The sequence below is a fragment of the Photobacterium iliopiscarium genome, assembly GCF_003026395.1.
Classification (GTDB): Bacteria; Pseudomonadota; Gammaproteobacteria; order Enterobacterales; family Vibrionaceae; genus Photobacterium; species Photobacterium iliopiscarium.
Map to the genome: position 1 here is coordinate 1 of NZ_PYOO01000020.1, position 51,882 is coordinate 51,882.

Genomic DNA, 51,882 nt, shown 5'->3' on the forward strand with positions numbered 1-51,882 from the left:
GCTGCGAGGCATTGAGCTAACTGATACTAATTGCCCGTGAGGCTTAACCATACAACACCCAAGGGGTTTTTCTTCTCTAAAGAGAAGAGACGGACTCTGCAAACGCTTGAATGCGTGTTGAGAACAATTAGTCAGATTTTTCCCAGATTGCTATTTATTGTCATAAGACAATAAATAAAACAGAATTTGCTTGGCGACCATAGCGTTATGGACCCACCTGATCCCATGTCGAACTCAGTAGTGAAACGTAATAGCGCCGATGGTAGTGTGGGGTCTCCCCATGTGAGAGTAGGACATCGCCAGGCTTTAATTTCGTTTTTATCTTTTTATAAAGGTAAAGACAACAAGTTGCATTTATGCTGAATAGACACTGCGGAGTGGTAGTTCAGTTGGTTAGAATACCGGCCTGTCACGCCGGGGGTCGCGGGTTCGAGTCCCGTCCACTCCGCCATTTATTTAAGACAGAGTTAAGTCTTTAAAACAACTACAGGGGTGTAGCTCCAACTGGCAGAGCAGCGGATTCCAAATCCGCGTGTTGGGAGTTCGAATCTCTCCACCCCTGCCATCTTAAAGAAGGCTCATATCGAAAGATATGAGCCTTTTTGCTATCTGTAATTTATGCTTGTAGCGTTAATTGGCAGAGTAGCGGATTCGCCATACCGAAAATCAGCGCGTGTTGGGCGTTAGAACCTCGTAACTCCTGCCATCTTCAAGAAAGCCTCGACAGTAATGTTGGGGCTTTTTTACGTTTGTATTATTATGATCGAGTGGGTGTAATGTTAACTGACAAAGCAGCGGATTCGCCATTCCGAAAATCAGCGCGTGTTGGGAGTTCGAGTATCGTAACTCCTGCCATCTTAAAGAAGGCTCATAGCGAAAGATATGAGCCTTTTTGCTATCTGTAATTTATGCTTGTAGCATTAATTGGCAGAGCAGTGGATTCGCTATTCCGAAAATCAGCGCGTGTTGGGCGTTCGAGTATCGTAACTTTCTGCCATATTCAAGAAAGCCTCGATAGTAATGTGAGGATTTTTTACGTCTGTATAATTTAAGTATTGCTTAAGCTGACAGAGCGGTAGGTATTAATATAAAGAGATTAAAATAATTGCAGTAACGCCTTTAATACACTTTCTTGATGGCGTGATTGTTTACAACATAGCCCTAAGCTTAATGGCGCAATAAACTCAGCGGGGAAGCGCTGCACTTTATCACTCATTGGGCTGTTATTAATCACAATATCTGGTGCAATTCCAATACCACAGCCTAATGCTACCATGCTCACAATGGCTTCATGGCCAGAAATCTGCGCGTAAATTGGTGGCGTGATCTTTTTGTCTTTGAACCAAGTATTCGCTCGTGATCTTGCAGGACCCGATTCTGCAACAATAAAAGGTAATGCTTGCCAGTTCGGACCATCATTTAATAATTGTTGAATCGCTGGAGGAGAAATAGCCGGCGAGATCACTGACATTGGGATATGATCTAATTCAATATAAGTCAGCTTATTTGAGAGATGTTCGGGCTTTGCTGTAATGGCAACATCAACTTCGCCATTAAGTACTTTATCAATAGCTAATGCGGAGTCCCCCGTTAATAACTGAATTTCTATTTGCGGATAACGATGTCGAAAAGCCGTTAGTATTGAGGGTAAATGACTATAACTAGCTGTTACAGAACAAAATATTTTCAGCTTCCCCTGTAATAATGAGCTATCACTGTTTAATTCTATTTTTAGTGAAAGCCAATTAGAAATGATAGTTGTGGCGACTGGGATCAATTTTTTTCCAGCTATCGTAAGTTCAACACTGCGATTATCTCGACGAAATAAACTTTGCCCTAATTCTTGCTCTAGCCGTTGAATAACGCGACTCAGCGCTGATGGACTAATATGCATTGCCTGTGCTGTTTGATGAAAACTCAGCGAATCACTTAAGTGAATAAAAAGTTGTAGGTTTTTAATGTTCATCGTCTTATGTTGCATAATTTGCAATTAATTGTTGTGAATATATCACTTTGAGCAACAACTTTCCTGATCTACTATCAATCTATTCGATAAATAAATATCGAACCAAGGATAAATATATTTCACGGAGTTTGTTGTTATGGCTAATTATTTCAATACCTTAAATTTGCGCCAGCAGTTGGATCAACTGGGTCGTTGTCGTTTTATGGATCGTGCAGAGTTTGCAACTGAAGCTGATTACCTCAAAGGTAAAAAGGTGGTTATTGTCGGATGTGGTGCGCAAGGCTTAAACCAAGGTCTTAACATGCGTGACTCTGGATTGGATGTGTCTTATGCCCTACGCCAAGCTGCGATTGATGAGCAACGTCCATCCTTTAAAAATGCACGTGATAATGGTTTTGACGTTGGTAGTTATGAACAACTGATTCCACATGCAGATTTAGTGGTAAACCTTACGCCTGATAAGCAACATACCAATGTGGTTGAAACGGTGATGCCACTGATGAAGCAAGGTGCTGCATTAGGTTATTCTCACGGTTTTAATATTGTTGAAGAAGGGATGCAAATCCGTAAAGACTTAACGGTGGTAATGGTAGCGCCTAAGTGTCCGGGTACGGAAGTGCGTGAAGAATATAAACGCGGTTTTGGTGTGCCAACCTTGATTGCTGTTCATCCTGAAAATGATCCTCATGCTGATGGTATTGAAATTGCTAAAGCATGGGCTGCGGCAACGGGAGGGCATCGCGCGGGTGTACTTGAGTCATCATTTGTGGCTGAAGTGAAGTCGGATTTGATGGGAGAGCAAACTATTCTTTGTGGCATGCTTCAAGCGGGTTCTATTGTTTGTTATGAGAAAATGCTGGCTGATGGTATTGCGCCAGAGTATGCCGGTAAGTTGTTACAATTTGGTTGGGAAACGATCACTGAAGCACTGAAGTTTGGTGGTGTGACACATATGATGGATCGCCTTTCAAATCCTGCTAAAGTCCAAGCATTTGATTTATCTGAGCAACTAAAAGCGTTGATGCGTCCGTTATATAACAAACATATGGATGATATTATTTCAGGTCATTTCTCAAATACCATGATGACTGACTGGGCTAACGATGACGCCGAATTATTAGGTTGGCGTGGTGAAACGGCTGAAACACAATTTGAAAACTATCCTGCATCAGATCTTCAAATTTCAGAACAAGAATATTTTGATAACGGTATTTTGATGGTCGCAATGGTGCGTGCAGGGGTTGAGCTAGCCTTTGAGGCGATGACGGCGTCAGGTATTATTGATGAGTCGGCTTATTATGAGTCATTGCATGAGTTACCGCTGATTGCCAATACGGTCGCGCGTAAACGTTTGTACGAGATGAATGTGGTTATTTCTGATACTGCGGAGTACGGTAACTATTTATTTGCTAATGTGGCAACACCGTTATTGCGTGATCATTTTATGGCCACGGTCACTACGGATGTGATTGGTAAAGGTTTGGCGACAACAACTAACTTTGTTGATAATCAAAAGTTGATTGAAGTAAATGAAGCATTGCGTAATCACCCAGTTGAAGTGATTGGTAAGCAACTACGTGGTTATATGAAAGACATGAAGCATATTGCTGTTGGTGGTTAATCTTTAGTTTCAATTATAATTAAAAATAAAGCCCAGTTTGATGAGAACTGGGCTTTTAAATGGGTGTTGTCATCATTGATTAAGCGTTAGTGCTGTTGTCTTCAGCATTTAATTTAGCTTCAAATGCTGCCATTTTTTGCTCAAGCTCGGTCAATTTTTGACGAGTGCGTAATAGCACTTGCGTTTGGACATCAAACTCTTCACGAGTGACAACATCAAGCTTGCCTAATTGTGACTGGATCACCTGACGTACTTTTTGCTCAACATCATTACCTAGATCTTTAACTGGTTTAGGCATTGCGTCTTGAATCTGTTTAGCTATTTGCTCAAGTTTTTTTGAATCGAACATGATCCGTTTACTCCGTTGCGAAAATCGTTATTAACTATTGTAATTGCCGTTGCGGTGAAAAGAAAAGGGCGCTGATGATTCAGCGCCCTTTTTTGTATTGATAAATTAGAAGTGGTTATCTAAACCATCATCATCTTCAACAAATACAGGTAGTGGTTTATGTTCACTTGCCAAGAACGTATAAATAACGGGTAATACGAACAAGGTAAATAATGTACCGATAGATAAACCGGCAACGATAACAACACCAATACTGAAACGTGATGCTGCGCCTGCACCTGATGCGTATAACAGTGGCACTAGACCTGCAATCATCGCACATGTTGTCATTAGGATTGGACGAAGACGGATTTTCGCGGCTTCCATCACAGCATCCATACGGTTTTTGCCGTGGTAGAGCTGTTCTTCTTTGGCAACTTCACAAATCAATATACCGTGTTTGGTTATCAAGCCTATGAGGGTTATCAAACCTATTTGCGAGTAGATGTTAAGTGTTGTTGCACCCCACGCGAGGGCAATCAGTGCACCACAGATAGCGAGTGGCACTGAAACAAGGATAACGAGTGGATCACGCAATGATTCAAATTGAATCGCAAGTACTAAGAAAATAATCGCTAGTGCTAGACCAAATGTAGCGTATAGCGCATTACCTTCAGTAACATACTGACGGCTTTCACCTAAGTAGTCATGACCGTAACCTTTCGGTAATACTTTAGCTGATTCAGTATTTAACCAACTTACAGCTTCACCAATTGAGGTGCCAGGGGCTAATACTGCACCGATGGTTGCCGCATTTTGTTGGTTAAAGCTTGGTAAGGTTGGTGGCGCTGGAGTTACTTTGATCGTTACTAAGCTACCTAATGGAATTAAATCACCACTACTTGTTTTAACGTAATAATTATTTAAATCTTTAGGATTAAAACGATCTTTACGCTCAACTTGTGGAATAACTTTATAAGAACGGCCTAAAATATCAACACGGTTAATATCGCCACCGGCTAACATTGTGCTTAAAGTATTACCAATAGCTTGCATGGTGACACCATAAGCACCGGCTTTATCTTTATCTATATCAATGTTCATGGTTGCAGAATCATACTTTAAGTCTAAATCTGAGTAGACGAACATTGGGTTATCTTTCACTTTAGTCAACATTTCAGCAGCCACTTGGAAGAGGCTCTTAAAGTTGTTCGGTGTAGTGATAACAAACTGCACAGGCAAACCAGAACCCGCACCTGGAAGGCTTGGCATTTGGAAGGCAGTAATCGCCATTTGGGGAATGTTTTTGATTTTTTCAGTTACGTCATTCGCGACTTCAGTTTGGCTTTGATCGCGTTGGCTCCATGGTTTTAATGTTGCTAGACCAAACGCTTGGTTAGCCGATGGAATACCTGAGAAGATCTGTGCATATTCAACACTTTTTTCAGAAGTTAATACTTTATTAACTTGATCCATGGTGTCTTGAATGAAATCAAGGTTGGCGTTTGCAGGCGCTGTACCCATAAATACCACTACACCATTATCTTCAGCGGGTGCTAATTCACTTGGAATAAACTTAAATAAGAACGGCAAACTTGCACAAGCACATAGCGCAAATACAATCACAACTGAACGCATATGCATGATGCCAGTAAGCATTTTCTCATAACGTAACGTTAATCGATCAAGAAACCCATGAACCATTAATTCAAATTTATTTGGCGCTTCATTTTCTTTGAGGAAGGTTGCACACATTACCGGTGATAATGTTAAGGCAATAATTCCTGAAATAAATACCGCACCTGCAAGGGTTAGCGCAAATTCTTTAAATAATGAACCTGTTAAACCACCCATTAATGCAATTGGCGCGTATACCGCACCTAAAGCAATAGTCATTGAAATCACGGGAATAGCGATTTCACGAGTACCAAGAATGGCGGCTCTAAATGGCGTTTGTCCGAGCTTGATGTGCCGTTCAACGTTTTCTAATACTACAATCGCATCATCAACTACCAAGCCGATTGCGAGTACCAGAGCTAGCAATGTCATTAGATTCCATGAGAAACCAAATAATTGCATTACCAAGGCCACACCGATCAGTGATAGTGGAATAGTGATAATTGGAATAATTACTGAACGTAGAGAACCGATAAACAATGCAATAACGACTAATACGATTAGTGCTGCTTCAAGGATGGTTTTAATCACTTCATGAATCGAGTCATTAATCGCAATCGTTGAGTCATACATGATTGTCATTTTGATGGTGCTTGGCATATTACGTTCAATGGTAGGTAACAGCTTGCGAACATCTTTGGCAATGTTGATTGGGTTGGCACTTGGTGCCGCTTCAATCGCACCGACGACGGCTTCTTGACCATTTGCCGTTGCACGGTAGCTATCACTGCTGCGTGATAATGTTACCTTTGCAATATCGCCTAAACGAATCACTTGACCGTTATTACTTGATACAACGAGTTTTTCTAGTGCTGCTGGGCTATTTGATTGAGTGTTAGCACTACCGTTGTATAACACAAAATCATTGTTAGCTTGACCAACAGCAGATTGGTAGTTGTTTGCTTGTAGTACGTGAGTTACATCGCTAGCAGATAAGTTAAATGCTGCCATTTTTTGTGGATCAAGCCATACACGTAATGCGAATGGTACACCACCATACATATCTACTTTTGCTACACCACCAACCGTAAATAATTGCGGTTTAACTACACGTTCAATGTAGTCAGTGATTTGGCTAGAGCTTAATGTTTTACTGGTGAAACCAAGATAAAGTACCCCTGTACCACCACCAGTAGAGAGTGAAATCGTTGGATCTTGTGTATCTTGTGGCAATTGAGCTCGCACCGAGTTTACTTTGGCGAGAATATCCGCCAAGGCTGCATTCGGGTTGGTGTTCAATTTCATTTGTACAGTAATGGTCGACATACCCATAATACTTTTAGCGGTGATGTAGTCGATATTATCTGCTTGAGCTATCGCTTGTTCCAATGGTTGAGTGATAAAACCTTGGATCAGGTCAGCACTGGCACCGTAGTAAGCTGTACTTATAGTTACTACAGTATTGGTCATGTCCGGATATTGCCGAACCTGCATTTTGAAAATTGCCTGTAGGCCAAGCAATGCGATCATTAAGCTGATCGAAATTGCTAATACCGGGCGTCTGATGAATATATCAGTGAAGCGCATTCTGAGCGTTCTCCAATTACAGCAATGGGGTTTTAGCAGGAGCTTTCAGTGCGTCATTTTTAACGACATGCACTAATGACTTGTTGCTAAGACGAATTTGACCGCTAGTTACGATCTGCTCTCCAGCTTTTAAACCTGAAAGAATGCGTACTTCATTACCTTTGTTTAAACCTGTTGTTACCACTGTTTGCATTGCACGTAATTTGCCATCAACAGTACGTAATACATACACGGTGTCGCCATAAAGGGTGTAAGTAATTGCTGTTTGAGGAACCACAATTTGATCGGTAATGGTTGGTTGAATCACACGCGCACGGGCAAACATACCACTACGTAACATGCCACCGCTGTTAGGAATGTCAGCTTGTACTTGAATCAAACCTGTTTGAGCATTAACTGCGGGTTCAATCGCTGTAATTTGGCCTTTAAAATCAGTATTTTTGTAAGCATCGATATTGATATCAACAGCTTGGCCTATTTTTATTTTAGAAATATCCGTTTGTGGCACAGTGAAGCGGAAACGCATTGTTGTTGTGTCTTCTAAACGAATAATCTTAGTGCCAGGTTGAATGTACTGACCTAAATACACATTACGTAAACCAATTTCACCAGCAAAAGGTGCACTGATATTACGGCGCTGAATTGATTCTTTTAATGATTTAATCTGAGCAACTAATGCAAGGTAGTTAGCTTTTGCTTCATCAAGACTAGATTTTGATACCGAGCCTTTACGATAAAGATCTTTATAGCGTTGGTACGATGCTTGTACCGCCGGTAGTTTTGCCTCAGTACTTTGTAAGCTAGATTGTTCAACGTTGGAATTAATAGAAACCAGTAGTTGACCTGCTTTTACGTGTTGTCCTGATTCGAAATTAATATCACTGATTACACCAGCAGCTTCTGATGTCAAGGTGACACCTTGCATTGGTTCAATAAAACCAATAGCTTGCAATGATGGGTACCAGTTTTCTGCTTTGGTCGTGGCAGCTGTTACGGGATAGTTGGCTTCTGGCATATTCGCCATATACTCAGCTATTTTGTGTTCTTTAAAAAGATTGAAACCAATTACGCTTCCAAATAACAGAAGGGCAAGAAGTAACATCACGATCCATTTTTTCATTGTGAGGAGTGCTCCGGAATTACAATATTAATGCTGAATAATGGCGTCCCAAGAGGCATTAATAGCAGCATCCAGCTCGCTATCAGTGATCTCTAATCCACCATTGATTTTTTGACGAGCCAAACAACAACTGGTCTCTAAGCTAAGTGTACTTAAAATTTCATTATTAAGTGGTTTAAACAACTGACAGGCTTTACCTTCGTCAAACATTTGATTGACGCAGCTAAATAGTTGTTTATTTAACGCTTTTCTCTCGTAAAAATTATGGCGAGGCAGATTTTGAAACTGCCCCTGATTAATTAATGGTGCTTCACCATTAACAGACATATGCCACAGATTTAGCCACATCGTACGGTAGCGCTGTTTGAGTGACATGCTATCGTTAATGTTATGACTAATTTTTTTCGCGATATAACCTAAAATATGATCATGGAGTTGATGCAGTAGGTCATCTTTATCGTTGAAATAACGATAAATAGTGCCTGTTGCAACTTGAGCTTCTTTCGCCACCATTTGCATGGACAGTCCATGAAAACCATGGGTGGCTAAAAGATTTTCAGTTGCGGTTAATATTCGCTCTTTTTTATCTGTCATTGATTTTTACATTTAATACAAGTTATATGAATGAATGTTCATTCAGCGCTATTGTAGGATTTGATTATTGATTCGCAAGCCTTATTTACGGTTTTATATTATTAATTTTAATGGCTAGGTATTTGAGGTGAGGTTTATTTGGTGGAGTATGATGAAGAGTAACAATGAAAAAACGAAAAAAAGCCCATATCAAAATAGACATGGGCTTTAATGTTAGTTGTTGCTTAGATTATTAGTGCTGCTTTGTCGGTGGCGTATCATCAGTGGTTGATTTGTCTTTGCCACGACTAAAGATACGTTCTACTACCACGAAGAAAATCGGAATAAAGAAAATACCTAAGAATGTCGAGCTTAACATACCACCAAGTACCGCGGTACCAATGGCATTCTTACCACCTGAACCTACACCAGTACTGATTGCTAGAGGTACAACACCAAGACCAAAGGCCAATGAGGTCATTATAATTGGACGTAGACGAACACGAACAGCGTGCAATGTTGCCTCTACTAATCCAGCCCCTTTTTCGTAGTATTCTTTGGCAAATTCCACGATCAGGATAGCGTTTTTCGTTGCTAGACCCACCGTTGTCAATAGTCCTACTTGGAAGAAGACATCGTTCGGCATGCCACGACCATTCATGGCAAGTAATGCACCGATAACACCAAGCGGTACCACTAAGACTACCGCAAAAGGTACTGACCAGCTTTCATACAGTGCGGCAAGTACTAAGAACACCACTAAGATAGATAACGTATACAGCATAGGTGCTTGGTTACCTGATAGACGTTCCTCATACGATAAACCATTCCACTCAACACCAAAGCCCGGTGGTAATTTTTTCACCATCGCTTCAATATCAAGCATTGCTTGACCAGTACTGTAACCTGTGACAACACTGCCTTGAATGTTGACTGCTGGGGTGGCATTAAAACGTTCTAGACGCGGTGATGCATATTGCCATTCACCCGTTGCAAAGGCTGAGAATAGTACCATTTCGCCTTTGTTGTTACGGACATACCAAGTATCAAGATCACCCGGTTTCATACGGAATTTTGCATCACCTTGAATGAAGACTTTTTTCACGCGTCCGCGGTCGATGAAGTCATTAACATACGAACTACCCCAAGCTGTACTCAATACTTGGTTTACTGATTGAATATCAATTCCTAAAGCACGGATTTTTGATTGGTCGATGTTGATTTGGTACATCGGTGCATCTTCTTGACCATTAGGACGAACGCCAACTAAATTAGGGTTTTCAGACGCTAATTTAAGTAATTGGTTTCGTGCTGCGATCAGTTTGTCATGTCCTTGGCCACTTCGATCTTGAAGGTAGAAATCAAAACCACTTGCGGTACCCAATTCGATAACGGCTGGCGGTGCAAACGAGAAGACCATCGCATTTTTAATTTTTTGGAAATAGCCCATGGATCGGTTAACGATTGAATTAACATCCATACCAGGCAGTTGACGATCGGACCAATCTTTCAAGCCCACAAACGCCATACCCATATTTTGACCACTACCTGCAAAGCTAAAGCCAGAGACACTAAATACGCTAGCGACGCTGTCAGCTTCTTGGGTTAAGTAGTAATCAGATACTTTATCCATTACTTTTTGGGTTTGTTCTTGGGTTGAGTTGACGGGCAATATTGCCTGACTGAACAGAATACCTTGATCTTCATCGGGTAAGAAAGAGGTTGGCATACGGGTGAACATCCAGCCAACAGCAACGGTTAAACCAAGAAAGATCAGCATTACACGAATTGAACGTTTGATCATTGCCGCAACGCTAGATTCATAGCGGCTCGTTAACTTATCAAAGGTGCGGTTAAACCAACCAAAGAAGCCTTTTTCATTACTGCCATGCTCAACAGGTTTAAGCATGGTGGCACATAGTGCAGGGGTGAGGATCATTGCCACCAATACGGATAATGTCATTGCGGTTACAATGGTTATCGAGAATTGACGATAAATAACACCCGTAGAACCTGACATAAATGCCATTGGTACAAATACAGCTGAAAGGGTTAATGCAATACCAACCAGAGCGCCAGTAATTTGATCCATCGATTTTCGTGTAGCTTCAACGGCATTTAGGCCTTCTTCATGCATGACACGTTCGACGTTTTCCACCACCACTATCGCATCATCAACCAGTAAGCCGATAGCAAGTACCATGGCGAACATGGTGAGGGTGTTAATGGAAAAACCTGCTAACGACAGCACCGCAAAGGTACCAAGTAATACCACCGGTACGGCGATGGTTGGAATTAAGGTTGCTCTAAAGTTCTGTAAGAAGAGGTACATGATGATAAACACCAACGCTACTGCTTCAAACAAGGTATGTACTACACCTTCAATTGATTTCTCAACAAATGGTGTGGTGTCGTAAGGATAAACCGCTTGTAATCCTTCGGGGAAGAATGGTTTTAGTTCATTAATTTTAGCTTTAACCGCTTCTGCGGTGGCTAAGGCATTAGCGCCTGTAGCCAGTTTAATACCTAAACCACTGGCTTGTTTACCGTTATAAAATACCTGTACTGAGTAGTCTTCAGCACCGAGTTCAACTCGTGCAACATCACTTAAATGCACTTTTGCGCCAGCAGAATCAGATTTAACAATAATGTTCTTAAACTGTTCAGGGGTTTTTAAACGACTTTGTGCCGATACAGTTGCATTAAGCTCTTGGCCTGGTAGTGATGGTGATGCACCAAGTTGACCGGCAGAGATCTGCGCATTTTGCTCTTTGATAGCAGCAATGACATCAATACTGGTAAGGTTATATTTTGTTAGCTTAAGAGGGTCTAACCAAATACGCATTGCATATTGAGCACCAAAAGCTTGGATTTCACCTACACCGGGAACACGACTCATTGGATCTGACACATTGGAACTGATGTAGTCCGAAATGTCATTTTTATCCATTGAACCATCTTCGGAATAGAATCCGACCACCATCAGAAAGCTGGAGCTTGATTTGTTAACCTTAACCCCTTGTTGCTGTACTTCCATTGGTAATAACGGTAGTGCAGATTGAAGTTTGTTTTGAACCTGTACCTGAGCAATATCAGGATCAGCTTCAGCATTAAAGGTCAGGGTAATTTGAGTGTTACCAAAACTGTCACTGGTTGATGACAAGTAACGCAGGTGGTCGATACCTGTCATTCGTTGTTCGATAACCTGCGTTACCGTATCTTCCATGGTTTTGGCGTTAGCACCTGGGTAGCTAGCACTAATGACAACTGTTGGTGGTGCAATGCTAGGGTATTGTGATACTGGTAGTTTTAAAATGGATAACACACCAGCTAACATTACAATAATAGCAATCACCCATGCAAAAATAGGGCGATCGATAAAGAAACGAGCCATAGTTTATTCCCTATTTATTGCGATTGAGTGGCAGTTATTGGGGTCGGTTCAACCACAGCGCCTGGACGAATCTTTTGTAAGCCATCAACAATCACTTGGTCGCCGTCTTTAAGTCCGCTGGTAATTCGCCATTGATTATCAATTGTTTCTGCGGTGGTCACCATGCGTGATTCTACTTTGTTTTCAGCGCCTACAACCATTGTGATAGCTTGGCCTTTACTGTTACGTGTAATGGCTTTTTGTGGAATCAAAATTGCTTTAGGATCTGTCCCTGTATTCAGTACGGTGCGTACATACATTCCCGGTAATAAAATACCCTCTGGATTTGGGAATTCAGCACGTAATGTCACTGAGCCAGTATTGGGATCGACATTTACTTCAGCAAATTGCAACTTGCCGTGATGAGAGTAAACGGTGCCATCTTCAAGAATCAGTTCAACGTCAGCATTATCGCTGGCTTTAAGTTGACCTTGCTTTAACGCTGACTTCAAACGTAGTAGCTGAGTGCTTGATTGTGCGATATCGATATTAATCGGATCTAATTGTTGAATGGTCGCTAACACTTGTGCTTGACCCGCACTGACTAATGCACCAGGTGTTACTGATGATTGACCAATACGACCCGCAATTGGCGCTTTAACTTTGGTATAATTAAGATTTATCTTGGCTTGGTTAACACTGGCTTTCGCAACTTCAATGCCAGCAAGGGCAACTTTGTATTTCGCTTTGTTATCATCATAGGTCTGTTTACTAATGGCGCCACGGTTAACCAAGGTTTGGCTACGTTTAGCAAGTGCTTTGGCTGACTCTAGGTTGGCTTGTGCTTGAGCTAAACTTGCTTTAGCACTGAGGTAAGCGGCGTTATAAGTTGCTGAATCAATGCTATACAATGATTCACCTTTACGGACATCTCCGCCTTCCGTAAAGATACGTTCAGTAATAATCCCTGATACTTGCGGACGAACCTCTGCTTCAAGATAGGCTTTACTACGACCAGGGAGTTCGATATGGATAGCTTGTGGGTGAGAGCTGACAATAAGAGTATCTACAGGTACACTTTTTGTTGCTTGCTGAGTTTGGTTTTTAGATGTGTTTTGGTCACAAGCTGATATCCCTAGCGTTAAGCTGATAATGGTAGCAATAGCTGCGATTTTCCGCATGAAATCTCCTAAAATTAAGCAATATGATTACTGTTAAATATTTATTTAGTTATTTAACAGTAATGTAACGGTTATTTGCTGTTTTGTAATTAATATTTAATCCGATTTAGAATTCTGTTCGATTTGCTCTGATTTATTTTAGACCTTATTTAATGTATTTATTCTAAATCTGGCATTTAAGTTGTTTTAAATAATAAAATTGAAACAAATGTTAACGAATGGTGAGGCTGCCATTCCACGATAAGTGAATAGATTTGTAATTAAAGCGCGTTAACATGCGTAAAATTTTTAATGACGTCAGGATAACTAATGAAACTGAACCCAAGGCAAACAGAAGCAGTTAAATACGTTTCCGGGCCGTGCCTAGTCTTGGCTGGAGCCGGATCAGGTAAGACTCGTGTTATTACCAATAAAATCGCTTACTTAGTTCAGAAGTGTGACTATAAAGCACGTAATATCGCGGCGTTAACCTTTACCAATAAAGCAGCACGAGAAATGAAAGAACGTGTTGGTCAAACATTAGGTCGTCAAGAGTCCAAAGGGTTGATGGTGTCAACCTTCCATACCTTGGGACTTAATATTGTGCGTCGAGAGTGTAAATATTTAGGCTTAAAGGCCAATTTTTCATTATTTGACGCTCAAGATCAGATGGCGTTATTAAAAGAATTGACCGAAGAGGAACTCGACGGTGATAAAGATTTATTAAAGCAGTTGCAGTCAACTATTTCTAATTGGAAAAATGACATGTTATCGCCAGTTGATGCTGCTGGCCGCTCACAAACTGAACGTGATCAATTGTTTGCCCATTGTTATGAAATGTACCAACGTCAAATGAAAGCCTATAACGCGCTTGATTTCGATGACTTAATTTTAATGCCAGTGTTGTTGTTGCGTGATAATCAAGAGGTGCGTCAACGGTGGCAAAATCGCATTCGTTATTTGCTGGTGGATGAATATCAAGATACTAATACCAGTCAGTACTTATTCGTGAAATTATTGGTTGGCGAACGGGCTCGATTTACCGTGGTTGGTGATGATGATCAGTCTGTTTATTCATGGCGTGGTGCCCAGCCAGAAAATTTAGCCTTACTTAATAAAGATTTTCCAAACCTTAAAGTGGTTAAGCTAGAACAAAACTACCGTTCAACCAGTCGTATTTTACGAACGGCAAATATTCTTATTGCTAATAATCCGCACTTATTTGAAAAAGCATTGTTTTCTGCGATCCCTGACGGGGCAATGATAAAAGTATTAACCGCTAAAAATGAAGAACATGAAGCTGAAAAAGTGGTTGGTGAATTAATTGCGCATCGGTTTATGAATAACACCGCTTATAAAGATTATGCGATTTTATACCGAGGTAATCATCAGTCGCGGTTATTTGAAAAAGCCCTGATACAAAACCGTATTCCATATAAAATTTCTGGTGGAACATCGTTTTTCTCGCGGGTTGAAATCAAAGATATGATGGCTTATCTGCGCGTGCTAACTAACCCCGATGACGATAATGCTTTTTTACGAATAGTGAATACACCACGACGTGAAATTGGTCCAGTTACCCTTGAAAAGCTGGGAACATATGCCAATATGCGAGGAAAAAGCCTGTTTGCTGCTAGTTTTGAAATGGGACTAGAACATCATCTTTCTGGGCGTGGTTTAGAATCATTACAACGTTTTACACATTGGATTAATCAGTTAACTGATAATGCTGAGCGCGGTGATACCGTTGCTGCTGTGCGTCAATTGGTGCGCGATATTCATTATGAAGATTGGCTTTATGAAACGTCGGCCAGTCCTAAAGCTGCTGAAATGAGAATGAAAAATGTCTCAGATCTTTATAGTTGGATCACTGCTGATTTAGAAGGGGATAACTACGATAACGAAGTGAAGACCCTTAAAGAAGTGGTGCAGCGGTTAACATTGCGCGACATGATGGAGCGCGGTGAAGATGACAGCGATGCTGATCAAGTACAGTTAATGACGTTACATGCATCAAAAGGATTGGAATTTCCTTATGTGTTCTTGATCGGTGCAGAAGAGGGAATTTTGCCACATCAAACCAGTATTGATGAAAATAATGTCGATGAAGAGCGCCGATTGGCTTATGTTGGGATCACGCGCGCACAACGAGAGCTGACGTTCTCGCTGTGTAAAGAGCGTCGTCAATATGGTGAGTTAATTAAACCAGAACCTAGCCGTTTCTTATATGAGTTGCCGCAAGATGACTTAGAATGGGAAAGTGAACGTAAACCCGTTACGGCTGAAGAGCGAATGCAAAAAGGCCAAGCCCATATTGCCAATATTCGTAATTTATTTAAAAAATAGTGGGTAGTCGTAACTGGGCTATTACACAAGATTGATAACATAAGGGGGAGCGATCCCCCTTAGTGTGAGAGTCAAGATAATCAAAACAACAACTGTAGCAATATCAGGGCGCTTTAGTTCGGTTTGATCATATAGTTAATTGCCGCAACAATTTCTTCATCACTACAATCCATACAGGTCCCTTTCGCAGGCATGGCGTTAAAGCCTTCAATTGCATGCTTGGCAAGAACCGCATCACCTTGGCTTATACGAGTGCCCCAATCATTTGCGTCACCTTTTTTTGGTGCTCCCATTAAGCCACTGTTATGACAAGAAGCACAATATTGGTCATAAATGACTTGGCCCGTTCGCAAAGATGTTGCTACAGCAGCGACTGACGGTGTCGTCCCTTCAATATGTACATTTCCGATGGGTTTTATTCGATCATTGATCGCGGAGGCTGACATGTCAGCAGCAATGGTTGCGGTTGATAAACAAAGACTTGTACAGATAGCTATTAGCCATGGTCGTAAAAATAAATCCATTTTGGTACCTTTATACATCCAGTTATGAAGGGAAAATAATAAAATATTGTGTATTTTGTATGTCTATCTAAATTGACATCAAATGTTATTACTTTGTAAGTATAGCTATTGTTACGAATGATAAAGCGGATGTTGTGCGGTGTATGACACGAATCAACGTCGATTTGCTGATAAAATCAGCGAGCGAAACAAAAATAAAAAAAAACACTTGCCGAGTAGCGTTCTGATCCGTAATATTCACCTCCGTCGATAGGGCAAGGCGCCCGTAGCTCAGCTGGATAGAGCGTTGGCCTCCGGAGCCAAAGGCCGAAGGTTCGAATCCTTTCGGGCGCACCATCATCCGGTCGTATTGGCAATGGTAACAAAACATTGGTGGCTATAGCTCAGTTGGTAGAGTCCCGGATTGTGATTCCGGTTGTCGCGAGTTCAAGCCTCGTTAGCCACCCCATATTATAATGTGTTGATCTCCCAGTCAGCATGTTGGCTTTTAAAAGCCCGCTTGTTTTACAAGCACACAGAATTTAGTCAGTGATAACGTAGTTTTATAGCGTATCTCAGGCTTCTAGGATTAGCGGACCAGATGGTTTGTTCTCTTAGTAACGATTTAGTCGGTGAATAGCGCAGTTTGGTAGCGCATCTGGTTTGGGACCAGAGGGTCGGGGGTTCGAATCCCTCTTCACCGACCACTTACAATGGTGGCTATAGCTCAGTTGGTAGAGTCCCGGATTGTGATTCCGGTTGTCGCGAGTTCAAGCCTCGTTAGCCACCCCATTTTTAGGTTATCTTTTATTAGAGACCTTGGCCTTGTAAGCCTAAACATTGTCGGTGAATAGCGCAGTTTGGTAGCGCATCTGGTTTGGGACCAGAGGGTCGGGGGTTCGAATCCCTCTTCACCGACCACCATTAAGAAACCTGAATCGAAAGATTCAGGTTTTTTTTCGTCTAAATAAAAGTAAATTTGTATCATTGGTTTAAAGCCCGAGGGTCGGGGGTTCCCGATATTAGAACCTTGCTCTTCACCGACCACCATTAAGAAACCTGAATCGAAAGATACGGTTTTTTTTCGTCTGTAGAAAAGTAAATGTAGATCTGCGTCATTGGTTTAAAGCCCGAGGGTCGGGGGTTCCCGATATTAGAACCTAGCTCTTCACCAACCACCATTAAGAAAACCGTGTCGAAAGATACGGTTTTTTTTCGTCTAAATAAAAGTAAATTTGTATCATTGGTTTAAAACCAGAGGGTCGGGGGTTCCCGATATTAGAACCTAGCTCTTCACCAACCACCATTAAGAAAACCGTGTCGAAAGATACGGTTTTTTTTCGTCTGTAGAAAAGTAAATGTAGATCTGCGTCATTAGTTTAAAGCCCGAGGGTCGGGGGTTCCCGATATTAGAACCTTGCTCTTCACCGACCACCATTAAGAAACCTGAATCGAAAGATACGGTTTTTTTTCGTCTGTAGAAAAGTAAATGTAGATCTGCGTCATTGGTTTAAAGCCCGAGGGTCGGGGGTTCCCGATATTAGAACCTTGCTCTTCACCGACCACCATTAAGAAACCTGAATCGAAAGATTCAGGTTTTTTTTAGTCGGTAGAAAAGTATCGTTAATTTTTGTGTAGAAACGCAGAGGGTCGGGGGTTCACTGATATTAGAACCTAGCTCTTCACCGACCACTATTAAGAAACTTGGATCGAAAGATTCAGGTTTTTTTTCGTCTATTGGAAATGGTGAAGCGTGTAGTTTGGTAGTGCATCTTTGATGTTAGAAATAGCGGACCAGAGGGTCGGGGGTTCCTGATATTAGAATTTAGCTCTTTACCAACCATTATTAAGAAACCTGAATCGAAAGATTCAGGTTTTTTTTCGTCTGTTGGAAATGGTGAAGCGCGTAGTTTGGTAGCGTATCTCTGATATTAGGAATAGCGGACCTGAGAGGCTGGGCTCTGAGCACCATTAATAAATCGGAATATTTATGTTTTTATTAGCTCAAAATGACCAATAACTCAGTGAGGTTAGCTAGATCTGAATAGTAGCTATTTGGATTGTGTACTGCCCATTTTATCAAATGATGAGAAAACAGTGCGAATATGCTGCGTAGGTGTGTGGCGTAAATTTTGCAACCGTTCGTTGTAATAGATATATCCACTAATGTTTATATTTTTAGTGGTTATTGTCGCTAGTTATTTTAATAATAACGATATTTTGTTTAATTAATGTTAATTTATTTTTTAATGATCAATGATGTTTTATTCATATTGATGTTTTTATAAGGTTATAGGTCTTTGGTTTGTTGTGCTGTTTTTATGTCTATATTTGTTGGTATTCAAGGTGTTGTTGGTTTTATTTTGTTTAGTGTTCTGTTGTTTTAATATGTGTTTATATGAAATAAATATGCAGGAATTATAAATAATGATAGTTTTTTACTTTGAGTTGTTGCTTTTTTGTAATATTTTTGACAGATTGAAGTAGGACATGCAATCAGACAATAGTATTGGCATGGAAAGGATTCAATTTTTCAGAAAGGCAGGATGCTGCCAGTAGTGGAGTCTGATAATGGCATTATTAGAAGTAAAAAATCTCCGTATAGAATACCCCTCACGACATGGTGTACACGCAGCGGTGAAATCACTGTCATTCACTATTGAGCGTGGTGAAATTATGGGTGTTGTTGGTGAGTCAGGTGCGGGTAAATCGACGGTGGGAAATGCTGTTATTGATTTATTAAGCCCTCCTGGACAAATTGCTAGTGGTGAAGTTTTTCTTGATGGAACTAAAATATCAGGCTTAAAGCCGGAGCAAATGCGTAAAGTTCGTGGATCAAAAATTGGTTTTATTTTTCAAGATCCAATGACCTCATTAAATCCTTTATTCACGGTTGAGCAGCAATTAACTGAAACCATTGTAACTAATTTAAAAGTCTCTCAATCTGAAGCTCTCAAGCGTGCATTAGTGTTAATGGATCAGGTGGGTATTCCTGAGCCTCAACTGCGAATTAAACAATATCCTCATCAATTTTCTGGCGGTATGCGACAGCGTGTCGTGATCGCCATTGCGTTAGCGGGTGAGCCGGACTTAATTATTGCCGATGAACCGACCACCGCGTTGGATGTATCAATTCAAGATCAAATATTAACCTTGATTCGTGACTTATGTGTGCAGAAAAATGTCGGCTGTATGTTGGTGACCCACGATATGGGGGTAGTTTCAAATGTCACTGATCGCGTTGCTGTGATGTATCGCGGCGACTTAGTTGAGATTGGTACTACCGAGCAAGTATTGCAGCGGCCACAACATCCTTATACCCAAAGTTTAATTTCGGCTGTACCGCGTTCAGATATTAAATTGAAACGCTTTCCATTAGTGACGTATATCGAAGACGTTAAGCAGACGCCAACGTTGGATGTTAAACACCATTGGTTAGGGCAAAGCCAAGATCAGCGAACCTATCAAGGCGCGTTACTTGAGGTTGAAAACGTTAACTTACGCTTTATTACTAAAGACTCACTATTTGAAAGTCGCCGTGAATATGTCCAAGCCAACAATGATGTCAGCTTTCATATTGCTGAAGGTGAAACCTTTGGTTTAGTGGGGGAATCCGGTTCTGGTAAATCAACTATCGCGCGTGTTATTGCAGGTTTATATCCGCCAAACAGTGGCACTGTAAGGTTTGAAGGGATTGATCTTACTGCGCTGAAAAGTGAGTCTCAGCGCCGTCCTTTGCGCCGTCAAATGCAAATGGTATTTCAAAATCCTTATACCTCAATGAATCCTCGTATGCGTATTTTTGACATTATTGCCGAGCCAATTCGATTTCATAAATTAACTAAAAATGAAGCGCAAACTCGGCAAATTGTGAATGACCTCTTGGATTATGTTGGTCTAGGTCGTGCAGCAGGCATTAAATTTCCACATGAATTTTCTGGTGGTCAGCGACAGCGAATCTCGATTGCACGTGCTTTAGCCACTCGACCACGGTTATTAATTTGTGATGAGCCAACGTCTGCACTGGATGTATCAGTACAAGCACAAATTTTGAATTTATTAAAAGATCTACAAGATGAACTTAATTTGACGATGCTATTTATTAGTCATGATTTACCCGTGATCCGTCAAATGTGTGATCGTATTGGTGTGATGCAACAAGGAACCTTATTGGAGGTCGCGCCAACAGAGCAATTATTTACCGCACCACAACATCAATATAGTCAGCATTTGATTTCGTTAATGCCTGAATTTAAAGGGTTAACAGTCAAACCACAGCAACGCGCTTAATTTGTTGTTATGAGTGAAAAATGAAACACATACTGAGCGACGACGCTTGGGCATAAAGGAGTTATGCAATGAAAACCATCAAGAATAAATTAGCGTTAGCATTAGTTGTTGCGGGATTAAGTTTCAGTGTGACAGCCGCAGATCTAAAGCTTGGTTACGCATCAGATCCGGTCTCTCTTGATCCTCATGAGCAACTGTCTGGCGGCACACTACAGTTGTCCCATATGGTGTTTGATCCACTGGTTCGTTTTACCCAACAAATGGATTTTGAACCTCGTCTGGCACAAAGTTGGCAGCGTATTGATGCCACTACTTTTCGATTTACATTACGCCAAGGGGTGAAATTTCACTCTGGTAATCCATTGACAGCTGATGATGTGATTTGGACCTTTAATCGTCTCCAAGCATCGCCTGACTTTAAAGCGATTTTTGAACCTTATTCTGAGATGAAAAAAGTCGATGACTATACCGTCGATATTGTCTCTAAAGGCGCTTATCCATTGGTACTTCAAACTGCGACCTACATTTTCCCAATGGACAGTAAATTTTATAGCGGTAAGACTGCCGACGGTAAAGATAAAGCCGAAGTGGCTAAACACGGCAATTCATTTGCTTCAACCCATATGTCTGGAACCGGCCCTTTTACGGTTACAGAACGTGAGCAAGGGGTAAAAGTCGAATTTACGCGATTTGCTGGCTATTGGGATACCGCCTCAAAAGGCAATGTCGACACTATTTCACTATTACCTATCAAAGAAGATGCGACCCGTGTTGCCGCGTTACTTTCTGGTGGGGTCGATATGATTGACCATGTTGCACCCAATGATCATAAGCGTCTTAAAAGTGCCGAGGGGGTTGATTTGGTAACGTTACCTGGCACTCGCTTGATCTCATTTCAAATGAATCAAAAAAGTAATGAAGCCCTAAAAGACGTGCGTGTTCGTCAAGCCATTGTGCATGCGATTAATAATGAAGGTATTGTTAAAAAAATCATGAAGGGATTTGCGACTGCGGCTGGACAACAAAGCCCTGCGGGTTATCAAGGTCATGATAGTGAATTAGTGCCTCGTTATGATGTTAAAAAAGCTAAGCAATTAATGAAAGAAGCGGGTTATGAAAAAGGTTTTACGCTTACCATGCTAGCGCCTAATAACCGCTATGTTAACGATGCTAAAATTGCTCAAGCAGCGGCTGCAATGTTGTCAAAGATTGGCATTAAGGTGGATTTGAAAACGCTGCCAAAAGCGCAGTATTGGCCTGAGTTTGATAAATGTGCTGCCGATATGATGATGGTTGGTTGGCATGCTGACACTGAAGATTCTGCTAACTTGACTGAATTTTTGACCATGACCCGTAATGAGACAACAGGTAAAGGTCAATATAACTGCGGTTTCTATTCTAATCCTGAAGTGGATAAGCTAGTCACTGCCGCCAATGTAGAAACCGATCCAATAAAACGGATTGCGATGCTAAAACAAGTTGAAGTCACGCTGTATAACGATGCCGCATTTGTACCATTGCATTGGCAGAGTACCGCTTGGGGGGCGCGCAATAATGTTCATGCCGGTGCGATCGTTAACTCAATGGAAATGCCATATTTTGGTGACCTTGTCGTCGATGAAAAATAATAATTAATGAGCTGTAAATAAAGCTAAGCATGAGTGCCGAGGCGAGTTTGCTTCGGCATTTTTTCAGGATGAAATTAAAAGGGGCAGGGAATGTTTTCGTTTCTGGTCAAACGCCTGTTTCAGGCACTGATAGTGATGTTTGTGATCAGTCTGGTGGCATTTGCCATTCAGGACAACCTTGGCGATCCGTTACGGGAATTGGTCGGGCAGTCGGTATCAGAAGCTGAACGGCAACAATTACGCGATGATTTGGGGCTTAACGATCCGTTTGTCACCAAATATAGTCGTTTTCTGGGGAATGCCGTTCAAGGTAATTTAGGGACGTCATATACTTTTAAGCGTCCTGCGATTGAGGTTATTTTAGATAAATTAGTTGCTACTTTTGAACTGGTGTTTGGGGCGACAGTGATCATTATTTTAGTCTCGATTCCACTGGGTGTGTATTCCGCCATTCATCCTCGTAGTGTAGTGACGAAAGCGGTGATGGCATTTAGTAGTATTGGTATTTCAATTCCGGTGTTCTTAACCGCGATCATGCTGATGTATGTGTTTTCGATTGAACTTGGTTGGTTACCCTCGTTTGGCCGTGGTGAAACGGCGAATTATCTTGGTTGGGAATCAGGATTTTTCACCATTGATGGCTTAAAACATTTAGTACTGCCGTGTGTGGCGTTAGCCTCAATTATGTTGCCATTATTTATTCGGTTAGTGCGTTCTGAAATGTTGGAAGTATTAAGTTCAGAGTACATCAAGTTTGCGAAGGCAAAGGGATTGCCAATGAATAAGGTTTACTACCAACACGCACTTAAAAATACTATGTTGCCGGTATTAACCGTGGGTGGCGTGCAAATTGGCACCATGATCGCTTATACCATTTTGACTGAAAGTGTATTTCAGTGGCCAGGAACTGGGTTGTTATTTTTAGATGCTATTAATCGAGTTGATACCCCACTTATTACCGCGTATGTGATTTTTGTAGGACTCATTTTTGTGGTCACCAATACCATTGTTGACCTGCTTTATGGGCTGGTTAACCCAACAGTAGATTTGACGGGCAAGGGAGCGTAAGTCATGGAGAGTATTAGCACCGTTGCGCCAAGTCGTTGGCAACGTTTTAAAAATTCTGATATTGTGTATTATTTTCTTAAAGACAAAGTAGCGATGGTGTGTTTTGCCATTTTTATAAGCTTTGCTACCGCGGCTTTATTTGCGCCGTTTATTGCACCGACAAATCCTTATGATTTATCAACCATCGATATTATGGATTCTGAATTACCGCCGGCATGGATGGAAGATGGTGATCCTAATTTTAGCCTTGGTACCGATAATCAAGGCCGTGATATTTACTCGACTATTTTATATGGTATGCGTTTATCACTGACAATTGGTTTATTAGCTGTCGCGTTGCAATTAACACTTGGAGTGATTATTGGTTTAGCTGCGGGTTATTTTGGTGGCCGTATTGATAGTTTATTAATGCGCGTTGCTGATGTGCAGTTGTCGTTTTCCACCATGATGGTGGCGATTATTGTGTCTGCTATTTTCCGTACCGCATTAGGGGCTGAAACGTATGCGCAATACGCAGTGATTATGTTGGTGGTGATCATCGGCTTTGCGGAATGGCCACAGTATGCACGAACGGTACGTGCCTCGGTATTGGCAGAGAAAAATAAAGAATATGTTGAAGCGGCAAAAATAATGGGATTTCGCGCACCACGAATCATGTTTCGTCATATTCTTCCCAACTGCTTATCACCGATTTTAGTGATTTCAACGGTACAGGTTGCTAACGCTATTATGTCGGAAGCGGCGCTATCATTTTTAGGCTTAGGTTTACCGGTGGATCAGCCATCGCTAGGCTCACTGATCAGCATCGGCTTTAACTATATTTTCTCAGGTTCATGGTGGATAACCGCGTTCCCTGGGATCGTATTAATAACCTTAGTATTAGTGATTAACTTGCTGGGTGATTGGTTACGGGATGTGTTTAACCCTAAGATATATAAAGGTTAGCTTGGGTTTGCTATCTTGAGAATCAATGAAGAAAGGCGACCGAGTGGTCGCCTTTTTATTTACCGATTATTCTTGTGCATTAACCCATTTTTGAATGATAGTTTTTGCTTGTTCTTTGTTATCAATTAATAGGTTAAATAGTTCAGAATCACGATTTAAATCTGAAATTAACATCAAACCATTACCGTTGGTGACTTGCATGACAGCCATATCCTTGTCACCTTCAGGGAAATCTAGAAATAGGACGTTGTGTGAACCAAAATCAGTCGTTACATCTTTTAGCTGCCAAGTAATATCAAAAGACTCGCCATTTTCTGAAATGGTAACTATACCGATTCCGTTTTCAGCTAATGGTGAGAACTTCATTTCAGCCATCATTGGATCTGGGTTATGAGTAGTTGAATCATCACCTACGTAGAACCATGTTTTATTCGCAAATTGCTTCGGGGTCAGTTGCTTTGGTGTGAATGAGTCATCCAGTTTTTCAGAAGTCCAGAATAACAGGTCATTACCATCACCTGAAGCAACTGTTAGAGCTAGGTTGGGAGAGGTAAAAATGAATTCATCACCTTTTGAGCCATCTGCTTCAATGAAATGATTGCCTTGTACTTTAAATGGTTCTGTGCCTGATGAAATCCCTTCTTTATCGAACCACTCAGAACTGCCGTCTGCTTTATATGTTGCTTTTTGAATGCCTTCATCACTCATATAACCTTGATTCATACTGCCTAGGAACCATGCATCTTTTGAGATTAGGTATGAATGTAGATTGTTGACTAGTTGTTGCTCTTCAATATTACCTGCTTCATCAATCACTACGCGTACATCGTCTAACTCATTTAGAGTGCCGCTATTTTCATGCTTTTCGATTGTCTTTTGAGCTGCAATAACAACTTTAGTAATTTGCTCTTTATTAAGCAGAGTTAAGTCTTCAGGTAACGCTGATGTTAGAGAACGAGCGATTAGGTGAGCTTTAATAGCTTCTTCGCTTGTTGCTTTATCTACGACGTAATCGCCGCTAATTGTTTTGCTATCAAGGTTCAGTTGGCTTGCTAGTTCATCAAAAGAGATATTGTCATTGTGAGCCATTGTCGTAAATGGAGTAATAACATCCATATTTTTTGATGCGCCCATGGTGTAACTGTTAGCAACATAGCCAATGCTATCACTGTCTTGAGTTTTATCTACAACAGCTTTAGCAAGTAGAGGGTAAGCTGCGAGCTCTTTTGATATTGTTAGTTGTCCTTTTTCATTGGTAAAGCCAATGCTCTCACCATCATCACACTGTTTATTGTCATTTTTATCAACGCATACTTCAGCGTTTGTCAGGTAGCCATCAATTACTGTGATGGTTTTCGTGTTTTCATTTGGAGCTTCTGGCGTATCAGAATCACCGCCACCACAACCCGTCAATGTGAATGCTAAAAGTAAAGAACCTGCTAGAAGAGAAAGCTTGAATTGCATCGATAAACCCTTAATGAAATAGTTCTGATTTTTCATGAAATCATAAGGTGCTAATTTTATTGGTATTTAAGTTAATTACAATGCAAAATATAGCTTTCATTCTTGTGCTGAATATAAAGTTTTTGGAATTGTGATCACACTTATAAAATGATTTTAGGGTTATAGAACGAGGGTATTAGGAGTGATGGGAGGGTATAAAAAAAGCGACATGATAGTCGCTTTATTTAGTTTTTGTTAACCAACATTTAGAAAATCAAATGTGCCATTAGCGCAATCACTGGCAAAGTGACTAAGGTACGCAGAATGAAGATCACAAATAACTCCCATGCTTTAACGGGGACTTTACTACCAATTAATAGCGCGCCAATCTCAGACATATAAATCAATTGGGTCACTGACATCGCTGCGATAATAAAGCGGGTCATGTCACTTTGAATGGTCGATGCCAAAATTGATGGCAAGAACATATCAGCAAACCCGACCACGATGGTTTTTGAGGCTGCTTCTGCTTCTGGAATATGCAGCAATTCAAGGAATGGAATAAATGGCATTCCTAGGTAATCAAAAATAGGGGTGTTCTCAGCGATCACTAATGCGATGGTACCAATTGCCATCACAACCGGCAGGACGCCAAACACCATATCAACCGCGTTTTTAATACCATCAAGCAGAATTGCAGGTAAGCTTTTTACTTCAGCCGCTTTTTTTAGTGCTTGCTCTAGTCCGTACGAGAAAATGTTATGACCTTCAGGAACGGTTTCATCATGTGATGATTCAGTGGTGCCATTAATATAGATATTTTTCTTACGCGATAACGGTGGTAAGCGTGGCACGATAATCGCGGCGACTAAACCCGCTAAACAGATGGTTAAGTAAAACGGGGCAAACATATGCTCTAAATTAACTTGAGCGATAACAACTAAGCTGAAAGTGATTGATACTGCTGAGAATGTTGTTCCAATAACCGCGGCTTCACGCTGGGTGTACATACCTGATTCATATTGTTTACTGGTCAGTAATACGCCAACAGAGCCATCACCTAACCATGAAGCAATACAGTTAACAGATGAGCGACCAGGCAGACCAAAAATAGGGCGCATGATACGGGTAAATAAAGTACCAAAGAATTCGAGTAAGCCAAAATTAAGCAGTAGTGGTAGTAATAAACCCGCAAAAATAAACACTGAGAATAATACTGGCAGTAAATCATTTAAAACTAAGCCACCGGTGGCATCGTTACGAAACATTACCGGACCAAGGCTAAAGTAGGTCATTACTGCAAAAATAGCACCTAATTGCTGCACAATAAACCACATAGGTGATGGGTTTAATAAGCCATTGACGAAACTGTTTTGAAGAATAAGACGCGGTTTAAACAGTTTCGTTATGATCGACATTACAGCGGTGAAGGTGATCACCCCGGTCACAATGGATGTTAGTGAATTTTCAAAATGGCTTTGAATGGTTTTGGCTAATATCGCAATGGGAATTGTAATGTCACCATTAAAGTTAATCGGTGCCATAAATAAAAATACCCCAACTAAGGATGGGATAATAAACATTAACCAATTATGGATGTTTTTAGGTGGTGCTACTGCTTGTTGATGCATATTTGTCTATAACCTACTGGTAGAAACGGCCGAATTAATGGGGGTATCCCCGAGGTTTTGTTGGAATAACTATTCACTATTATGCCATAAATAAGAAATCGAAGATTACATTTTTTATCGAATAGATGGAATAGTTGATAAGTAAATAAATGGTTATTTATGCGAATATTTAGGTTTTTTATTCTTTTAGTGGGGCTGGTTTTAGCTGGAAGCGGTTAATTGCAATGCAAATAATGACGGGTCTTAATAATAGACACGGTATTTATTAAATATGAGGCGGTTATTTACCGCTATTGTTACCCCTTGGTAATAGTCTTTATATTTTTAAGCTATTGTTGATTTTTGGTAATGGGTTAGACTTCATCACATCAGAAAGCATTACTAAAGATGATGCTCAATTAAATATTTGGTTAAGGTTAAGGTTATGAGAATAACTTTGCGAAACCGACATTTATTAGTGTAACTCCTAAATCCAATAATAGATTTCATTACTATTAAGGTAATGCGATCACAAATACTCGATGAGATGAAAGTATTAACTTTGGTCTTATATATGAAAATAAGGATCTACCAATGACAACATTAACAACTAAGCCAGGTATTACACTGATCAAATCAGGTACTTTTAAACTTAATGATTTAAGTAAATTACTTGAAGTTGAAGGCTTAAAAAGTGATATGGCTGAAGTTGCTGTAACTACTAACAGTAATGCACTAACGATTGGTCACTTCACCATGTCTCCTGGTGTTGAATTTGAATACTTTTATGATTCTGTTGAGTACAAGGTGATCACTAAAGGTAAAATTGTTGTTCGTGATGAAGCGGGTACTAAATATGTTGCTGAAGTAGGTGACGTTATTCTATTTAGCCCTGATGTTAAGGTTATCTTTGATGCTGAGAGTGATGGTGAAGCTATTTACACTGCTCATCGTTCAGCAGCAGCAGACTTCGCTCCTGCAAAATAAAGAACAAATATTTTATTGTTATAAATTATAGCCTTAACTTATTGTTAAGGCTTTTTTATGACTTTAAAATGTAACCATTACTGTTTGGTAACAGTGTTTTTGATTTTGATAGTATTGTTAATCACAAGGTAATGGTTAAAATAGATCTATATCATAAATGCTTGTTAATTTCGTATAGACTGAAATGATTGAGCTTAAATAACGATGAGGTACACCATGGCAGTACATTCAAATCAGCAATTTCATGTCGGTCAGATCATTGATGAACATCCGTTTGTTGCTGGTGATGGCGCAGTTATTGAGATGTTCCGTAATGATATGAGTAATATCGTTTTTATTGGTTTAACGGGCATTACAGCTGAAGAGCAGCAAATGATGGCAGAAGCTACCGCAGAATTTGGTTTAATGAAAACTGAAAATGGTGGTTGCTTGGTGGTATTTAAGTTAGCTGAACTTGCGTTTGATATTCAATTTAATGCAGCAGCTATTCCAAATGAATATTTTCAACAGCCAACAACATCAACATTGGCATTATCAATGATGGCTCTTGATACGAGTAACAATGAATTGAAAGTTATTCGTGAATTATCATTACCTGAAACAGTTACTCAACAAATGATTGAGGTTATGCAGATTCAACGTGCAATTAAAGACCCAATGACGGTTAATGCCGAGAATATGCATTTATTGAATACGGTTAGTACTGAAGAATTATTAGAACAAATTACACTAACGCCAATTCAAACTGTGATTGCACCAAGTTGTAGCTGTGGTCATAGCCATGATGATGGACATCATCATCATTAAGAAGCAATTTTAAGCATCGATAAAATAAAAAACACCGCTTTTAAGTGGTGTTTTTTTATAGAAAGGTGTTTTTTGAAAAAGGCGAATTGAATACAACTTCCTTATTGGTATAAATGTGGTTCAGACTTTGTTCTTGCTATAAATGTCTTTGCATCACATGGAGTAGAAAAATAAAATCCTTGGCATAAGTGAATATTGAATTGGTTAACTTTATTTAGCTCTGATTCTGTTTCAATACCTTCAGCAACGATAGTAAGATTTAATGAATTTCCTAATGTTGCTAGTGTTTCAAGCATATTACTTTTTGATACTGTAAATCTATCTGAAATGAAATATTTGTCTATTTTCATTATATCAAAAGGTAACTCTTGAATGGTAAGTAAATTTGAATATCCAGTGCCGATATCATCAATTGATAATAATATGGATTCTTTTTTCAATTTTCTCATTACAATATTAATTTCATCCAAATAAATAAAACTATTTTCACTCTCTGTTAATTCTATTACTATTTTATTTTTTATTCTTGAATTGTTTTTAATTAAAGTAACGACTTTTTGCATGAATTTGTCATCAAGAATCATTGATACAGTAAAATTAAAGCTTAGCATGAAATCTTTATTTATATTGGCTTTGTTTAGTGTATTAAATGCCTCTTTTATTAAGTTCAAAGTAATGCTTTTTATATCATTGGTTTTTTCTAAGTTAGAGATAAATTCAGCGGGGGGGATAATTATTCCATTATGATTCCAACGGCATAGGATTTCAGCTGAAACGAATTTTTGTTGCTTTGTTGAATAGATAGATTGAAAATAAGGGATGAATTCATTATTGTTAGCTGCTTTTTTTAGACGTCGATATAAAATATTATTATTGTCAAAATAGGATAATAAGAGGAATGATATAATATTAATCAAGAATAATGATATGATAAAGTTAAAAGATAGAATCATTAAAAGTTTTTTAATGGTTAAGCCACTAATAATAACAGAATGAAGGTGCTTGGCATTGTGCGTTAAATTATAATATAAAAGACCTTTAGGTATTATTGAGCTTGAGTCAATGACAAGGAAATTAGTTATTATATTATGGCTTAAGTTTTTTAATAATATAGAGTAGAAGTTAATTATATAATAGCCAGATCCAAATTTAAAAATGTAATTAGTCTTGGTTTTATTATAAGGGTCATCAAATAATTTAACCCCTACATTATTATGGATCATTTGTTTTATATATTCAGGTACTGATTTGTTAATACCGCTATTATTATAATGATATTTGTCATTATAAATGTAGGCAATATCCATTATCTCTGGATATTTTATTTCAATGTCTTCTAGAAAACGCTGGTTTTGTTCTTTGCTATTTAACTCTAGGTTGCTTTCATGTTCAATGTGCAATTGAGGTTTATAAATAACGTTATCTAATAGTTGTATGATGTTGCTTATTTGTTTCCGCTCTATGTGTCTAATGGCTATATGACTGATTAATAATGATAATAAAATACTTAGTAATATGATTATAAAAAAGGAATATATTTTTTTCATTGTTATCTTTTTATTTAATGCACCATGATGCTTATTGTGCCTATTTGTTATCGAGTGGATGTATTATATATATCAATAATTTTAAATAACAATAATTAATTATATTTTAAATTGAGTTCAACTTATTTTTTGAGGATTCGTAATCGTGATTTTTGATGGTAATGATGTTATTTAATTAAATTTATAATGTATATGTATGTATTTATAATCTGTATTTTGGTGAAAATAGACGCTTTTATTTTTTAAGTGCAAATAAAAAAGGCCGATAATTCGACCTTTTTTATACTGTCAGATATCTGACTATCGCATCGTAACAAATTCTTCTGAACCTGTTGGGTGGATAGCAACAACGCTATCGAAATCAGCTTTGGTTGCGCCCATCTTAATGGCAACACCAAAACCTTGAATCATTTCATCGACGGTATAGCCGATACCATGTAGACCAACAACTTTTTCATCCGCTCCCGCACAAACAAGTTTCATTTTGCATGGCTGGCGATGAGTCGTTACTGCGGTGTACATTGAGGTAAAGCCTGATTGATAAACTTTGACGTTTTGTTCGCCATATTGATCAATCGCTTCTTGAGTTGTAAGACCAATCGTACCAATTGGCGGGTGGCTAAATACCACTGTTGGTACCAGTTTGTAGTCCATTTTTGCTTCAGGCTTGTTGTTAAACAAACGCTCAGACAATTGACGACCAGCTTTAACAGCAATAGGTGTTAGTTCGATACCGCCTTCCATGATGTCGCCAACACAGTAAATACCGTCAATATTGGTTTGTTGGTATTGATCAACTTTGATGTAACCACGAGCGTTGGTTTCAACACCAGCAGCTTGAAGGTTGATTTTGTCGGTGGTTGGGTGACGACCAATTGCCCAAATCAGTAAATCGGTGTTATGTGATTTACCGTCTTCAAAATGAAGTGTGATAGAACCATCGGCCTCTTTTACTACTTCTTTAGGAATTGAATGGGTGTGAAGGGTTGGGCCTTCAGCTGCCATTACTTCTACTAAAGTATCAACAATCATTGGATCAAAGCTACGTAGTGGTGATTCTTTACGAACGAACAGATGGGTATCTGTGCCGAGTGCACTTAATACACCCGCGATTTCAACCGCGATATAACCAGCACCTACAATCGCTGTACGCTTTGGTTGCTCAACTAGTTTAAAGAATCCGTTAGAGTCGATACCATGTTCAGCACCAGGTACATTTGGAATTGATGGCTCACCGCCAACGGCAATTAAAATATGATCAGCGGTGTAATGCTCACCGTTAACGGCAATAGTTTTAGCGTCAACAAAGGTCGCAAAGCCATTGATGACTTCAACGTTATTATTGCCAAGTACATTATCATACGAAGTGTGAATGCGGCTGATGTAAGCTTCACGATTTTCAACCAGTTTAGCCCAGCTAAATTCTTTCACATCAACATTAAAGCCATAGTCTTTAGCGTAAAGATGAATAGCTTCAGCGATTTGAGCACCGTGCCACATTACTTTCTTAGGTACACAACCAACGTTAACGCAGGTGCCACCAAGGGCTTTTGCTTCAATAATGGCTACTTTTGCGCCATACATTGCTGCACGGTTTGCTGATGCAATACCGCCGCTACCACCACCGATACAGATATAATCAAAATGCTTCGCCATGACTTTACTCCAATAGATGTTATGAATATTCACTGTCACCTAGTGTAATCAAGATTGGGCTGAGTGACGAGGATTTAAAATCGGAAAAATCGATTAGTATAATGTTTTACCATCGAAAATGATGATTGTCACGAAAGGAATGTAACAGCCACATACAGAATGTAGCTGTTTTATTTAGTAAAAAGCGAATCGAAAGGGTTTACTCGGGTACGATCCACTCGACCTTATGATGGCCATGATTCGGTGCTATCGCTTGTTGTAGCCATGGCAGTATTTGCTCCATTTGGGTAGCTAACTTCCATGGTGGATTAATTACAATCATGCCTGAAGCGGTCATGCCTCGTTCTTCAGTATCTGGTTCTACACCCAGTTCAATTTGAAGAATATTGCGAATATTTAAGTCTTTCAAACCTTGAATCATATTATCAATTGTTTCGCGGTAAACCACCGGATACCAAATTGCATAGGTACCTGTCGCCCAACGTTGGTGGCTATGCTTAATCGCTTTTACCACATCTTGATATTCATGTTTAAGCTCATAAGGTGGATCAATCAGTACCATTCCACGGCGTTCTTTGGGTGGTAGGCTTGCTTTTAAACGTGCAAAAGCATCTTCTTGATACATTTTAACGCGACGATCACCACGGAATTCTTGCAGTAATAATGGAAAATCGCTTGGGTGTAATTCGGTTAATACCATGCGATCTTGTGCGCGGATTTGGGCGCGTGCCACTTTGGGTGAGCCGGGGTAATAACGCAATTCATCCGTGTCATTAAGGGCTTTAATGGCATCAATATAAGCGGTGATTTCTGTCGGGATATCGTCGCGTGACCAAATGCGGGCGATACCTTGCTTAAACTCTCCGGTTTTTTCGCTGCGCTCATCTTGAAGATCATAGCGACCAACACCTGAGTGAGTATCGTGATACACGAATGGTTTATCTTTCTGCTTGAGTGCATCCAGAATTAAGCTTTGAACAATGTGTTTAACCACGTCTGCGTGGTTGCCAGCGTGAAAGCTGTGGCGATAACTCAGCATGAAATTAGTCTCTATCGGTATCTAAAGCAGGGATGCTAACTGCTATTATCGTCAATTATTCACCAATATCCAACCATAGAGCCCACCTTTGCGATTATCAATATGGCTTAAATAGGCGATTTAAACCTTTTTAGACCCTAAACTGATCAAAGGATTGAAATTTAACTATTGCGGGCGCATGTTAATAAGAAGATAAAAATAAAGGAAAAGTGTATGTCTAACCCATTATTGACGATGACTGATTTGCCACCGTTTGCTCATATTAAGCCTGAGCACATTAAACCTGCGGTTGAACAAGCAATCACTGATTGTCGAAACAACGTTGAAGCTGTGTTATCTCAATTTCAAATGCCGACGTGGAATACGATTTGTCGTCCATTGGCAGAGTTAGATGATCGTTTAGGTCGTATTTGGTCACCAGTAGGGCATCTTAATGGGGTGAAAAATAGCCCTGAGTTACGCCAAGCGTATGAAAGTTGCTTACCGTTATTATCAGATTACGCGACGTGGGTTGGACAACATAAAGGCCTTTATGATGCGTATAAGATGATTCAAGCCAGTGATGATTTTGCTGATTTAAGTCAAGCCCAACAAAAATCGGTTACTGATGCCCTGAAAGAGTTTGAGCTTTCTGGTATTGGTTTACCTGCTGAGCAACAACAACGCTTTGGTGAGATCAGTAAACGTTTATCTGAACTAGCCTCAACCTTTAGTAATAATGTACTCGATGCCACTATGGCGTGGAGCAAAGTGATCACTGATGTTGAGCAACTTCGCGGCCTACCAGAATCCGCATTGCAAGCAGCACAAGCGAATGCACAAGCTAAAGATGAGCAAGGCTATCTATTTACGTTAGATATTCCTTCATACCTACCTGTGATGACGTACTGTGATAACCGTGAGTTACGCGCTGAAATGTATCAAGCATTTAGTACTCGAGCGTCAGATCAAGGTCCAAATGCGGGCGAGTTTGATAATACTGACATCATTGCTGAAAAACTAAAATTGAGTCATGAAGTTGCATTGTTATTAGGTTTTAGCAGCTACGGTGAGAAATCACTGGCAACTAAGATGGCACAATCGACTGACCAAGTACTGGGCTTTTTAAATGACTTAGCTGATCGCGCCAAGCCACAAGGTGAGCGTGAAGTGGCAGAGTTGCGCGACTATGCGCGTAATGAATTTAAGGTTGAACAGCTTGAACCGTGGGATTTCGCTTTTTATTCTGAAAAATTAAAGCAACATCGTTACAGTATTTCTGATGAAGAATTACGACCATATTTCCCTGAGCAAAAAGTGGTTGCGGGATTATTTGAAGTGCTAAACCGTGTGTTTGGGCTTGAAATAAAACAGCGCCATGGGGTGCAAGTGTGGCATGAATCGGTGACCTTCTATGACATCTTTGATGCTAAAGGCTCGTTGCGTGGTAGTTTCTATTTAGATTTATATGCCCGTGAACATAAACGTGGTGGCGCATGGATGGATGAGTGTATGGTTCGCCGTACGCGCATTGATGGTAGCTTGCAAACCCCTGTCGCGTATTTAACCTGTAACTTTAATCGTCCTGTTGGCGATCAACCTGCATTGTTTACGCATAACGAAGTTACAACCTTGTTCCATGAAACAGGGCATGGTATTCACCATATGCTAACTCAAATTGATGTCGCTGCGGTATCGGGTATTAATGGTGTGCCGTGGGATGCGGTTGAATTACCAAGTCAATTTTTAGAAAATTGGTGTTGGCAGGAAGAAGCGTTAGCGTTTATTTCTGGTCATTACCAAACCGGTGAACCATTGCCTAAAGCGATGCTAGATAAAATGTTAGCGGCTAAAAATTTCCAATCTGCGATGTTTATTTTGCGTCAGCTTGAATTTGGTTTATTCGATTTCAGTTTATACACTAACTACGATCCACAAGTTGGTGCTCAAGTGTTAGAAACCTTGTTTGCAGTTAAAGATAAAGTGTCGGTAGTGCCTAGTCCTGAATGGGGGCGTTTCCCACATAGCTTTAGTCATATTTTTGCCGGTGGTTATAGCGCAGGTTATTACAGTTACTTGTGGGCAGAATTATTGTCAGCTGATGCATTCTCTCGTTTTGAAGAAGAAGGTATTTTTAATACGCAAACAGGTAACGACTTCCTGACGTGTGTCTTAGAAAAAGGCGGCAGTGAAGAGCCAATGGAATTGTTTAAACGTTTCCGTGGCCGTGAGCCACAATTAGATGCAATGTTGCGTCACAGTGGTATTACTGGCTAAGACGCGTTAATTGCGAAGGTCAGATTAATAAAAAAGGCTCCTTGGGGAGCCTTTTTTGATCGTAGTGCTAAGAGGATGATCCACTTAGCTAAATTATTTGGTGTATCAGTCTTGTACCGTTATTGCCATTGGCCAGCCCATATCTGTTTGGCGGGTGGCTTCTTGGATTAGTTCACTACGAGTTAATGGATTATTGATCAACCATTTAGCCGATAATAATAACGTCAATTTGTTATCTTCCATGCATAAGCTAAATGGAGGTAAACACGTTTGATCTCGGCGATGACATAAAATAATTGCTAATCGTAGTAAGCGTAGCAAACGGGCTGCACTTGGTGCTGATAACGCATGTTGCTCTGGTAAGCTGGTTAATGGGCCGTTATGACGGCGCAAGAGTTCAGCAATGAGATTTTTTTGGGCACGAGTAAAGCCAGGTAAGTCCATGTGCTTAATTAAGTAAGCCGCATGTTCACCACTTTTTTTAAATTCAATGCTAGCGCCAATCTCATGTAATTTAGCCGCCGCTTGAAGTAAATTTTCAGCCGGTGGTTCCAATTGCCAGTTTGGGCATTGGGCTAATAACATCAGAGCCATATTGCTGACGTTATCGGCATGGGTATGATCTAATTGAAACCGTTGCTGCATGCTACTAATCGTACGAGAGCACACATCGTGGTGACGCATTTGATCCATCATTTCATAAACTAAGCCTTCACGTAGCGCACCGCCAGCAAGGGTCATAGATTCAATTTTTAATGATTCAAACAGCGCAATTAGGATCGATAGTCCACTTGGGAAAACCAATGCACGCTCTAATGTTAACCCTTCAATATCAAGGTCTTCTAAGCGTTCATATTGCATTGCTTGGCGTTGAAGGCGCTTAAGTTTTGGCAGAGTGATAATCTCATCCATGCCTTGTGCGAGCATAATTTCTTGTAATGCTTGCACGGTGCCGCTTGCGCCAACACAGGTTTCCCAACCTTGGTGGGTGTAACGTTCAATAATGGTTTCAATCGCATCTTTAGCGCCATTAATAGCAGCATCAAAGTTGACTGAGGTTAGGTAGCGATCTTTAAAATAACGCTCTAGCCAAGTGACACACCCAATTTTTAGGCTTGTCAGTGCGCTGGCATCAAAACCTTCACCAATAATGACTTCGGTACTGGCTCCACCAATATCGACCACCAGGCGTTTATCGCTGCCCCCAGAGGTATGCGCTACCCCTTGATAGATAATGCGTGCTTCTTCTTCGCCCGCTATCACGCTTACAGGATACCCAAGTATACTGTGAGCTTGGGAAAGAAATTCGTTAGCATTAACCGCTGTACGCAAAGCGGCAGTGCCGACAATGCGAATATGATCAGGTTTGATATCTTGCAAACGTTCGGCAAATATTGTCAAACACTCAAGGCCACGTTGAATGGCTTCTTGACTGAGTTCGTTTTGATTGTTCAAACCTGCAGCTAAACGTACTTTTCGTTTAATTTTAGCCAGTGTTTGCACGCTGCCATTGACTTCACGAACAACCCACATATGAAAACTGTTCGAACCTAGATCAATAGCGGCATAAAGCGGTGATACTGAATTTCTTTCCATAGAGATACTTTAACTTATTTTATGCTGGTTTGTTTTGTGGCGGACGACGGCGATTATTACGCTGACGAGATTGCCCCTGGCCTTGACCTTGACGCTGGTTATTACGACGACCACCTTGACGCGGAGTACGCTGTAAGCGAATTGGCGCAGGTAAATCATCTAACAGAGCATCAGAGTCATACTTTGATTGTGGAATACCATGCTCAATGTAAGTCTCAATCGCAGGTAGGTTAATCGCGTATTCTTCACAAGCGAAACTGATTGAATGACCACTTTCACCAGCACGACCAGTACGACCAATACGGTGAACATAATCTTCAGCGTCATCAGGAAGATCGTAGTTAAATACGTGGGTAACCATTGGGATATGTAAACCACGAGCAGCGACATCAGTAGCTACTAGGATATCAATATCACCTTTGGTGAATTCTTCTAGAATACGCTCACGTTTTTTCTGTGGAACATCACCGTTAAGTAGACCTACGCGATGACCATCAGCGGCTAAATGACCCCAAACATCTTCACAACGATGCTTAGTGTTAGCGAAAATAATCGCACGATCTGGCCATTCTTCTTCAATTAACGTTTGTAATAAACGCATTTTTTCTTGGTTTGATGGGTAGAACAACTCTTCTTGAATGCGGTGACCTGTTTTTTGTGCAGGTTCAACTACAACACTTTCTGGGCTATTCATATGCTCAAATGCAAGTTCTTTAACGCGGTATGATAACGTTGCTGAGAACAGCATGTTTAAACGCGCTTTAGGTTCAGGCATACGGCGGAACAAGAAACGGATATCTTTAATAAACCCTAAGTCGAACATACGATCGGCTTCATCAAGTACTACGACTTGAATGCTGGCAAGGTCGATAACGCGTTGCTTATAGAAGTCGATAATACGGCCACAAGTACCGATTAAAATATCAACGCCTTCGTCAAACACTTGTTTTTGTTTTTCATAAGGTTCACCGCCGTAAGCAAGGCCAGCTTTAAGGCCAGTGCTTGCAAGTAGCGATGACGCATCATTGAAAATTTGGATCGCCAACTCACGCGTTGGCGCCATAATGATCGCCCGCGGTTGATTGGTTTTACGCTCTGCTGGTGCAGGTGTCTCCAATAGATAGTTAAAAGTAGCGGTCAGAAAGGCTAGGGTCTTACCCGTACCTGTTTGAGCCTGTCCCGCGATATCATGGCCAGTGAGCACAACTGGCAATGCCAAGGCCTGGATCGGGGTACAATAATGAAACCCTTTCTCTTCCAATCCTTTTAGCACTAGGGGGTTTAACCCTAGTTCGGCAAATTTCTGCTCTGTGATATGTGTCGTTTTCATTACTATAGAATATCAGCTTAGGGTTGCAATACGAAACGTATTCCATTCAAATAGGATAACGATTTGCTGGTTAATTCAATATCAGCTAACAAAATCACTGTTGGAGTGGAAGATGAGCGATAAGATTGTGCAGCTTACCGATGAAAGTTTTGATACTGATGTTGTCAATGCTGCGGGCCCGGTACTGGTTGATTTTTGGGCTGAATGGTGTGGTCCATGTAAAATGATTGCCCCGATTCTTGATGAAATCGCTGATGAATACGAAGGCAAATTAACGATTGGTAAATTAAATATCGACCAAAACGCGGCAACACCGCCAAAGTTTGGTATTCGTGGTATTCCAACGTTATTACTGTTTAAAGATGGCGCAGTGGCAGCAACTAAAGTTGGCGCGTTATCAAAAACTCAACTGAAAGAGTTCCTTGAAGCGAACTTATAAGTGATATAATACCAACCATACACAATTTCTAAGTTGTGCATGGTTGGTCTAGCGACTATGCTAGACTGGTAGAACATTTAGTGTTAACGTAATGCACAGAAATTGCATTTCCGTTCAATTCTTGACCAAACCCTATTGGTCATCCTTATCTCAACTAATATAGAACCCCGATTTTGACAGACAAGAAACCCACCACTATGAATCTTACAGAACTCAAGAGCCAACCTATTCCTAAGTTGGTATCACTTAGCGAAAGTTTAGGATTGGAAAACCTGGCCCGCTTACGTAAGCAGGACATCATCTTCTCCATTCTTAAGCAACACGCGAAGAGTGGTGAGGATATTTTTGGCGACGGTGTTCTAGAGATTTTGCAAGATGGCTTCGGCTTTCTGCGTAGCGCAGACAGTTCTTACCTTGCAGGCCCAGATGATATTTATGTATCACCAAGCCAAATTCGTCGTTTTAACCTTCGTACTGGCGATACCATTGCCGGAAAGATTCGTCCACCGAAAGACGGTGAACGTTACTTTGCACTATTAAAAGTTAACGAAGTAAACTACGACAAACCTGACAACGCTCGCAATAAAATCCTTTTTGAAAACCTAACTCCACTGCACGCAAACGATCGTATGCGTATGGAACGTGGTAATGGCTCAACTGAAGATATTACAGCGCGTGTTCTAGATTTAGCTTCACCAATCGGTAAAGGCCAACGTGGTCTAATTGTTGCTCCGCCAAAAGCGGGTAAAACAATGTTACTGCAAAATATCGCTCAAAGTATTTCTCACAACCACCCAGAATGTGTGTTGATGGTATTGCTTATCGATGAGCGTCCGGAAGAAGTAACTGAGATGCAACGTCTTGTGAAAGGCGAAGTCATTGCATCAACGTTTGATGAACCAGCTTCACGTCACGTACAAGTGGCAGAAATGGTCATCGAAAAAGCAAAACGTTTGGTTGAGCATAAGAAAGATGTTGTTATCTTACTTGACTCAATTACGCGTCTAGCGCGTGCTTATAACACCGTTATTCCTTCTTCAGGTAAAGTATTAACCGGTGGTGTAGATGCTAACGCCCTTCATCGTCCTAAGCGCTTCTTTGGTGCTGCACGTAATGTAGAAGAAGGCGGTAGCTTAACTATCATCGCAACAGCGCTAGTGGATACTGGCTCTAAGATGGATGAAGTTATCTACGAAGAATTTAAAGGTACTGGTAACATGGAACTGCACCTTTCTCGCAAGATTGCTGAGAAGCGTGTTTTCCCTGCGATTGATATCAATCGTTCAGGTACCCGTCGTGAAGAATTATTGGCGAAAGCTGATGAGCTACAGAAAATGTGGATCCTGCGTAAGATCGTTCACCCAATGAGTGAAACGGACAGCATGGAATTCTTGATCGACAAACTATCAATGACGAAAACTAATGAAGAGTTCTTTGACGCAATGCGTCGTCAGAAATCATAATTAATTTAAGCGGTTATTGAATTAAAAACGTCACTTTCGAGTGGCGTTTTTTTTTGGCTGAAATCCAAACCTCATACCTAACATGATGGGGTTAACCCACAGAATTTAAACGGGTATTTTCTTTTTGTGGTCGACGGGTGTTTTCCTCTGCACAACTGGTTATACTAGCAAAAATCATTCTCATTAAGTTAATGGCAGCAATGCTGGTTTGACTTAGTTTAGCTACAGGTAGCCGCTATGAAATACAAGGATCTACGTGACTTTATTGCCTATTTAGAACAACAAGGGCAATTGCAGCGTATTCAACAGCCGGTTGATCCTAATCAGGAAATGACGGAAATTTGCGATCGTACTTTGCGTGCGGGCGGTCCAGCATTACTGTTTGAAAATCCTGTCGGTTATGACATGCCTGTACTGACCAACTTGTTTGGTACCCCTGAGCGAGTCGCAATGGGAATGGGGCGCGATAATGTTAAGCAGTTACGCGAAGTTGGAGAATGGTTAGCGTATTTAAAAGAGCCCGAGTCACCGCATGGTTTGCGAGATGCGATCAATAAGATTCCGGTGTTTAAGCAAGTGCTTAATATGCCTACTAAAGTATTGCGTAAAGCGCCTTGCCAACAAATCATCTGGCAAGGTGATGAGGTTGATTTAGATAAAATCCCGGTCATGAGTTGTTGGGCTGGTGATGTCGCACCGTTGCTAACATGGGGTTTAACTATTACCCGTGGTCCCAATAAAAAACGCCAAAATCTTGGTATTTATCGTCAGCAAAAAATTGCCAAAAATAAAGTCATCATGCGTTGGTTAGCACATCGTGGTGGCGCGTTAGATATGCGTGAATGGTGTGAAGCCCACCCGGGTGAAAAGTTTCCTGTCACGGTTGCTTTTGGGGCGGATCCTGCCACTGTGCTTGGTGCAGTAACCCCTGTGCCTGACACGCTGTCTGAATATGCGTTTGCTGGTTTATTGCGTGGTAGTCGTACTGAGGTGGTTAAAAGCATCAGTAACGACTTACAAGTACCAGCCAGTGCTGAAATTGTCATGGAAGGCTATATTGACCCTGAAGAATATGCTGATGAAGGTCCTTATGGCGATCATACCGGCTATTACAATGAGGTTGAACGCCATCATGTGTTTACCATTACTCATATTACGATGCGTAACGATCCGATTTATCATAGTACCTATACCGGGCGTCCACCGGATGAACCCGCAGTGCTTGGGGTGGCATTAAACGAAGTCTTTGTGCCGATTTTACATAAACAGTTTCCTGAAATTGTCGATTTTTATCTGCCGCCAGAAGGGTGTTCTTACCGTATGGCCGTGGTAACAATGAAGAAGCAATATCCCGGTCATGCTAAGCGGGTGATGATGGGGGTGTGGTCATTCTTACGTCAGTTCATGTATACCAAGTTTGTTATCGTGTGTGATGATGACGTTAATGCGCGTGATTGGCAGAGCGTGATTCATGCGATGACGACGCGAATGGATCCGGTGCGAGATAGCCTATTTATTGATAACACTCCGATTGATTCTCTGGATTTTGCCTCACCCGTCGTGGGTTTAGGTTCAAAAATGGGAATTGACGCCACCATTAAATGGCCGGCTGAATTGGCAAATACGACAACGATCTCGTCACCAATAACAACTGAATTTGATATTGAGGCTGGGATTGTCGCTTTGACGTTACAATTTCCCGCTATTATTGATTGTTATCTACCACCTGAAGCTGCTGATTACAGCATGGCAATCGTAAGTATGAATAAAACCATCGCGGGTGAAGCCGAGCAAGTGATGACTGGTGTCTGGGAATTTTTGAATCAATTTATCGATGCTAAGTTTGTGATTGTGTGTGATGGTGACGTTAATGTACGCGATTGGAACGATGTTATTTGGGCGGTGACGACTCGAATGGATCCAAGCCGTGATACGGTATTAATTGCCGCAACAGCAACGCATTGTTCGAAAATTGGTTTGGATGCAACCAATAAAATTGGCGTAGAAACCCACCGTGAGTGGGGTACTCCAATCGTTAAAGATCCACAGATAGTGGCGCAGGTTGATGCAATGTGGACTCAATTAGCGATCAATAACTGATCGCCGAAGATGGCCTTGAGTCACACTCATTAGCCTGATATTTTTATGTTTCAATGATAATTATTGTCATTGAATTGAGAGTTTTTTATGTACCAAGTACGCCTGTTGCCCAATAACATTACGTTTACTGCTAGCCCGCAGCAAACCGTACTACAAGCAGCGCTCGACGCAGGTATTGCTTTCCCTAACCGTTGCCAAGTGGGTGCTTGTGCGATGTGTTTGTGTCGTAAACAACAAGGTCAAATAAGCTATGAGCTTGAGCCGATGTTAACGCCACAAGAGCAGGCACAAGGCTGGATCTTTGCTTGTCTTGCGAGAGTGGAAAGCGACTTGGTGTTATCGTTAGACTAGAGGAAAACCATGTCTATCCAATGTGAAGTAAAGTCAGTTGAACCGTTGGCATGTAATACATACCGTATTTTATTAACGCCATTACAAGCCCTCGATTTTAAAGCGGGTCAATATTTATTAGCGGTGATGGGTGAGCAAGATAAACGTCCATTCTCAATTGCTAGTAGCCCTTGTCGTCAAGGTGAGCTTGAGCTTCATATTGGTGCTGCTGAACATAATGCTTATGCACTAGAAGTGGTTGAGACGATGAAGAACGCATTAGTTTCTCACCAAACAGTGACGGTTGAAGCTGCGCATGGTGAAGCTTGGTTACGCCATGAAAGTCAGCGTCCATTGCTAATGATTGCTGGTGGAACGGGGTTCTCTTATATTCGCAGTATGGTTGATAATTGTATTAGTCGTGGTTTAACTCAGCCGATATTTATTTATTGGGGAGGGCGTGATGTGTGTCAGTTGTATGCTAACGCTGAAATGGAGGCATTAGCCCAGCAGTACCCCAATATTAGCTATGTACCCGTGGTTGAAACCGCAGCTGAAGGTTGGCAGGGTAAGGTTGGTAATGTGCTTGATGCGGTTGCTGACGATTTTATTAGCTTATCTGCGTATGACATTTATGTTTGTGGTCGTTTTGAAATGGCGGGCGCGGCCCGTGAACGTTTCTGTACTGAAAAAGGTGCATTACGCGATCATATGTTTGCTGATGCGTTTGCGTTTATTTAACGACTAAACCGCATGAGAAAGGCGCGATAGTCGCGCCTTTTTTGTGACTATTTTTTGATGGATAATTCTCTTTGGGTCGCAACCTTTTGTTTAACCCATGTTTCGTTAAACCATAATGATAATAAAATAATCCCGCCACCAATAATTAATCGTGAGTAATCCACATCGTGGTTCCAGATCACAATATTAACGATTAGCCCTGCGGGGACTAAGGCGTTATTCATTATTGCTAACGCGCCAGCATTGACCATTGTCGCGCCTTTGTTCCAAATGAAATACCCTAATCCAGAAGCAATCACACCGAGGTAGGTTAAAATTCCCCACTGTAATGATGTTGTGGGTAATTTGGCACTATTACCAAACAATAAATACATCGGCACTGCCACGCAAACTGCCCCTAAATAAAACCAGCCAAAGACCGTATGCTGTGGAATATTCGTTTGTTCTTGTTCAATAATGCGTTTATAGCCAACCTGACCAATCGCAAAGCATAGGTTAGCGCCTTGAACAATGAAAAATCCAATAATGAAGTGTTGATTGATCCCTTCAAATTTAATTACTGCGGCTCCAATGACCGCGATCACCGCACTCAGTAAATACCATGGCGAGAATTGTTTATGTAATGCGTCATAAATAAGGGTGACATAAATCGGAGTGAAAATAGTGAACAGCAACACTTCTGGTACGGTTAGATACAAGAACGATTGATAATAAAAACAATACATCAACCCTAACTGAAATGCGCCGACAACCATTAATTTGAGAGCAAGCTTTGGGTGTAGATGTTTGGTGCGTAAAAACGGTAAAAAAACCACTGCAGCTAAACAAACGCGGGTTAATACTGAAAACCAAGCATCGACTTGGCCCGCAAGATAAACGCCAATTAAGCTGAACGAAAATGCCCATAACAGGGTTATTACAGATAAGTATTTCATTGTGATAAAAGGGTGTATTGAGAGGGGGTGCTAGCAGTGTAACTAAATTGCAGAGTGAAGAATATGATAATAATGGTACGGAATAATAGCGATGATCAGCAGTCGTTATGACAACGACTGCTATATCGATGGTGATTTATTTTAGTGGTACGATTAATAAATCAACGGGAGTGCGACTAATAAGTTGACGCGTTGATGATAAAATCTTACTCCAAAAATCTTGATGATGACCACAAATCACTAAATCAACGTTAAGATCTTTGATTGTACTACAAATCTCTTCACTTAAATCACCACTACCCACTAAGGTGTGAGCAACAGGATAACCCGCATTATTGGCAAGTTCATGTAATCGAGTTTGAGCATCATTTTCAGCACGTTCGTGCATTTCTGCTAAGTTAATATCAATTAAACCAGTGTAAAGATCAGCATAGTCAACATCGATGTGGACCAGTGATAGTTTAGCACCTAATGATTGTGCTAATTTGGCGGCTTTATTGACGAGATAAGCGCTATCTTCAGACAGATCGATAGCAGCGATAATATGTTTATAAACCATCACTTACATTCCATAGCCATATAATAATGGTCTATGTTAGCACTGGTCTACACTTAAAAATATCGTTTAGATCGCATCTATAGGTTACGAAATGGTTAATTATTTTTCGTAAACGTTGAGTCATTTTTATTGTTATTTTAGTGGTTTATACTAACAGTAGCGCCCTTATCAAGGGTGTTTTGTTCATTTGTTGCATTCTTAACAATGCACAGTGACAATGTGTTGATTACACTTAAACAAACAGGAGTCGTGCAATGTTAGCTAAGGCAATGGTTGAAAATCTTAACGAGCAAATTAATTTAGAATTCTTTTCTTCAAATTTATACCTGCAAATGAGTGCATGGTGTGAAGACAAAGGTTTTGAAGGTGCTGCTGCGTTTTTACGTGTACATGCTGCTGAAGAAATGCAACATATGCAACGCTTGTTTACTTATGTGAGCGAAACGGGTGCATTACCTATTTTAGGTACTATTGAAGCACCAAAGCATGAGTTTGCTTCTCTTGGTAATGTATTTCGTGAAACCTACGAGCATGAACAACTTATCACTAAAAAAATTAATGAATTAGCCCACGTTGCATTCTCTACTCAAGATTATTCAACGTTTAATTTCTTACAGTGGTATGTGTCAGAGCAACACGAAGAAGAAAAATTATTTAAAGGCATTTTAGATAAAATTGAGTTAGTTGGTGAAGATGGCAAAGCGCTATTCTTTATTGATAAAGATTTAGCTGCGATGGCGAAAGGTGAATCAGCACCAACATCGGTAATGGACTCACAAGCTTAAAGTGATTTTTGGGGCGTAGTCATATCGCCCCTTTTATCCCTATTAAGGCGGTGATATATAAAGGGGATAACTATGATCAGTGGTGATGCACTTTTGGTTGCGATTTTTGTGGTGGCAACTGTTAATACTTGTAGATATATCAGTACATTACGTTGTTTGTTAGTGGTGATGCGAGACTGTGATCCGTTGTTATATCAACAGGTCGACGGGCGTGGTTTCTTTTCTTCGCAAGGTAATGTCAGTAAACAAATTCGCTTATTTCATTATATTCGTAGCCAGCAGTATAAAAAACATCACGATCCGCTTTTTATAGCTAAGTGTATGAAAGTCAGAAAATTGTTTGTATTGGCGAGTACCTTTATGATTACCTTTTTTGTGGCTATTTTTGCAGTAGCCTTTCTCGGGCTTTAAATACATATCTCTTTTTAGGTGTCACTTTCCTAGTGGCACTTTCTTTGCTCTATCCCCATTCAGTGTTATATCATGGGTCTTGATATAACCACAGCTTATCAATCACAGCACCTTTTTACTCATTCAGTATCGGAAACTAAGTCGTTATGGATCAATTTATCATCTGGTGGTCATCCCTTGAAAAAGGAGCATCTGTTAATTGGATGTATAACATTGGCCTGTTAATACTGTTGAGTACGTTATTGTGGTGTGGGTGGCTATTACTCTCGCGCCGCTTAGCGACCATGGCAAGTAAAACCCATTTAATTTGGGATGATGCTTTAATTGATGCTGTTCGAACACCGGTTTCATTATGTATTTGGGTGTGGCCGGGTTTGATGGCATTAGGCATTATGGTTGATAACGTCACTTCTTATTCCAGTGGTTTCTTGGCCTTATTGCGTCATTTACTATTGGTCGGGGTCTTTATTTGGATCGTGATGCGGTTGATCACCAATATTGAACAGACAATATTAGATAACCGTCCCCATCGCGATGCCACGACAGTAACTGCTATTTCAAAAATACTACGCTTAATTGTGATGGTATTGAGCAGCCTAATTGTGATGCAGAACTTCGGCTTAAGTTTGTCGGGGCTGTTAACGTTTGGTGGTGTCGGTGGCTTAGTGGTCGGTATGGCAGCTAAGGATTTATTGGCTAACTGCTTTGGTGGGATGATGCTTTATTTTGATCGCCCTTTTAAAGTGGGTGACTGGATCCGTAGTCCTGATCGCCAAATAGAAGGCACGATTGAGCGAATTGGGTTTCGAATGACAGTGATTCGTACCTTTGATAAGCGACCACTGTATGTGCCAAATTCGGTTTTTAGCTCGGTAGTAGTGGAAAACGCCTCACGAATGCAGAATCGTCGTATTAAACAAAGTGTTGGTTTGCGTTATTGCGATGCGTCGGTGGTCGGGCTGGTGGTTGATGATATAAAAAAAATGCTCCAAAACCATGCTGATATTGAAACCCGTCAAACCTTGATTGTGAGTTTTGACACTTATGGCCCCTCATCATTGAATATTTTGGTTTACACTTTTACCAAAACGGTTGATTGGGTCAAATACAAAGCGGTTCAGCAAGACGTGATGCTGAAAATTGTCGAGATAGTACATCATCATGGTGCTGATTTCGCGTTCCCTACTACGACCTTAGACATGCCTACAGCCGCTATTACTGCATTAACCGCTATTGAAAATCAGCAACAAGCTTGATTTTTATCGAATAAATAGTTGTTCTTGGATAGCGGTTGGTATTGAGCGTAGAGGTAGGTAAAATAACCACGACTATAGAAAAAGGATGCTAATCGTTAGCATCCTTTTTGCGTTTATTGAGTGAAATTAAAGGCTGATTGAAATTCATGGCAAACAAGTATGATGTAGTAATTATTGGTGCAGGTGCGGCAGGTTTAATGTGTGCTGCCGCTGCGGGTAAACGTGGACGTTCAGTGTTAGTGCTCGATCATGGTAAGAAACCCGGCCGTAAAATTTTAATTTCAGGTGGTGGTCGTTGTAACTTCACTAATAATGATGTTGCCGCCAATAATTATGTTTGTCGTAATCCCCATTTTGTTAAATCAGCATTATCGCAATACAGCCAATGGGATTTTATCGGCTTAGTGTGTCAGCATGGAATTGACTACGAAGAGCGCGATCACGGTCAGTTATTTTGTATTGATTCAGCGAAAGACATTGTCAAAATGTTGGTGGCAGAATGTGATTTGCCTAATATCAACTTACGTTATCAGGCTGAGATTACGTCAATTATGCAGCAAGAGGCTGGTTTTAGCCTCACTGTTAATGGTGATGCTATCAGTTGTGAGTCGCTGGTGGTTGCTACTGGTGGCTTGTCGATGCCTAAATTGGGTGCAACCCCGTTTGGTTATCAAATTGCTGAACAGTTTGGTTTGAAAATGGTGCCAACCACAGCAGGATTAGTGCCATTTACGCTTCATAAACAAGATAAAGACGCTTTTGAAGAATTATCGGGTATTGCTGTACCCGCTGTGATCACAACCGCTGACGGTACCAGTTTCAAAGAAAATTTATTATTTACCCACCGTGGCTTATCGGGCCCTGTGGTACTGCAAATTTCATCTTATTGGTTGCCAGGTCAAAAAGTGAGTATTGATTTATTACCGACGCTTAATTTGGCTGATACGTTAATTGAATTACGTGAACAGCATCCCAATCAGAGTCTAAAAAACACCTTATCGCGCTTGTTGCCTAAGCGTCTAATTGAGGTGCTAATTACTCGTGGTGATATTACTGATAAGCCATTAAAGCAACTTAATCACAAAGAATTTGAGCAGTTAGCAACCTATTTTCATCAATGGAACATTGCGCCAAATGGCACTGAAGGCTACCGCACTGCTGAAGTGACGTTAGGTGGGGTTGATACTGATGAATTATCATCAAAAACTATGGAATCTAAAAAAATCAAAGGTCTGTTTTTTGCTGGTGAAGTGATGGATGTTAGCGGTTGGCTTGGCGGTTATAACTTTCAATGGGCTTGGAGTTCTGGGTATGTTGCTGGTCAAAATGCATGATATTTGAACGATAACTTAAGCGTTTTTGTTCTTTAAAAGATTCAAATTTTATCCAAAATGGTGTTTTTTTATCGATATTGCTTAAAGAGGAATAAAATCTTTTTAAGTAATATCAATTGGTTGTATTTTATTTGATGTGTTTGTGCAAAATAAATCTTTACAATAATTGCTAACCACATAATAATGATGTCGCTCTGTTGTTCGGAGTTATTAATGAAAACATCAAGTAAAAGAAAAACCCTCAGAATATCTTCGTTATTGTTGCATTCCTTAGTGTTTCCCTTAGCTTCATAGTCACATTCAATAATTCAAGCTCTCAGTGCATCGTGATATAATCACGATAAATATTATGAATTTTAATCCAATATTAAGGGACACATTATGTCTACTACTGGTATCGTTAAGTGGTTCAACGAAGAGAAAGGTTTCGGTTTCATTACTCAAGACAATGGCGGTGCTGACGTATTCGTTCATTTCCGTGCAATCGCTTCTGAAGGTTTCAAAACTCTTGCTGAAGGCCAAAAAGTGTCTTTTGAAGTAGAGCAAGGCCAAAAAGGTCTTCAAGCTGCAAACGTTGTAGCTTTATAATATTTTAAGTCGACGCAAATGGTAGCAGTACCGTTTGCGTCACTTTTAATAACATGCATTTTAACTAAAAAATTATTTATACAATATCATCGAAATATAAAACACTTCCAACATCTGCATCTGCATCTGCATCTGTCGTTACGTTCCTTATTTTCTTCGTTACATTATTATAAATAGCATTTTAATACTTAATCCGTAGAAAAGATTTAGATGAATTTTATCGTCTTAATATTTTGTTACGCATAAACAATTGAGGATACTTATGTCTCGTTCATTAGGCCGTAAGCGGTTTTGGTTCCAACAAACTCGCCCAGAAAACCCTGTAAATTCAAACGAAAACCAAGAGGTTAAACAATGATAGTAAATTTTAATTTAGTAAAAGATCAACGTGCTTGGACTGCCAATATTCACCAGTTAAATAGTGATGTGTTAAAACGTCATATTCTTATTAACGGTAATGTGGATAATCTAGATATATCATTTAGTTACTGTGAAAAAACAGCCGCAGGCAACATAACGAACAGCAGCAATAAAGTAATTGGTAATTTCTACATTTCTTATTAATACCTCAGGGGATTTAATTAAGAAATGATTTTAATTAAATGTCTTATCTCGCCAAATGACATTATTTAATGATTATGTAAGTATTGAATGCCTTCTATAACAACACGGTATTGTTATAGTGATTACGCGAAGATTATTACTTATATAAATATTATCATTTCAGATTATTACGCTACGCAATAATATAATTACATTTAAGTTAAGGGACACATTATGTCTAATACAACAGGTATCGTTAAGTGGTTTAACGAAGAGAAAGGTTTTGGTTTTATTACTCAAGACAACGGCGGTGCTGACGTATTCGTTCACTTCCGTGCTATCGCTTCAGAAGGCTTCAAAACGCTTGCTGAAGGCCAAAAAGTGTCTTTTGAAGTAGAGCAAGGCCAAAAAGGTCTGCAAGCTGCGAACGTTGTAGCTATCTAATTTATCCTCGCGGATAAATAATAAAAATGCTGGCTAAGGCCGGCATTTTTTATATCTATACATTGCTATTACGGACACGTTTTCTAAGAATATCCTGCATATCCTGCATATCCTGCATATCCTGCATATCCTGCATATCCTGCATATCCTGCATATCCTGCATATCCTGCATATCCTGCATATCCTGCATATCCTGCATATCCTGCATATCCTGCACATCCTGCAAAATTACCGACAAAAAAAATCCCCCGCTTATTATCAGCGGGGGATTGGTAGGGTAGTCACATTAGCGCATTAGGCGATTATAGTGCTTCTTTTTTGATACAAAGAACGTGGTATTTACCGTCTTCGATTTCTGCGCCTTCAGTTTCGTGTTCGAAACCAGGGAACTCAGCGTCCCATGCTTCTAGTGCTTTCAAGTACTGGATTTGAGGACTTGTATCATCACCGAAGTTTTCGCCACCCATAAGCATTGGGATGCCTGGTGGGTAAGGGATAACAGAGTTCGCTGCAACGCGGCCAACAAGTTTATCCGAAGCCACTAGCTCTACATCATCTGATACGACGAACTGGTAAGCAGTACGTGGTTTCACTTCCATTACAGGAAGGCTTGAGTAAGCGTGGTTCAGCACTTGGCTTGGGTTGTGACGTACTAGGTACTTGAACATACGCTCGCCAAGGTCTTTCAGACCAAGACCACGGTAAACTTCTGGAGCAGAAGCGACTAGTTCAGGTAATAGTGTTTCGATGTCTGCGTTAGCATCGTAGTGACGTTTGAATGACAACAATGTGTTGATCAATGTGTCACGCTTACCTTTAGTAATACCCATTGAGAATAGGAACATTACTTGGAAGTCAGTTGTACGTGTTGGTACGATACCGAAACGACCTAGGTAAGCCGTTACAAGTGCTGCTGGAACACCTGTTTCTAGGAAGTTACCGTTGTCATCAAGACCCGGAGTTAGCAAGCTAACTTTGATTGGATCAAGCATACACCAGTCATTGTCGATTTCGTCAAAGCCGTGCCACTTGTCACCAGGAGTCAGTTTCCAGTTCTGTTGGATAGTCATTAGTGACTCAACAGAAGCGTCTTCGAAATTAACCTTGTCACCGTTCATTTCTGTAACAGTTTCAGCATTCCAAGGTTTGAAGAACCAGTCTTTTTCGCTAGTGTATTCGTTAAATAGTTGACGCATGTTCTGACGGAAGATGATCGCTTCGCGGTTCACTTCGTTAGTTAGCGATAAACCACTTTCACCTTTCATCATGTTTGCTGCAATATCGTTAGACGCACAGATTGCGTATAGTGGCGATGTTGAAGTGTGCATCATGTAAGCTTGGTTGAAACGGTCAAAGTTGATCGCGTTCTCACCGTTACGTACGTGAATGTATGATGCTTGAGATAAGGCATTCAATAACTTGTGTGTTGAATGTGTTGCAAATACTGTAGGACCAGTATGGTCTTTAGCATCGCCACGCATTGCGTAGTGACCCTTGTAGATAGGGTTAAAACGTGCGTAACCAAACCATGCTTCATCCATGTGAATACGGCTAGAGC

At 40.5% G+C, this 51,882-nt stretch carries 40 protein-coding genes, 7 tRNA genes and 1 rRNA gene; 29 read left to right on the forward strand and 19 right to left on the reverse strand.

All coding sequences use genetic code 11. The features are described 5' to 3' along the window. Positions 1-189: 189 nt before the first annotated feature. The 3 genes from rrf to C9J51_RS18075 all read left to right on the forward strand — a co-directional run bounded on the left by rrf (position 190) and on the right by C9J51_RS18075 (position 565). Positions 190-305 (forward strand): 5S ribosomal RNA (rrf, locus tag C9J51_RS18065). A gap of 69 nt (positions 306-374) precedes the next feature. Next, positions 375-451 (forward strand) — tRNA-Asp (locus tag C9J51_RS18070). Between the two features lie 37 nt (positions 452-488). After that, a tRNA-Trp gene (locus C9J51_RS18075) sits at positions 489-565 on the forward strand. A 531-nt stretch (positions 566-1,096) separates the two neighbouring features. On the opposite strand, the gene ilvY is transcribed toward C9J51_RS18075, so the two are convergent. Continuing rightward, positions 1,097-1,966 (reverse strand): HTH-type transcriptional activator IlvY, encoded by an 870-nt coding sequence (ilvY, locus tag C9J51_RS18080; RefSeq protein WP_045038819.1) that lies wholly within the window; start codon positions 1,964-1,966, stop codon positions 1,097-1,099. Between the two features lie 136 nt (positions 1,967-2,102). Here ilvY and ilvC point away from each other — a divergent pair, with 136 nt between their 5' ends. Continuing rightward, on the forward strand, positions 2,103-3,587 hold the full coding sequence (gene ilvC / locus C9J51_RS18085; RefSeq protein ID WP_107237946.1) for a ketol-acid reductoisomerase: 1,485 nt from the start codon (positions 2,103-2,105) through the stop codon (positions 3,585-3,587). A 79-nt stretch (positions 3,588-3,666) separates the two neighbouring features. Here the strand turns inward: ilvC and ubiK are convergent, their stop codons facing one another. The 6 genes from ubiK to C9J51_RS18115 form a co-directional block, all read right to left on the reverse strand. After that, positions 3,667-3,936, reverse strand: coding sequence for a ubiquinone biosynthesis accessory factor UbiK (gene ubiK, locus C9J51_RS18090; protein WP_045038817.1), 270 nt, complete (start codon positions 3,934-3,936; stop codon positions 3,667-3,669). Between the two features lie 105 nt (positions 3,937-4,041). Then, positions 4,042-7,119, reverse strand: coding sequence for a multidrug efflux RND transporter permease subunit (locus C9J51_RS18095; protein WP_045038816.1), 3,078 nt, complete (start codon positions 7,117-7,119; stop codon positions 4,042-4,044). Between the two features lie 16 nt (positions 7,120-7,135). Then, positions 7,136-8,239, reverse strand: coding sequence for an efflux RND transporter periplasmic adaptor subunit (locus C9J51_RS18100; RefSeq protein WP_045038815.1), 1,104 nt, complete (start codon positions 8,237-8,239; stop codon positions 7,136-7,138). 27 nt (positions 8,240-8,266) lie between these two features. After that, positions 8,267-8,833 (reverse strand): TetR/AcrR family transcriptional regulator, encoded by a 567-nt coding sequence (locus C9J51_RS18105; protein ID WP_045038814.1) that lies wholly within the window; start codon positions 8,831-8,833, stop codon positions 8,267-8,269. Positions 8,834-9,065: 232 nt separating this feature from the next. After that, positions 9,066-12,206, reverse strand: coding sequence for an efflux RND transporter permease subunit (locus C9J51_RS18110; RefSeq protein ID WP_107275261.1), 3,141 nt, complete (start codon positions 12,204-12,206; stop codon positions 9,066-9,068). 14 nt (positions 12,207-12,220) lie between these two features. After that, on the reverse strand, positions 12,221-13,366 hold the full coding sequence (locus tag C9J51_RS18115; protein WP_045040895.1) for an efflux RND transporter periplasmic adaptor subunit: 1,146 nt from the start codon (positions 13,364-13,366) through the stop codon (positions 12,221-12,223). Between the two features lie 309 nt (positions 13,367-13,675). On the opposite strand from C9J51_RS18115, the gene rep reads away from it, so the two are divergent. Then, positions 13,676-15,691 (forward strand): DNA helicase Rep, encoded by a 2,016-nt coding sequence (gene rep, locus C9J51_RS18120; RefSeq protein ID WP_045040896.1) that lies wholly within the window; start codon positions 13,676-13,678, stop codon positions 15,689-15,691. Between the two features lie 113 nt (positions 15,692-15,804). On the opposite strand, the gene C9J51_RS18125 is transcribed toward rep, so the two are convergent. Further along, positions 15,805-16,215, reverse strand: coding sequence for a c-type cytochrome (locus tag C9J51_RS18125; protein ID WP_045040897.1), 411 nt, complete (start codon positions 16,213-16,215; stop codon positions 15,805-15,807). Between the two features lie 259 nt (positions 16,216-16,474). Between C9J51_RS18125 and C9J51_RS18130 the strand changes: the two genes are divergently transcribed. The 9 genes from C9J51_RS18130 (at position 16,475) to C9J51_RS18170 (ending at position 24,125) form a co-directional block, all read left to right on the forward strand. Further along, positions 16,475-16,551, forward strand: a tRNA-Arg gene (locus C9J51_RS18130). Positions 16,552-16,587: 36 nt separating this feature from the next. Then, a tRNA-His gene (locus C9J51_RS18135) sits at positions 16,588-16,663 on the forward strand. Between the two features lie 161 nt (positions 16,664-16,824). Then, positions 16,825-16,901, forward strand: a tRNA-Pro gene (locus tag C9J51_RS18140). Positions 16,902-16,910: 9 nt separating this feature from the next. After that, positions 16,911-16,986 (forward strand) — tRNA-His (locus C9J51_RS18145). A 52-nt stretch (positions 16,987-17,038) separates the two neighbouring features. Further along, positions 17,039-17,115 (forward strand) — tRNA-Pro (locus C9J51_RS18150). Positions 17,116-18,765: 1,650 nt separating this feature from the next. Then, a complete protein-coding gene (locus tag C9J51_RS18155; protein ID WP_045038448.1) occupies positions 18,766-20,484 on the forward strand; it encodes a dipeptide ABC transporter ATP-binding protein in 1,719 nt (572 codons plus the stop codon). Between the two features lie 68 nt (positions 20,485-20,552). Continuing rightward, positions 20,553-22,112, forward strand: a complete 1,560-nt coding sequence (locus C9J51_RS18160) for an ABC transporter substrate-binding protein (protein WP_107237950.1) — start codon at positions 20,553-20,555, stop codon at positions 22,110-22,112. Between the two features lie 90 nt (positions 22,113-22,202). Then, complete coding sequence (locus tag C9J51_RS18165) at positions 22,203-23,180, forward strand: ABC transporter permease (RefSeq protein ID WP_107275262.1); 978 nt, start codon at positions 22,203-22,205, stop codon at positions 23,178-23,180. 3 nt (positions 23,181-23,183) lie between these two features. Beyond that, positions 23,184-24,125 carry an ABC transporter permease gene (locus tag C9J51_RS18170; protein ID WP_045039810.1) on the forward strand — a complete coding sequence of 314 codons (942 nt, stop codon included), beginning with the start codon at positions 23,184-23,186 and terminating at the stop codon, positions 24,123-24,125. A gap of 66 nt (positions 24,126-24,191) precedes the next feature. Here C9J51_RS18170 and C9J51_RS18175 read toward each other — a convergent pair whose 3' ends face one another. Further along, entirely contained in the window at positions 24,192-25,589 is a 1,398-nt protein-coding gene (locus C9J51_RS18175) for a hypothetical protein (protein WP_045039809.1), read from the reverse strand. Positions 25,590-25,834: 245 nt separating this feature from the next. After that, the gene (locus C9J51_RS18180; protein WP_045038453.1) at positions 25,835-27,199 is read right to left on the reverse strand and encodes a YjiH family protein; all 1,365 of its coding nucleotides are present in this window, start codon (positions 27,197-27,199) and stop codon (positions 25,835-25,837) included. Between the two features lie 573 nt (positions 27,200-27,772). Between C9J51_RS18180 and C9J51_RS18185 the strand changes: the two genes are divergently transcribed. Continuing rightward, complete coding sequence (locus C9J51_RS18185; RefSeq protein WP_045038454.1) at positions 27,773-28,165, forward strand: hypothetical protein; 393 nt, start codon at positions 27,773-27,775, stop codon at positions 28,163-28,165. Between the two features lie 216 nt (positions 28,166-28,381). Beyond that, a complete protein-coding gene (locus C9J51_RS18190; RefSeq protein ID WP_045038455.1) occupies positions 28,382-28,972 on the forward strand; it encodes a hypothetical protein in 591 nt (196 codons plus the stop codon). A 101-nt stretch (positions 28,973-29,073) separates the two neighbouring features. Here the strand turns inward: C9J51_RS18190 and C9J51_RS18195 are convergent, their stop codons facing one another. The 3 genes from C9J51_RS18195 to C9J51_RS18205 form a co-directional block, all read right to left on the reverse strand. Next, positions 29,074-30,519 (reverse strand): EAL domain-containing protein, encoded by a 1,446-nt coding sequence (locus C9J51_RS18195; RefSeq protein ID WP_107275263.1) that lies wholly within the window; start codon positions 30,517-30,519, stop codon positions 29,074-29,076. 300 nt (positions 30,520-30,819) lie between these two features. Then, the gene (gene gorA, locus C9J51_RS18200; protein WP_045039806.1) at positions 30,820-32,175 is read right to left on the reverse strand and encodes a glutathione-disulfide reductase; all 1,356 of its coding nucleotides are present in this window, start codon (positions 32,173-32,175) and stop codon (positions 30,820-30,822) included. A gap of 199 nt (positions 32,176-32,374) precedes the next feature. Next, a complete protein-coding gene (locus tag C9J51_RS18205) occupies positions 32,375-33,214 on the reverse strand; it encodes a 23S rRNA (adenine(2030)-N(6))-methyltransferase RlmJ (protein ID WP_045039805.1) in 840 nt (279 codons plus the stop codon). A gap of 213 nt (positions 33,215-33,427) precedes the next feature. Between C9J51_RS18205 and prlC the strand changes: the two genes are divergently transcribed. Then, entirely contained in the window at positions 33,428-35,470 is a 2,043-nt protein-coding gene (gene prlC, locus C9J51_RS18210) for an oligopeptidase A (RefSeq protein WP_045039804.1), read from the forward strand. Positions 35,471-35,575: 105 nt separating this feature from the next. Here the strand turns inward: prlC and gppA are convergent, their stop codons facing one another. Together gppA and rhlB are read right to left on the reverse strand one after the other, a co-directional pair. Then, a complete protein-coding gene (gene gppA / locus C9J51_RS18215) occupies positions 35,576-37,066 on the reverse strand; it encodes a guanosine-5'-triphosphate,3'-diphosphate diphosphatase (RefSeq protein ID WP_107275264.1) in 1,491 nt (496 codons plus the stop codon). Between the two features lie 19 nt (positions 37,067-37,085). Next, positions 37,086-38,396 (reverse strand): ATP-dependent RNA helicase RhlB, encoded by a 1,311-nt coding sequence (gene rhlB / locus C9J51_RS18220; protein WP_045032079.1) that lies wholly within the window; start codon positions 38,394-38,396, stop codon positions 37,086-37,088. 112 nt (positions 38,397-38,508) lie between these two features. On the opposite strand from rhlB, the gene trxA reads away from it, so the two are divergent. The 5 genes from trxA (at position 38,509) to fre (ending at position 43,469) form a co-directional block, all read left to right on the forward strand. Beyond that, on the forward strand, positions 38,509-38,835 hold the full coding sequence (gene trxA / locus C9J51_RS18225) for a thioredoxin TrxA (protein ID WP_045032077.1): 327 nt from the start codon (positions 38,509-38,511) through the stop codon (positions 38,833-38,835). A gap of 197 nt (positions 38,836-39,032) precedes the next feature. Further along, positions 39,033-40,298 carry a transcription termination factor Rho gene (gene rho / locus C9J51_RS18230; RefSeq protein ID WP_045038462.1) on the forward strand — a complete coding sequence of 422 codons (1,266 nt, stop codon included), beginning with the start codon at positions 39,033-39,035 and terminating at the stop codon, positions 40,296-40,298. A 237-nt stretch (positions 40,299-40,535) separates the two neighbouring features. Beyond that, a complete protein-coding gene (gene ubiD / locus C9J51_RS18235) occupies positions 40,536-42,398 on the forward strand; it encodes a 4-hydroxy-3-polyprenylbenzoate decarboxylase (RefSeq protein ID WP_107275265.1) in 1,863 nt (620 codons plus the stop codon). Positions 42,399-42,485: 87 nt separating this feature from the next. After that, the gene (locus tag C9J51_RS18240) at positions 42,486-42,749 is read left to right on the forward strand and encodes a 2Fe-2S iron-sulfur cluster-binding protein (RefSeq protein WP_045038464.1); all 264 of its coding nucleotides are present in this window, start codon (positions 42,486-42,488) and stop codon (positions 42,747-42,749) included. A 9-nt stretch (positions 42,750-42,758) separates the two neighbouring features. Continuing rightward, positions 42,759-43,469, forward strand: coding sequence for an NAD(P)H-flavin reductase (gene fre, locus C9J51_RS18245; protein WP_045038465.1), 711 nt, complete (start codon positions 42,759-42,761; stop codon positions 43,467-43,469). A 47-nt stretch (positions 43,470-43,516) separates the two neighbouring features. Here fre and C9J51_RS18250 read toward each other — a convergent pair whose 3' ends face one another. After that, positions 43,517-44,404 carry a carboxylate/amino acid/amine transporter gene (locus tag C9J51_RS18250; RefSeq protein WP_045039803.1) on the reverse strand — a complete coding sequence of 296 codons (888 nt, stop codon included), beginning with the start codon at positions 44,402-44,404 and terminating at the stop codon, positions 43,517-43,519. Between the two features lie 136 nt (positions 44,405-44,540). Beyond that, positions 44,541-44,963 carry a universal stress protein gene (locus C9J51_RS18255; RefSeq protein ID WP_045038467.1) on the reverse strand — a complete coding sequence of 141 codons (423 nt, stop codon included), beginning with the start codon at positions 44,961-44,963 and terminating at the stop codon, positions 44,541-44,543. A 254-nt stretch (positions 44,964-45,217) separates the two neighbouring features. Here C9J51_RS18255 and ftnA point away from each other — a divergent pair, with 254 nt between their 5' ends. The 7 genes from ftnA to cspE (C9J51_RS18290) all read left to right on the forward strand — a co-directional run bounded on the left by ftnA (position 45,218) and on the right by cspE (C9J51_RS18290) (position 50,324). Beyond that, positions 45,218-45,748: a non-heme ferritin gene (gene ftnA, locus C9J51_RS18260; protein ID WP_045038468.1), complete on the forward strand. Its 531-nt coding sequence runs from the start codon at positions 45,218-45,220 to the stop codon at positions 45,746-45,748. Between the two features lie 72 nt (positions 45,749-45,820). Beyond that, on the forward strand, positions 45,821-46,159 hold the full coding sequence (uspB, locus tag C9J51_RS18265) for a universal stress protein UspB (RefSeq protein WP_045039802.1): 339 nt from the start codon (positions 45,821-45,823) through the stop codon (positions 46,157-46,159). A gap of 146 nt (positions 46,160-46,305) precedes the next feature. Continuing rightward, the gene (locus tag C9J51_RS18270; protein WP_107275266.1) at positions 46,306-47,415 is read left to right on the forward strand and encodes a mechanosensitive ion channel family protein; all 1,110 of its coding nucleotides are present in this window, start codon (positions 46,306-46,308) and stop codon (positions 47,413-47,415) included. A 146-nt stretch (positions 47,416-47,561) separates the two neighbouring features. Beyond that, the gene (locus tag C9J51_RS18275) at positions 47,562-48,749 is read left to right on the forward strand and encodes a BaiN/RdsA family NAD(P)/FAD-dependent oxidoreductase (protein WP_045039801.1); all 1,188 of its coding nucleotides are present in this window, start codon (positions 47,562-47,564) and stop codon (positions 48,747-48,749) included. Positions 48,750-49,130: 381 nt separating this feature from the next. Beyond that, complete coding sequence (gene cspE / locus C9J51_RS18280; protein ID WP_036789206.1) at positions 49,131-49,337, forward strand: transcription antiterminator/RNA stability regulator CspE; 207 nt, start codon at positions 49,131-49,133, stop codon at positions 49,335-49,337. Between the two features lie 354 nt (positions 49,338-49,691). Beyond that, positions 49,692-49,901, forward strand: a complete 210-nt coding sequence (locus tag C9J51_RS18285) for a hypothetical protein (RefSeq protein ID WP_045032057.1) — start codon at positions 49,692-49,694, stop codon at positions 49,899-49,901. Positions 49,902-50,114: 213 nt separating this feature from the next. Then, positions 50,115-50,324: a transcription antiterminator/RNA stability regulator CspE gene (cspE, locus tag C9J51_RS18290; protein WP_011218617.1), complete on the forward strand. Its 210-nt coding sequence runs from the start codon at positions 50,115-50,117 to the stop codon at positions 50,322-50,324. 55 nt (positions 50,325-50,379) lie between these two features. Here cspE (C9J51_RS18290) and C9J51_RS18295 read toward each other — a convergent pair whose 3' ends face one another. Both C9J51_RS18295 and C9J51_RS18300 read right to left on the reverse strand, forming a co-directional pair. Beyond that, positions 50,380-50,562 carry a hypothetical protein gene (locus C9J51_RS18295; protein ID WP_146149927.1) on the reverse strand — a complete coding sequence of 61 codons (183 nt, stop codon included), beginning with the start codon at positions 50,560-50,562 and terminating at the stop codon, positions 50,380-50,382. A 64-nt stretch (positions 50,563-50,626) separates the two neighbouring features. Then, positions 50,627-51,882 (reverse strand): Orn/Lys/Arg family decarboxylase (locus C9J51_RS18300; RefSeq protein ID WP_456107123.1); only part of this gene is annotated, 1,256 nt, incomplete at its 5' end.

Bases quoted from the DNA above. Each gene is read 5' to 3' on its own strand.
- ilvY (WP_045038819.1), bottom strand. From the start codon at position 1,966: ATGAACATTAAAAACCTACAACTTTTTATTCACTTAAGTGATTCGCTG.
- ilvC (WP_107237946.1), top strand. From the start codon at position 2,103: ATGGCTAATTATTTCAATACCTTAAATTTGCGCCAGCAGTTGGATCAA.
- ubiK (WP_045038817.1), bottom strand. From the start codon at position 3,936: ATGTTCGATTCAAAAAAACTTGAGCAAATAGCTAAACAGATTCAAGAC.
- C9J51_RS18095 (WP_045038816.1), bottom strand. From the start codon at position 7,119: ATGCGCTTCACTGATATATTCATCAGACGCCCGGTATTAGCAATTTCG.
- C9J51_RS18100 (WP_045038815.1), bottom strand. From the start codon at position 8,239: ATGAAAAAATGGATCGTGATGTTACTTCTTGCCCTTCTGTTATTTGGA.
- C9J51_RS18105 (WP_045038814.1), bottom strand. From the start codon at position 8,833: ATGACAGATAAAAAAGAGCGAATATTAACCGCAACTGAAAATCTTTTA.
- C9J51_RS18110 (WP_107275261.1), bottom strand. From the start codon at position 12,206: ATGGCTCGTTTCTTTATCGATCGCCCTATTTTTGCATGGGTGATTGCT.
- C9J51_RS18115 (WP_045040895.1), bottom strand. From the start codon at position 13,366: ATGCGGAAAATCGCAGCTATTGCTACCATTATCAGCTTAACGCTAGGG.
- rep (WP_045040896.1), top strand. From the start codon at position 13,676: ATGAAACTGAACCCAAGGCAAACAGAAGCAGTTAAATACGTTTCCGGG.
- C9J51_RS18125 (WP_045040897.1), bottom strand. From the start codon at position 16,215: ATGGATTTATTTTTACGACCATGGCTAATAGCTATCTGTACAAGTCTT.
- C9J51_RS18155 (WP_045038448.1), top strand. From the start codon at position 18,766: ATGGCATTATTAGAAGTAAAAAATCTCCGTATAGAATACCCCTCACGA.
- C9J51_RS18160 (WP_107237950.1), top strand. From the start codon at position 20,553: ATGAAAACCATCAAGAATAAATTAGCGTTAGCATTAGTTGTTGCGGGA.
- C9J51_RS18165 (WP_107275262.1), top strand. From the start codon at position 22,203: ATGTTTTCGTTTCTGGTCAAACGCCTGTTTCAGGCACTGATAGTGATG.
- C9J51_RS18170 (WP_045039810.1), top strand. From the start codon at position 23,184: ATGGAGAGTATTAGCACCGTTGCGCCAAGTCGTTGGCAACGTTTTAAA.
- C9J51_RS18175 (WP_045039809.1), bottom strand. From the start codon at position 25,589: ATGCAATTCAAGCTTTCTCTTCTAGCAGGTTCTTTACTTTTAGCATTC.
- C9J51_RS18180 (WP_045038453.1), bottom strand. From the start codon at position 27,199: ATGCATCAACAAGCAGTAGCACCACCTAAAAACATCCATAATTGGTTA.
- C9J51_RS18185 (WP_045038454.1), top strand. From the start codon at position 27,773: ATGACAACATTAACAACTAAGCCAGGTATTACACTGATCAAATCAGGT.
- C9J51_RS18190 (WP_045038455.1), top strand. From the start codon at position 28,382: ATGGCAGTACATTCAAATCAGCAATTTCATGTCGGTCAGATCATTGAT.
- C9J51_RS18195 (WP_107275263.1), bottom strand. From the start codon at position 30,519: ATGAAAAAAATATATTCCTTTTTTATAATCATATTACTAAGTATTTTA.
- gorA (WP_045039806.1), bottom strand. From the start codon at position 32,175: ATGGCGAAGCATTTTGATTATATCTGTATCGGTGGTGGTAGCGGCGGT.
- C9J51_RS18205 (WP_045039805.1), bottom strand. From the start codon at position 33,214: ATGCTGAGTTATCGCCACAGCTTTCACGCTGGCAACCACGCAGACGTG.
- prlC (WP_045039804.1), top strand. From the start codon at position 33,428: ATGTCTAACCCATTATTGACGATGACTGATTTGCCACCGTTTGCTCAT.
- gppA (WP_107275264.1), bottom strand. From the start codon at position 37,066: ATGGAAAGAAATTCAGTATCACCGCTTTATGCCGCTATTGATCTAGGT.
- rhlB (WP_045032079.1), bottom strand. From the start codon at position 38,396: ATGAAAACGACACATATCACAGAGCAGAAATTTGCCGAACTAGGGTTA.
- trxA (WP_045032077.1), top strand. From the start codon at position 38,509: ATGAGCGATAAGATTGTGCAGCTTACCGATGAAAGTTTTGATACTGAT.
- rho (WP_045038462.1), top strand. From the start codon at position 39,033: ATGAATCTTACAGAACTCAAGAGCCAACCTATTCCTAAGTTGGTATCA.
- ubiD (WP_107275265.1), top strand. From the start codon at position 40,536: ATGAAATACAAGGATCTACGTGACTTTATTGCCTATTTAGAACAACAA.
- C9J51_RS18240 (WP_045038464.1), top strand. From the start codon at position 42,486: ATGTACCAAGTACGCCTGTTGCCCAATAACATTACGTTTACTGCTAGC.
- fre (WP_045038465.1), top strand. From the start codon at position 42,759: ATGTCTATCCAATGTGAAGTAAAGTCAGTTGAACCGTTGGCATGTAAT.
- C9J51_RS18250 (WP_045039803.1), bottom strand. From the start codon at position 44,404: ATGAAATACTTATCTGTAATAACCCTGTTATGGGCATTTTCGTTCAGC.
- C9J51_RS18255 (WP_045038467.1), bottom strand. From the start codon at position 44,963: ATGGTTTATAAACATATTATCGCTGCTATCGATCTGTCTGAAGATAGC.
- ftnA (WP_045038468.1), top strand. From the start codon at position 45,218: ATGTTAGCTAAGGCAATGGTTGAAAATCTTAACGAGCAAATTAATTTA.
- uspB (WP_045039802.1), top strand. From the start codon at position 45,821: ATGATCAGTGGTGATGCACTTTTGGTTGCGATTTTTGTGGTGGCAACT.
- C9J51_RS18270 (WP_107275266.1), top strand. From the start codon at position 46,306: ATGGATCAATTTATCATCTGGTGGTCATCCCTTGAAAAAGGAGCATCT.
- C9J51_RS18275 (WP_045039801.1), top strand. From the start codon at position 47,562: ATGGCAAACAAGTATGATGTAGTAATTATTGGTGCAGGTGCGGCAGGT.
- cspE (WP_036789206.1), top strand. From the start codon at position 49,131: ATGTCTACTACTGGTATCGTTAAGTGGTTCAACGAAGAGAAAGGTTTC.
- C9J51_RS18285 (WP_045032057.1), top strand. From the start codon at position 49,692: ATGATAGTAAATTTTAATTTAGTAAAAGATCAACGTGCTTGGACTGCC.
- cspE (WP_011218617.1), top strand. From the start codon at position 50,115: ATGTCTAATACAACAGGTATCGTTAAGTGGTTTAACGAAGAGAAAGGT.